The following is a 57129-nucleotide window of genomic DNA, read 5'->3' as shown; positions in this document are numbered from 1 at the left end:
GCTGGCGCCGGGTGGTGCCGGCACCGCCCTCCGCCTCGGCGGTCACGGTGTCGCTCTTGAGCACGGTGCCGTCGGCCTGGGGCGCGAAGCCGGCCTTGGCCAGACCCGCGAAGAAGCGGCGCTCGTTCTCGTTGCGGTCGCTGCCCTTGGCGACGATGACCTTGACGATGTTCTTCCGGCGGCGGCCGCGGACCTCACCGTGGTGGGTGACGCTCTTGAGCAGACGCTGCAGGTAGGCGTCCTGGGCCTTGCTGCCCGGAGTCGGGTTCTGGTTGATCACGTACATCTGCTGGCCCATGGTCCACACGTTGGTGGTCAGCCAGTAGACGAGGACACCGACGGGGAAGTTGATGCCCATGACGGCGAAGATCACCGGGAAGATGTACATGAGCATCTTCTGCTGCTGCATGTACGGGGTCTTCACGGAGAGGTCGACGTTCTTCATCATCAGCTGGCGCTGGGTGAAGAACTGCGAGGCCGACATCAGGATGATCATGACCGCGGTGACGATCCGCACGTCGGTGATCGAGGCGTTGAGCGAAGCGACCTTCTCCGCGCTGTCCGTGAACTTGGCGGCCAGCGGGGCGCCGAAGATGTGCGCCTGACGGGCGCTGTCGAGCAGCGACTGGTTGATGACACCGATCGTCTTGCCCTCGGCGATGTGCGAGAGCACCGAGTACAGGGCGAAGAAGAACGGCGACTGCGCCAGGATGGGAAGGCACGAGGAGAGCGGGTTGGTGCCCGTCTCCTTGTACAGCTTCATCATCTCTTCGGACTGACGCTGCTTGTCGCTCTTGTAGCGCTCCTGGATCGCCTTCATCTTCGGCTGGAGCGCCTGCATGTTCCGCGTCGACTTGATCTGCTTCACGAAGAGCGGGATCAGGCAGATGCGGATCAGCACCACGAGGGACACGATCGACAGGCCCCAGGCCCAGCCCGTGTCAGGGCCGAAGATCGCCCCGTACAGCTTGTGGAACTGGACGATCACCCATGAGACAGGTGTGGTGATGAAGCTGAAAAAATTGGCAATCGTGTCCACTAATCAGGCTCCTTGAGCATTGGGCGAGGTCTCTGCAGCCGGGCTCGTCTCGGCGGTGGACCCGCCCTTGTCTCCGCGCAGCGCGTCCCGCAGCATCTCGTGCCAACGCGGCCGCTTACGCGGGGGAACATGGTCCACGCCGCCGGGCGACCACGGGTTGCACCGCAGGATGCGCCAGGCGGTCAGGGCAGTGCCCTTGATCGCGCCATGCCGGTCGATGGCCGTGAATCCGTAGTGGGAACACGACGGGTAGTACCGGCAGACGGGACCCAGAAGCGGGCTGATCGTCCACTGGTACAGCTTGATGAGAGCCAGCAGCGGGTACTTCATCGCGTGCCCCCTCCCAGCAACCGCTGGAGAGCGGCGTCCAGGTCTCGGGCCAGCTGAACGTGGTCGGCGTCACCGGCTCCGGGCAACGCCCGTACGACCACCAGGCTACCGGGGGGAAGCTCGGTGAGCCGCTCACGGACGAGATGGCGGAGGCGACGCTTCACCTGGTTGCGGACGACCGCGCCGCCTACGGCCTTGCTCACGACGAAACCCGCACGCGTCGGGGGAGCGCTCTCCCCAGGCGCGTGCGGGTCCGTTGCACCGCTGCGTAGATGGACGACGAGGAGCGGGCGGCCGGCCCGGCGTCCTCTGCGTACCGCGGTCGCGAAGTCCTCGCGCCGCCTCAGCCGATTCTCGGTAGGCAGCACGTCATGACCTGTGCGCGGATCAGGCGGACAGGCGGGCGCGACCCTTGCCACGGCGAGCGGCCAGGATGGCGCGGCCGGCACGGGTACGCATGCGCAGGCGGAAACCGTGGGTCTTCGCGCGACGACGGTTGTTCGGCTGGAAGGTGCGCTTGCTCACTCGGGGGCTCCAGTAATGATTCGTTGGTGGCGGGACATCGCCTGGCTGTCACCGTGCGCCCACGAGTAGCTCGCATACGCCCGAGTGCACCGCTTCGCGATCACATATGGTGATCTTCGCCCATCGGTAGGCAGGCGGCAGCAGCCATCGACAACTCGACCTGGTTACGGTACGCGCGGCTACGCCATCCGGTCAAACCGACCGGTCACCGGGGTGCTCTGTGCACAGGCTGTGGACAACAACTTGAACCACGTCAGCCGCCACGACTACCGTGGCTGGACTCCGCAGTCTTTTCCGTTCTGTCCTTACCTGTCCTTCCGGACTTCGACCCACCGTCCCGCAGAACCACACCTTCGTGGGACCAATGAGGAAGCGTGCCCCGTGGCTGACGTACCTGCCGATCTTGCCGCAGTGTGGCCGCGCGTGCTGGAACAGCTCCTCGGCGAAGGCCAGGGCATCGAGCCCAAGGACAAGCAGTGGATCGAGCGCTGCCAGCCGCTCGCACTGGTGGCCGACACCGCACTCCTCGCCGTGCCCAACGAGTACGGCAAGCAGGTCCTCGAAGGCCGGCTCGCCCCGCTGATCAGCGAGGCCCTCAGCCGCGCGTGCGGCCGGCCGATCCGGATCGCGATCACCGTCGACGACTCCGCGGCCGAGCCGACGCCGCCCGCGCCGCCCGCCCGGCCGGCCCCGCCGCAGCCCTACGGCGCGTACGACGGCTACGAGAACTACGACGACTACGGGCGTCCGATGCCGGACGACGGTCTGCCGACCGCCCGGCCCGCCTACCCCGAGTACCAGCAGCAGCGCCCCGACCCGGGCGTCTGGCCGCGCGCCCAGGAGGACGTCACCTGGCAGCAGCAGCGGCTCGCCGGCTTCCAGGAGCGCGATCCGTACGCGACGCCCCGGCCGCAGCAGCCCCAGCAGCCGCGGTACGACGAGCGCCCCCCGTACGAGCAGGCGCCGCAGCGCCCCGAGCGGGGCGAGCTGCCCGACACGGACGGCCCCGGCCCCGGCGGCCGCGGCCCCCGTCCGGGAGCCGGCACGACCGGCATGGGCGGCTCCTCGTCCGGGCAGGGCGCCGGCTCGGGCGCGCCGGGCGAGCAGCACGCGCGCCTGAACCCCAAGTACCTCTTCGACACCTTCGTCATCGGTTCCTCGAACCGCTTCGCCCACGCGGCCGCGGTCGCCGTGGCCGAGGCGCCGGCGAAGGCGTACAACCCGCTCTTCATCTACGGGGAGTCGGGCCTCGGCAAGACCCACCTGCTCCACGCGATCGGTCACTACGCGCGCAGCCTCTACCCGGGCACCCGGGTGCGGTACGTGAGCTCGGAGGAGTTCACCAACGAGTTCATCAACTCGATCCGTGACGGCAAGGGCGACGCGTTCCGCAAGCGCTACCGGGATGTGGACATCCTGCTGGTCGACGACATCCAGTTCCTCGCGAGCAAGGAGTCGACGCAGGAGGAGTTCTTCCACACCTTCAACACGCTCCACAACGCCAACAAGCAGATCGTGCTCTCCTCCGACCGGCCGCCGAAGCAGCTGATGACGCTGGAGGACCGGCTCCGCAACCGCTTCGAGTGGGGCCTCACCACCGACGTGCAGCCGCCGGAGCTGGAGACCCGCATCGCGATCCTGCGCAAGAAGGCCGTCCAGGAGCAGCTGAACGCCCCGCCGGAGGTGCTGGAGTTCATCGCCTCCCGGATCTCGCGGAACATCCGTGAGCTGGAGGGCGCGCTGATCCGCGTCACCGCCTTCGCGAGCCTCAACCGGCAGCCGGTGGACCTCGGGCTCACCGAGATCGTCCTCAAGGACCTGATCCCGGGCGGCGAGGACACGGCGCCGGAGATCACCGCCGGCGCGATCATGGCGGCCACGGCCGACTACTTCGGGCTGACGGTGGAGGACCTGTGCGGCTCCTCGCGCAGCCGCGTGCTCGTCACCGCCCGCCAGATCGCCATGTACCTGTGCCGGGAGCTCACGGATCTGTCGCTGCCGAAGATCGGCGCGCAGTTCGGCGGGCGGGACCACACGACCGTCATGCACGCGGACCGCAAGATCCGTGCGCTGATGGCGGAGCGGCGCTCCATCTACAACCAGGTCACCGAGCTGACCAACCGCATCAAGAACGGCTGACGACCGCCTCCTCGGCCTCCTGGCGAAGGGCGCTCCGGGCACTCCCGGGGCGCCCTTCGGCGTCCCCGGGGCGCCCTTCGGGGCACACGGGAGCCACCGAGGCGGGTGCCGAGACCGTCGCCGGGCCGTCGCCGGGCCGTCGCCGCTGTTCGATTACTGCGTTCCGGTGGCGGCTTCTCCACAGATTGGGGGATGATCTCCCGTCCACAGGGTGGGGACTGCCGAGTTATCCGGATTGCGTCCACAGGCGCTCCTGTTGACAGAGCATCATCCCAGGTCAGAACCCTGTGGAATTGTTGGCAAACGATCTCCACAGCCTGTGGACGAAAGATCCGTCCACAGGGACGTCACCCGGTTGTCCACCGGCCGCCCACAGGCAGCGGCGGGTTGCCCACAGCTTCTCCACACCGCTGTCCACTGTTCGGCAAGGAAACGCCCGGGCTCACCGGGGCGAGTGAAAGCCGTCACACCAAGGGAGACGTTTGGGCTGTGGGGAACCTGGGGAAAGCTGGGGACAGCACTGGGGAGAACTCCCCATGGCCTGTGAATCGGGTGTGCAGAACTTTCCTGTGTCCACAGAGCACCCCGGTTGTCCACGGGTTCCACCCACAGGGGCAGTGGACAAAAAAGTGGGTCTGACCTGCGTGGACGACGTTATCCACGGTTTCCACAGGCCCTACTACTACTCCCACTCATAGTTAGCTCGGAATCTGCTTTGAAGCGGGGCCTGTGCACAACTCGGGCCCGGAGCCTCGGCGACCTCTTGTCGCGACTTGACCCCGAGCCGCACCGAGTGTCGGTGGCGTACGTCAGACTGGTTCCCGCAGTCGACGAAGAGCCAGCAACAAGCAGGAGGCGGTTCCGGTGAAGATCCGGGTGGAGCGCGATGTACTCGCGGAGGCGGTGGCGTGGGTGGCCCGCAGCCTTCCGGCCCGTCCGCCGGCGCCCGTTCTCGCGGGCCTTCTGCTGAAGGCCGAGGACGGCGCGCTGAGCTTCTCCAGCTTCGACTACGAGGTCTCGGCGCGGGTCTCCGTCGAGGCGGAGGTCGAGGAGGACGGCACCGTCCTCGTCTCCGGCCGCCTGCTCGCCGACATCTGCCGCGCCCTCCCCAACCGCCCGGTGGAGATCTCCACAGACGGTGTACGGGCGACCGTGGTCTGCGGCTCCTCCCGCTTCACCCTCCACACCCTGCCTGTGGAGGAGTACCCGGCGCTGCCCGAGATGCCGACCGCGACCGGCACCGTCCCCGGCGAGGTCTTCGCCTCCGCCGCCGCGCAGGTGGCCATCGCCGCCGGCCGTGACGACACGCTGCCCGTCCTCACCGGTGTGCGCATCGAGATCGAGGGCGACACCGTCACCCTGGCCTCCACCGACCGCTACCGCTTCGCGGTCCGCGAGTTCCTGTGGAAGCCGGAGTCCCCGGACACCTCCGCCGTCGCGCTGGTGCCGGCCAAGACCCTCCTGGACACGGCCAAGTCCCTGACCAGCGGCGACTCGGTCACCCTGGCGCTCTCCGGCTCGGGCAAGGGCGAGGGCCTGATCGGCTTCGAGGGCGCGGGCCGCCGCACCACCACCCGGCTGCTCGAGGGCGACCTGCCGAAGTACCGGACGCTGTTCCCCACCGAGTTCAACTCGGTCGCGGTGATCGAGACCGCCCCCTTCGTCGAGGCCGTCAAGCGTGTGGCCCTGGTGGCCGAGCGCAACACCCCGGTGCGCCTCAGCTTCGAGCAGGGCGTGCTCATCCTGGAGGCCGGCTCCAGCGACGACGCACAGGCTGTGGAGCGTGTGGACGCGCAGCTGGAGGGCGACGACATCTCGATCGCCTTCAACCCGACCTTCCTGCTGGACGGCCTGAGCGCGATCGACTCCCCGGTCGCCCAGCTTTCCTTCACGACCTCCACCAAGCCCGCGCTCCTGAGCGGCAAGCCGGCGCTCGACGCGGAGGCGGACGAGGCCTACAAGTACCTGATCATGCCGGTGCGGCTGAGCGGCTGACGCCCTCTGCCGGGAGCCCCCGGGGGCGTCCCCGGGGAGCCGCGGTACGGGGGTCGACCGGGTGGTCGACTGAGCGGCTGACCCCACAGGTGTGCACGCGGGTCCGGGCGTAGGCTCGGACCCGGGTACGAACCGCACACGACGCTTAAGGAATCTCTGATGGAGCTCGGTCTCGTCGGTCTCGGCAAGATGGGCGGCAACATGCGCGAGCGCATTCGCCGCGCCGGCCACACCGTCATCGGATACGACCGCAACCCGGACCTCGCCGATGTCCACAGCCTCGAGGAGCTTGTGGGCAAGCTCAAGGGTCCGCGCGTCGTGTGGGTCATGGTCCCCGCCGGTGCCGCCACCCAGTCGACCATCGACGAGCTGGCACAGCTGCTCTCCCCCGGCGACGTCGTCGTGGACGGCGGGAACTCCCGCTGGACCGACGACGAGAAGCACGCCGAGGAGCTCGCCGCCAAGGGCATCGGTTTCGTCGACTGCGGCGTCTCCGGCGGCGTGTGGGGCCTGGAGAACGGCTACGCGCTGATGTACGGCGGCGACGCCGAGCACGTGGCCCGCGTCCAGCCGGTCTTCGACGCGCTCAAGCCCGAGGGCGAGTTCGGCTCCGTCCACGCGGGCAAGGTCGGCGCCGGCCACTTCGCGAAGATGGTCCACAACGGCATCGAGTACGCGATGATGCAGGCCTACGCCGAGGGCTGGGAGCTCCTGGAGAAGGTCGACTCCGTCACCGACGTCCGCGAGGTCTTCCGCTCCTGGCAGGAAGGCACCGTCATCCGCTCGTGGCTGCTCGACCTCGCGGTCAACGCCCTCGACGAGGACGAGCACCTGGACAAGCTGCGCGGCTACGCGGAGGACTCCGGCGAAGGCCGGTGGACCGTCGAGGCCGCCATCGACAACGCCGTACCGCTCCCGGCGATCACCGCGTCGCTGTTCGCGCGGTTCGCGTCGCGTCAGGACGACTCGCCGCAGATGAAGATGATCGCCGCGCTGCGCAACCAGTTCGGTGGCCACGCGGTCGAGACGAAGAAGTAATCCACAGGCTGTGCACCCCGCGGTGCACAGCAGCCGGGGGAAGGTCGGCGCCCACCATGCACGTCACGCATCTGTCGCTGGCCGACTTCCGCTCGTACGCCCGGGTCGAGGTCCCTCTCGATCCGGGCGTCACCGCTTTCGTGGGGGCGAACGGCCAGGGCAAGACCAACCTCGTCGAGGCCGTCGGCTATCTCGCCACCCTCGGCAGCCACCGGGTCGCCTCCGACGCCCCGCTGGTACGCATGGGCGCGGAGCGGGCGATCATCCGCGCCGCCGTCACCCAGGGCGAGCGCTCCCAGCTGGTCGAGCTCGAACTCAACCCGGGCCGCGCCAACCGCGCCCGTATCAACAGATCCTCGCAGGTCAGGCCCCGTGACGTGCTCGGCATCATCCGCACGGTGCTGTTCGCGCCGGAGGACCTGGCGCTGATCAAGGGCGACCCCGGGGAGCGGCGGCGCTTCCTCGACGAGCTGATCACGGCGCGCGCGCCGCGCATGGCGGGCGTGCGCTCCGACTACGAGCGGGTGCTCAAGCAGCGCAACACGCTCCTGAAGTCCGCCGCCATGGCCCGGCGGCACGGCGGCCGCTCCATGGACATGTCCACCCTGGACGTCTGGGACCAGCACCTGGCGCGGGCCGGCGCCGAGCTGCTCGCCCAGCGGCTCGACCTCATCGGGACGCTCCGGCCGCTCGCCGACAAGGCGTACGAGCAGCTGGCCCCCGGCGGCGGGCCGGTCCAGCTGGAGTACAAGCCGTCCGCGCCCGGCGCCGGGCACACCCGCGAGGAGCTGTACGGGCAGCTGCTCGCCGCGCTCGCCGACGTACGCAAGCAGGAGATCGAGCGCGGCGTCACGCTGGTCGGACCGCACCGCGACGACCTGCTGCTCAAGCTCGGCGACCTGCCGGCCAAGGGATACGCGAGCCACGGCGAGTCCTGGTCATACGCGCTGGCGCTGCGCCTCGCCTCGTACGACCTGCTGCGGGCCGAGGGCAACGAGCCGGTGCTCGTCCTCGACGACGTCTTCGCCGAGCTCGACGCGCGCCGGCGCGAGCGGCTCGCGGAGCTGGTCGCGCCGGGCGAGCAGGTACTCGTCACGGCGGCGGTCGACGACGACGTCCCGGGCGTGCTGATGGGGGCGCGATACGCGGTGTCCGGCGGGACGGTGGAGCGCGTATGACCGAGAACACTTCCCCACAGCCTGTGGACAAGTCTTCGGCCCAGACCTCGACGGCCGGACCGGTCGGACCTGCCGCCGAGTCGTCCGGTGTGGACCTCGCGCGGGTCGCGCTGCGCGCCGCCAAGGAGCAGGCACGGGCGCGGGGCGCGGCGGCCGCCCAGAAGAAGCAGGCCCGGCGCGGCGGCGGACTGCGCTCCGGCGCGCACGCCGACGGACGCGACCCGATGGCGCTCGGTGCCGCGATCAACCGGCTGATCACCGAGCGGGGCTGGGAGACGCCCGCGGCGGTCGGCGGCGTCATGGGCCGCTGGCCCCAGATCGTCGGCGAGGACCTGGCCAAGCACTGCGTACCGCTGCGGTACGACGAGGACCCGGAGGAGCGGGTGCTCACCGTGCAGTGCGACTCCACGGCGTGGGCGACGCAGCTGCGGCTGCTGGCACCGCGGCTGGTGGCGCGGCTGAACGAGGACCTGGGGCACGGCACCGTGCGGATGATCAAGGTGCTGGGCCCGGGCGGACCGCGCCGCGGCTACGGGCCCCTGCGGGCGCCGGGCTCCACGGGACCGGGCGACACCTACGGGTAGCACGTACGGGTAGCGCGTACGCGTATAAGGGGCGCGGGCGTCCGCCCCGACGCAGGGCCCGGCGACGCACACCGGTGGACGCCGCCCGGGTGGGGGCCGTGCCCCGACGTCGTCGTCGACGGCGGCGTGGATCGCCGTGCCCACCCATTCCTCGTGCCCGCCCGTTCCCTCCGTTTTCGGCCCGCCACCTCCAGCGGAACGACGGCCTCCGCCCCGGTGCCACTCGCCGTCACCGCCCGAAGCGCTAGGTGGCCGTCAGGGGCCTCTGGAGCCCCTCTCCAGATATGGGGAGTCGTCTCGCGCCCGCCGAGGGCGGCACATGAGCATTCAGGTACCGGCAAACCCCCATGAGTGTCAGTGGTACCGGTAGACTGGAAGACAATCCCGCCACCCTGCGGAACAAGTCGAACGACGCAGCCGCTCCCGTATGCCCGGAGAACGGCCTGTGCTGTGCCAGAAAGGGCGCTTCGTGGCCGATTCCGGCAACCCCAACGAGAACAACCAGTACACCGCCAGCAACATCCAGGTCCTCGAGGGCCTGGATGCCGTGCGCAAGCGCCCTGGCATGTACATCGGCTCGACCGGTGAGCGCGGCCTGCACCACATGGTGCAGGAGGTCGTCGACAACTCGGTCGACGAGGCCCTGGCCGGCCATGCGGACACCATCGAGGTGACGATCCTGGCCGACGGCGGCGTGCGCGTCGTCGACAACGGCCGTGGCATCCCCGTCGGCATCGTCGAGTCCGAGGGCAAGCCGGCCGTCGAGGTCGTGCTGACGGTCCTCCACGCGGGCGGCAAGTTCGGCGGCGGCGGCTACGCCGTCTCCGGCGGTCTGCACGGTGTCGGCGTGTCCGTGGTCAACGCCCTCTCCACCAAGGTCTCGGTGGAGATCAAGACCGACGGCCACCGCTGGACGCAGGACTACAAGATGGGCGCCCCCACCGCGCCCCTCGCGAAGCACGAGGAGACCGACGAGACCGGCACCTCGGTCACGTTCTGGGCCGACCCGGACATCTTCGAGACGACCGAGTACTCCTTCGAGACGCTCTCGCGCCGCTTCCAGGAGATGGCCTTCCTCAACAAGGGCCTGACCATCTCGCTCACGGACGAGCGCGAGTCCGCCAAGGCGACCGTCGGCGCCGACGACCCGGACGCCGAGGCCGCCGCGGAGCCCACCGCGCGCACCGTGAAGTACCACTACGAGGGCGGCATCGTCGACTTCGTGAAGTACCTCAACTCGCGCAAGGGCGAGCTGATCCACCCCACCGTCATCGACGTGGAGGCCGAGGACAAGGAGCGCCTGCTCTCGGTCGAGATCGCGATGCAGTGGAACTCCTCGTACAGCGAGGGCGTGTACTCGTTCGCGAACACGATCCACACCCACGAGGGCGGTACGCACGAGGAGGGCTTCCGCGCCGCGCTGACGACGCTCGTCAACAAGTACGCGCGCGAGAAGAAGCTGCTCCGCGAGAAGGACGACAACCTCACGGGCGACGACATCCGCGAGGGTCTCACCGCGATCATCTCGGTCAAGATCGGCGAGCCGCAGTTCGAGGGCCAGACCAAGACCAAGCTCGGCAACACCGAGGCGAAGACCTTCGTGCAGAAGGTCGTCTTCGAGAACCTCACGGACTGGTTCGACCGCAACCCCAACGAGGCCGCGGACATCGTCCGCAAGGGCATCACCGCCGCCACCGCGCGCGTGGCCGCCCGCAAGGCCCGCGACCTGACCCGCCGCAAGGGTCTCCTGGAGTCGGCCTCCCTGCCGGGCAAGCTCTCCGACTGCCAGTCGAACGACCCCACCAAGTGCGAGATCTTCATCGTCGAGGGTGACTCCGCCGGTGGCTCGGCCAAGTCCGGCCGTAACCCGATGTACCAGGCCATCCTGCCGATCCGCGGCAAGATCCTGAACGTCGAGAAGGCCCGTATCGACAAGATCCTGCAGAACACCGAGGTCCAGGCGCTGATCTCCGCCTTCGGCACCGGCGTCCACGAGGACTTCGACATCGAGAAGCTCCGCTATCACAAGATCATCCTGATGGCGGACGCCGACGTCGACGGCCAGCACATCAACACCCTGCTGCTGACCTTCCTCTTCCGCTTCATGCGCCCGCTGGTGGAGGCCGGTCACGTCTACCTCTCCCGTCCGCCGCTCTACAAGATCAAGTGGGGCCGGGACGACTTCGAGTACGCGTACTCGGACCGCGAGCGTGACGCGCTCGTCGAGCTGGGCAAGCAGAACGGCAAGCGGATCAAGGAAGACTCGATCCAGCGCTTCAAGGGTCTCGGCGAGATGAACGCCGAGGAGCTGCGCGTCACCACCATGGACGTCGAGCACCGCGTGCTCGGCCAGGTCACCCTGGACGACGCCGCCCAGGCCGACGACCTGTTCTCGGTGCTGATGGGCGAGGACGTCGAGGCGCGGCGCTCGTTCATCCAGCGCAACGCCAAGGACGTTCGCTTCCTCGACATCTGAGTCGGTCTCAGCTGACCGTACGAAAGGACTGACGACCAGCAATGGCCGACGAAACCACTCCTGTGAACACCGGGACCCCCGAGACTCCCGAAGAGGAAGACCTGCAGCTGCGGATCGAGCCCGTCGGGCTCGAGACCGAGATGCAGCGTTCGTACCTCGACTACGCGATGTCCGTCATCGTGTCGCGCGCGCTGCCCGACGTCCGCGACGGCCTCAAGCCGGTGCACCGCCGCGTGCTCTACGCGATGTACGACGGCGGCTACCGGCCCGAGAAGGGCTTCTACAAGTGCGCCCGCGTCGTCGGCGACGTGATGGGTAACTACCACCCGCATGGCGACACCTCGATCTACGACGCCCTCGTCCGCCTCGCCCAGCCCTGGGCCATGCGGATGCCGCTCGTCGACTCCAACGGCAACTTCGGCTCCCCGGGCAACGACCCGGCGGCCGCCATGCGCTACACCGAGTGCAAGATGGCGCCGCTGTCGATGGAGATGGTCCGCGACATCGACGAGGAGACCGTCGACTTCACGGACAACTACGACGGCCGCTCCCAGGAGCCGACCGTCCTGCCGGCCCGCTTCCCGAACCTGCTGATCAACGGCTCCGCCGGTATCGCGGTCGGCATGGCGACCAACATCCCGCCGCACAACCTGCGCGAGGTCGCCGCCGGCGCCCAGTGGTACCTGGACCACCCCGAGGCCGGCCACGAGGAGCTCCTCGACGCGCTCATCGAGCGCATCAAGGGACCCGACTTCCCGACCGGCGCGCTCGTCGTCGGCCGCAAGGGCATCGAGGAGGCGTACCGCACCGGCCGCGGCTCCATCACCATGCGCGCGGTCGTCGAGGTCGAGGAGATCCAGAACCGCCAGTGCCTGGTGGTCACCGAGCTGCCGTACCAGGTCAACCCGGACAACCTCGCGCAGAAGATCGCCGACCTCGTCAAGGACGGCAAGATCGGCGGCATCGCCGACGTCCGCGACGAGACCTCCTCGCGTACCGGCCAGCGCCTGGTCATCGTGCTCAAGCGGGACGCCGTCGCCAAGGTCGTCCTCAACAACCTGTACAAGCACACCGACCTGCAGACGAACTTCGGCGCCAACATGCTGGCGCTCGTCGACGGCGTGCCGCGCACCCTCTCGATCGACGCGTTCATCCGCCACTGGGTGACGCACCAGATCGAGGTCATCGTCCGGCGCACCCGGTTCCGGCTGCGCAAGGCCGAGGAGCGCGCCCACATCCTGCGCGGTCTGCTCAAGGCGCTCGACGCGATCGACGAGGTCATCGCCCTCATCCGGCGCAGCGAGACGGTCGAGATCGCCCGCGGCGGTCTGATGGACCTCCTCCAGATCGACGAGATCCAGGCCAACGCCATCCTCGAGATGCAGCTGCGCCGGCTCGCCGCCCTGGAGCGCCAGAAGATCGTCGCCGAGCACGACGAGCTCCAGGCGAAGATCAACGAGTACAACGCGATCCTTGCCTCGCCCGAGAAGCAGCGGGCGATCGTCAGTGAGGAGCTCGCGGCGCTGGTCGAGAAGTACGGCGACGACCGCCGCAGCCAGCTGGTGCCCTTCGACGGCGACATGTCCATCGAGGACCTGATCGCCGAGGAGGACATCGTCGTCACCATCACGCGTGGCGGCTACGTGAAGCGGACGAAGACCGAGGACTACCGCTCGCAGAAGCGCGGCGGCAAGGGCGTGCGCGGCACGAAGCTGAAGCAGGACGACATCGTCGACCACTTCTTCGTGACGACCACCCACAACTGGCTGCTGTTCTTCACCAACAAGGGCCGGGTCTACCGGGCCAAGGCGTACGAGCTGCCGGACGCCGGCCGGGACGCCCGCGGTCAGCACGTGGCCAACCTGCTGGCCTTCCAGCCGGACGAGCAGATCGCCGAGATCCTGGCGATCCGCGACTACGAGGCCGCGCCGTACCTGGTGCTCGCCACCAAGGCCGGCCTGGTGAAGAAGACCGCGCTGAAGGACTACGACTCCCCGCGCTCCGGCGGTGTCATCGCGATCAACCTGCGCGAGCGGGAGGACGGCAGCGACGACGAGCTGATCGGCGCCGAGCTGGTGTCGGCCGAGGACGACCTGCTGCTGATCTCCAGGAAGGCGCAGTCGATCCGCTTCACCGCCACGGACGAGGCGCTGCGCCCGATGGGCCGTGCCACCTCCGGTGTCAAGGGGATGAGTTTCCGCGAGGACGACGAGCTCCTCTCGATGAATGTCGTCCGGCCGGGTACGTTCGTCTTCACCGCGACCGACGGTGGCTACGCCAAGCGCACCGCCGTCGACGAGTACCGCGTCCAGGGCCGCGGCGGCCTCGGTATCAAGGCCGCCAAGATCGTGGAGGACCGTGGCTCGCTCGTGGGCGCGCTGGTGGTCGAGGAGACCGACGAGATCCTCGCCATCACGCTGTCCGGCGGTGTGATTCGTACGCGAGTCAACGAAGTCAGGGAGACCGGCCGTGACACCATGGGCGTCCAGCTGATCAACCTGGGCAAGCGTGATGCCGTCGTCGGCATCGCCCGCAACGCCGAGGCGGGCGGCGAGGACGACGAGGACGTCGATGGAGTGGCCGAGGCTGCCGAGGCCGTCGAGGTGGCCGAGGGCACGGAGCCCGAGGCCGGGGAGCACGAGGAGTAGAGCGTGAGTGGAGCCACGGGCGCCGGTCCGGCCGACGGCCGGTCCGCAGGATCGAGCGGTGCCCGTGGCTCCGCCACGGACTCCCAGGGGGTTACGGTGACGGACACTCGGGGGCAGGGCCCCTCGTACGACACGTACAACGGGCCGCTGCCCGGCGAGCGGGCGGGGACGCAGCCGCAGGGCGGCCCGTACCACCCGCCGCAGGCCTACGCGGCCGGCGGCGGGACGCAGGGCGGTCAGGGCGGCACCCTGGGCGGCCAGAACGCCGCCGCCATGCGCAAGGCCCGTACGGGGGCGCGCACCACGCCGCGCACCCGCAAGGCGCGGCTGCGGGTGGCCAAGGCCGACCCGTGGTCGGTGATGAAGGTGAGCTTCCTGCTCTCCATCGCGCTCGGCATCTGCACGGTGGTGGCCGCGGCGGTGCTGTGGATGGTCATGGACGCCATGGGCGTCTTCTCGACCGTGGGCGGCACGATCAGCGAGGCGACCGGCTCCAACGAGTCGAACGGCTTCGACCTGCAGTCCTTCCTGTCGCTGCCGCGCGTCCTGATGTTCACCTCGGTGATCGCGGTGATCGACGTGGTCCTGATGACCGCCCTGGCGACGCTGGGCGCGTTCATCTACAACCTGTCGGCCGGTTTCGTGGGCGGTGTCGAGCTCACTCTCGCCGAGGACGAGTGACCTGCGCCGAAGGCTGTGCGGGGCCCGACCACGTGCCCTTCAGGAGCCTCCGGCTCCGGGCGATTTTGGGACTGGCCCCCACGTGCGCTAATCTTCAGGAGTCAGCGCGCGGGACACACACCGCAAAGCGCGGCGGGGCTATAGCTCAGTTGGTTAGAGCGCATCCCTGATAAGGATGAGGCCACAGGTTCAAATCCTGTTAGCCCCACCAGCACGAAGACCCCCAGTCGATCGCGACTGGGGGTCTTTGACATCCATGGCTGACATCAGCCGTTCAGCCGATCAACTCGGCAGGGGGCATCGACAGCTACCGTGGGTCTGTGACTGACAGGAACGCGCGGCGCGCCACAGGGGCGTGGTGTGTTGTCTGGTGGGGCCTGGTGGCCTTTGGGTTCTGGCTCTTCGGCAAAGCCACCGATGACCCCAAGGGCTGGCTATCGTGCGCAGTCCTGGCCGCGGCCGCCGTCGCTTTGGGGGACCTGTCGAACCGCTGGCGAGGACGGCGACTGAAGGCGCGTTGATCAAGCTCGAACGCTGTGAACGCTGCCCGGAGGGTTCACCCGTCCGGGCCGATTGGTTTTGGGCACGCCTTGGCGGCCTAGGTCACTGATCGGTATCGGCCGGTGTGTAGAGTGGGCGTCAGAAGTCTCCTACGTCAACGAAAGACGAGGTCGCGCGGTGAAGAAGCTTCTCCTGGTCGCACTGGCCGCCATCGGCGGGCTCCTCGTGTACCGCCAGATCCAGGCGGATCGCGCCGAGCAGGATCTGTGGACGGAGGCGACCGACTCCGTGCCCGCAGGTTCGGGTGTGTGAGACGAAAGATCGTCTGTGTGGGGCCCCGGCCGCTTCGAGCGGCCGGGGCCTCATTCTGTTTGCCTCAGTGAACGAATTGCTTGCTCTCGCGAATTTGTAGGGTGTCGGCCGTACGGGCGGGCAGGATGGGCCGGCACGGACACGACGAGGGGATGAGCGTGAAGAGGCAACGGGGTACCGGCCGTACGGCGGGAGGGCGTACGGCAGGCGTGCGGGCGGCGGGAGCGCTGGCCGCGGCGGTGTGCACGGCCGCCCTGCTGCCGGGCACGGCGTGGGCGGCCGGGGACGGCGGCGGGTATGCCTTCGAGGACGGCGCGCAGCGGGTGAAGGGCGCCATCTCCAACCTGGACGCCGAGCAGCTGAAGGCCGGGCAGACCTACCGCGACACCATCAAGAAGGACGGCAAGCTCTACTACCGCGTCGACCTCGACTCGCAGCAGAACGCGTACGTCTCCGTCGTCGCCGTCCCGAAGGCGGGCGGCAAGGCCGCGTACGGCGACGGCATCAAGGTGAGCATGCAGGACGGCTCCAGCGCCGAGTGCGGCTCCCAGGAATCGAGCTTCGGCTCGGCCGAGTTCCCCCGCCCGATCACCGCGTACGCCGACCGCACCATCGACCCGGACTCCACCACGTGCCAGCAGGCCGGCGCCTACTACGTGCTCGTGGAGCGGGAATCGGGCCAGGAGTCCGACCCGGCGGACTGGGAACTGGAGATCCGTTTCCGCACCGAGCCGGGGCTCAAGAAGACGGGCCCGACGGCACTGCCGTCGAACTGGCCCTCGGGCACGCCCGCGCCGCCCACGGGCGGGCCGCAGCGGCGTGACGGCGGCGCCGGCTTCGGCGACGCGACCTCCCTGAAGCAGGGCGAGTGGCGCACCGACATCAAGCCGGGGCAGACGCTGATCTACCGCGTGCCGGTCGACTGGGGCCAGCAGCTGTTCGTCAGCGCCGAGCTCGGCAGCAGCCCCGCCTCGGACGAGTACATCAGCGGCGCGCTCGCGCTGTCGCTGGAGAACCAGGTCCTCGGCCACGTCAGCCGCGACACCATGACCTACGACGGCGACCCGGCGACGATGGCGCTCGACCCCGAGCGGCCGGTGGCCTACGAGAACCGCTTCTCCGGGACGTACACGACGAGCGCCATGCGCTTCGCCGGCTGGTACTACGTGTCGGCCACGCTCAACCCGGCGGTCGCCAAGGCGTACGGGGACAAGCCGCTGCCGCTCACGCTGCGGGTGAACCTCACCGGGCAGCCCAAGCCCGGGCCCGCGTACGACGGACCCGCCGGGTCCTTCGCGGTGACCGACGACGACCGGGACGCGGCGGCCAGCGGGCACAGCGGCCCCGAGGCGGCCAGGAGCGGCAACCTGAAGGTCGTCGGCGTGGCAGGGATCGGTGCCGGGAGCGTCCTGCTGCTCGGCCTCGGCGCCTGGTGGCTGCTCGCCCGGCGGTCGGCGGCCGGGGAGGGCCCTACGCCTGGATGAGCGCCCAGATGCCCACGGCGAAACAGAGCAGCGCCGTGATCAGGACGGGGACCGCCACCTTCGCCGGCGGCCCCGGCCTGCGGGCGGGAACCGATGCGCCCTGACCGGTGTATTCAGGAGTAGGAGGGACCCGCTCGTACGGCACCGCGGCCGTGGGGGCCTGGGCGAAGGAGGCGGGGGAATGCGCGGGAGCCTGCACGGGGGCCGGAGCCGGCGCGTAGGCCGGGGACGGCGGGGCCGCGACGGCCTGCGTGGGTGTCGGGACCGGCGCCTGCCGCGGCGGTGGCGGCAGATGGAAGCTGCCCGTCTCCGACGGGCCCGGGACCTGCTGCGCGGACTGCGGCTGCTGCTGGTCCTGCTGCGGTACGGGCACGGCGGCCGGGGCGGCGGCCTGCGCGGCGGCGGGCGCGGACGACTGGGCCCGGTCGCCGTGGTCCGCGGTCTCGGGGCCGTTCGGGCCGAAGCCGGGCGGCAGCGGGCCGATCTGGTCGAAGACCTCGACGGGCTCCTCACCGGGCGCGGGCTCGGGCAGCAGCTCGGCCGCCGCCGTCAGCGCCTTCCGGGCTCCCGTGGCCGTCTTGAAGCGGGCCTGCGGGTCGGGCTGGAGCAGCCCGGCCAGGACCTGCCACAGGGGCTCCGGGATGCCCTGCGGGGCGCCCGGCGTGCCGTGCGCCCGGAAGTGGTCCACCAGGGCCTGGGAGTCCGGCTTGCGGCCCTGGAGCAGATAGAGCGCGACCAGGCCGACCGCGAACAGGTCGGCGGTGAAGTCAGGCTCCGCGCCCATCAGTTGCTCGGGCGCGAAATAACCCGGCGTCCCCACCACGTAGTTGGTCTCCGTGAGGCGGGGCTCGCCCTTGCGCATCGAGATGCCGAAGTCGGACAGCCGCAGGTGCGGCCGTCCGGTTCCGGTGACCTCGAGCAGGATGTTGGCCGGCTTGATGTCGCGGTGCACGACCCCCTCCGCGTGCACCGCGGCCAGTCCGGACAGCAGCTGGTCGAGCAGGACGCACACGAAGCGGGGCGGCAGCGCGCCGTAGTCCCCGATGACGTGCGCCAGGGAACCGCCCGCCACGAGGTCCATCGTGAAGAGGACCTTGTCGTCGTCCGCGGCCCAGCTGGCCGGGGCGAGGACGTGCGGGTGGTCGATCCTGAGCGCCTGCTCGCGCACGAAGCGCAGCAGGGCGTGGGCGTCGCTCTGCTGGAGCACCTTGGCCGCCACATAGCGGCGGCGCCGGTGGTCCCAGGCACGCCAGACCGCGCCGATTCCGCCGCGGCCGATCGGATCGATCAGCTCGTACCGACCAGCGAAGACCTCACCCATCGCGCTGCGCCCGCTCCCCGTGCCGTCTCGGATGTCGCCGTGTCCGCACCGGGTCGCCCCGGGCGGGCCGGCGTCAGTTCTGGTGCGCCTCGTAGTGGGCGACCGCGTCCGCGGTGCGCCCGGCGCCGTACACCCGGAGGAACTCTGCCAGTTCGGGGTGGACGGACGCGAGGGAGTCGGCGGCCTCGATGATGTCGCCTGCCGCGGCCACGGAGCGCAGCAGGGACTGGATCTCGCGGACCACGCGGCGCACGGTGGGCGCGCCGCTGCTCGTGGTGGTCTGGCTGCCCGAGGTCAGGACGGAACCGCCCTGGGACTTCTTGATCTCGTCCATCCGGTCGGTGGCCTCGGCGGCGCTCACGCTGCCGTCGGCGACCAGGCGGGCGAGCTCCTGAAGAGCCTGGACACGCTGGACGACGGCGGGATTGCCGATCTTGGCCCGCTGGCCGCTCATCAACTGCGACAGCATGGGCGCCGAGAGCCCGAGCACGGCCGCAAGCCTGGCCTGGTTCAGCCCGAGATCGTCGATCAGTCGACGGAAGAGCGCCCCCAACGGCTCCCCGTACCAACTGCGCTGAAGCTCGCGGGCTCTCGCCGTGGCTTCCTGCTGCGCTGTATCCATTACTACTTCTCCCCATCCCTTGGGTTCGCCACTGCGAACCCCGATCAGCATCTTACGGAGCGTGGTCGCCCACGGGGAGTCCCAATCCTTTTGCGGGATACGGGGGGTGACCCGGTACTCTGTTGTCGTTCCGGGGCCTTAGCTCAGTTGGTAGAGCGCTGTCTTTGCATGGCAGATGTCAGGGGTTCGACTCCCCTAGGCTCCACTCCGGTAAGAAAAGCTCCCTGACCTGCGGAAACGCAGGCAGGGAGCTTTTTCGTGCCCGAGGTGAAGTGGCCCAGTGTCCCGGGGTGGAAATGGACCAGGGAGCGTGGGCCACCGGCCCCTAGATTCGTGGTCATGACGCAGACGAGGAGCACGACGCACACGCGTATGAGGACCCGCCGGGCACTGCTGGCCGCCCAGCTCGCCAACTCCGTCGGCGACGGAGCCTTCTATGTGACCTCGGCCCTCTACTTCTCCCGGATCGTCGGTCTCTCGGCCCCGCAGATCGGCGTCGGCCTCGCCGTCGCCTGGGGCATCGGCTCGCTCGCCGGGGTGCCGCTCGGGCACCTCGCCGACCGGCGCGGGCCGCGCGGCAGCGCCGTCCTCCTCGCCCTGGTGACCTCGGCGGCCGTCGCCTCCTTCCTCCTCGTCCGCTCCTTCGTGCCCTTCCTGCTCGCCGCCGCCGTGTACGCGACCGCCCAGAGCGGCCTCGCCGCCGCCCGCCAGGCGCTCCTCGCGGGGCTCGTCGAGCCGGCCGAACGGGTCGGGACACTGGCCCGGCTGCAGGCCACGCTCAACGCCGGCCTGGCCGTCGGCGCCGCGCTCGGCGGTCTCGCCCTCGGCGCCGGGACCCGTACGGCCTATCTCACGGTCTTCGCCCTCGACGCGCTCGGTTTCCTGCTCTGCGCCCTGCTGCTGCGCGGCCTCCCGCCGGTGCCGGGCAGCCCGGCCGGCGTCGCCGGCGAGCCCCGGCTCGTGGTGCTGCGGGACCGCCCGTACGCCGTGCTCACCCTCCTCAACGCGGCCCTGCTGCTCCGCCTGCCGCTGCTCAGCCTCGCGCTGCCGCTGTGGATCGTGGAGCGCACCTCGGCCCCCGGCTGGACGGTCTCGGGGCTCTTCGTCCTCAACACCGGCGCCGTGATGCTCTTCCAGGTGCGGGCCGCCCGCTCGGTGACCGGGCTGCCCGAGGCCACCCGGGCGGTGGGCCGGTCCGGCGTGGTGATGCTCGCCTCCTGCGCGGTGTTCGCCGTGACGGCCGCCGGATTCGGCGCCTGGCAGAGCGTCGCGGTCCTGCTCCTGGGAGCGGTCCTCCAGGTGATCGCCGAGATGCGCCACTCCGCGGGCTCGTGGCAGATCGGCTTCGCGCTCGCCCCGGCCGAGCGGATCGGCCAGTACCAGGGCTTCTACGGCACCGGCGTGCCGGTCGCCAGGACGCTCGGGCCGCTGCTCGTCACCACGCTGCTGATCGGCTGGGGCGCGGCGGGCTGGCTGGTCCTGGGCGGAATCTTCCTGGTGGCGGGCTTCGCGACGGCGCCCGCGGTGCGCTGGGCGGAGCGCTCCCGGGCCCTGGCGGACACGGCCCCGGGCGCCCGCGCCGCGGAGCCCGCGGGTACGCACTGAGCCGGACGGGTGGTGTTCATCGGAAGAACTGCGCGGCGACGGCGTAGCTCCATGGATCGCGGACGCGCTTCCTCATCATGAGGAAGGTACGAAAAGCGCGCAATCCGAAATGAACCATCCGAGAACATCACAGCCCACCTGAAACCGTCTCAGGAAAGTGAGGAGCCATGGCCACCGCCAAGGTCAAGCAGTTCTGGACCGCCTTCATCTCCCTCTTCTTCGCCCTGTTCGCCTCCCTCGGCCTGGCGAGCCCGGCCACCGCCGCCCAGCAGCCCTCCCTCCAGCAGGGCGAGGAGCCGGCGGCCGCCCCCGCGAAGGCGGCGACGACCGCCGCGCGCTCCCTCGTCTCCGTACCGGCACAGCGGAGCAGCCATCAGTGGCACACCGCGCAGGGCCGCGCCCTGCCGCCGACCATCAAGCAGCGCATCGGTGCCGAGGCCCACGGTTCCTCGCCGTCCGTCCGCCACCTGCGCGCGGACGCCCCGGCCGGCTCGGACCCGGCCGGAGCGCACCACCTGACGGGCGCGGCGCTGACCACGACCGCCGCCGCTGCCGCCGCTGCCGCGTAGGGCGCGGCGGGATTCCGCCGCGCCCTACCACCCGGAACGGCCGGTGGTCAGCGACGTTCCTCGTCGCGATCCGCGGCCTCCTCCTCGGCCTCCTTGGCCGCAACGCCGGGATCGAGGGACGAAGCGTCGTCGACGGACGACAGCCCGGTCTCCTCGTCCACCTCGGTGGGAGCGGGCGGCTCGACCAGCCAGTCGGGGTTGGCCTGCTTGTCCCACCACTTCCAGGCGGCGAACGCGCCGCCGACCACGACGCCGAGGACCACGAATCCCTTGGCGAGGCGTCCGGCCCTGGCCCGACGCGCATGCTTCTTCATGATCTTGTCGATGTCCTTCGGCGTCACCTGACCGCGCAGCGCGGCCCAGGCGGCGGTCGAACGCGAACCGGCCTCCTCGAGGACCGGACCGGTCGCGGCAACCGCGTGCCCGACACGCGGAACGGTGTAGTCGGTCGCCTGACGGGCGGCCTTGCGGGTCACGGCCGCGGCGCGATGCGCGGCCTCGTCGACCCGCGGCGGCACGTGCGGTGCGACACGGCTGTCGTACTGCTGACGGGCCTGAACACGGGCCGCTGACGCGGCCTTCGAGACTTTCGGCGCGAGCCTGACGCGCGCCTCGTGCGCGTAGAGAACGGCCTGGTCCCTGGCCGTGCCGGCGTACGGCGCCACCACTTCCGCGGCGTGCAGGACGCTCTCCTTCGCCGAACCTGTCGCGGCGCGCACGCTGTCCATGCGGGTCACGGGATTCCTCCTCCTCGGTGGCGATGTCGGTTTTTCACCTTTCCATCCTTTTCGGAATCATGCCTGCCGTGCCGCGCTCCGGCATGCGTAGCGGGCATCCGGGGCATGCGAGGATGCGGACGTGCAGGAAGCGTGGGCGACGACGTGCCCGTGCGGAGGTGTGGAGGAAGGCGGAACGTGGCCCAGCAGTACGCGATTCTGAAGACCAGCCAGGGTGACATCGAGATTCGGCTGCTGCCGTTCCACGCCCCGAAGACCGTGCGGAACTTCGTCGAGCTGGCCCGCGGCGAGCGCGAGTGGACCCACCCGGCGACCGGAGAGGTCTCCACGTCCCCGCTCTACGACGGCACGGTCTTCCACCGGGTGATCAAGGGCTTCATGATCCAGGGCGGCGACCCCCTGGGCAACGGCACGGGCGGCCCCGGCTACGAGTTCGCCGACGAGTTCCACCCGGAGCTCTTCTTCGACAAGCCCTACCTGCTCGCGATGGCCAACGCCGGCCCGGGCACCAACGGCTCGCAGTTCTTCATCACGGTCGGCGCGACGACCTGGCTGAACCGCAAGCACACGATCTTCGGCGAGGTCGTCGGCGAGGCGAGCAAGAAGGTCGTGGACGCGATCGCCGCCGTCGAGACCAACCCGCGCACCGAGCGCCCGGTCGAGGACGTCGTCATCGAGACCGTCGTGATCGAGAGCCGCTGACCCTTCCGGAGGGCCCGGTCCGGGCCCGGGAACCTTCGCGCCCCGCCCGTCCGTCAGGAGGGCGGGGCGATCTGCTGGCCCGTTCCCGCCCACCGTCCTCGGCCGACCGTCCTCGGAGGACCCTGATGCACTGCTACCGACACCCGGACGTCGAGACCGGCATCCGCTGCACCCGCTGCGAGAAGCCGATCTGCCCGGAGTGCATGGTGTCCGCGGCCGTCGGCTTCCAGTGCCCCGACTGCGTCCGCACCGGCTCCGGCACCGGTCACGCGCCCGACGCCAACCGGCCGAGGACGCTCGCCGGCGGCCGGGTGCGAACGGACGGCCGGCTCGTCACCAAGATCGTCATCGCGATCAACCTGGGCCTGTTCATCGCGGCCCAGGTGGCGGGCGACCGGTTCGTGGACGAGCTGGTCATGATCGGCTACGCCTACAACCCCCTGCTCGGCGAGGTCGTCGGCGTCGCGGACGGCGAGTGGTACCGGCTGATCACCTCGGCCTTCCTCCACCAGGAGGCGGTGCACTTCGTCTTCAACATGCTGGGCCTGTGGGTCATCGGCGGGATCGTCGAACCGGAGCTCGGCCGGATCCGCTACGCCGTGCTGTGCCTGCTCTCCGGTCTTTCCGGCTCGGTGCTCGTCTATCTCGTCGCCCCGGCGAACCAGGCCTCGCTCGGCGCGTCCGGCATCGTCTTCGGCCTCATCGGCGCGTGGGTCGTGCTCGCCAGGCGGCGGCGCCACGACATGGGTCCGGTGCTGCTGTTCGTGGCGATCTCGCTGGTCTTCACGTTCGCGCGGCCGGGCGTCTCCTGGGAGGCGCACATCGGCGGCCTCGTGGCGGGTGCGCTCGTCACGTACGGGCTCGTGCACGCGCCCAGGGCGCGACGGGAGCTGGTGCAGTACGCGGTCTGCGGGCTGATGCTGCTGATCGACCTGGGGATCGTGCTGGGCCGGACCGCCGCGCTCACCTGAGCGAGGATGGCTGTGGAAGAGCTCTCCGGGGAAGCTTTCCCCAGAGTTATCCACAGTGTGTGTCCAGTCTGCCGCCGAGCTGGGTGCATGACCGCGCCCCCTGGCTCTGACCTGGTGTTCTTCGTCAGAGGCAGGGGGCGGTGCGTTCCCGAACGAGCGTTCCCGCAGTCGTATCGGCGTCAACTCCGTGGGAGTTATCCACAGATCGTCGTAAGTTATCCAGTGCTGTGCACAACACTGTGGATAACTCAGGGCAGAGCTTGACGCGTCACTTCCACTGCGTGGAGACGCCGAAGCCGGCGGCGATGAAGCCGAAGCCGACCACGATGTTCCAGTTGCTGATGGACTTGACCGGCAGCGTGCCGTCGGTGACGTAGAAGACGACGATCCACACCAGGCCGATGGCGAACAGCGCCAGCATCACCGGAGCCACCCAGCTGCGGTTGGTCAGCTTGATGGCGGCGGCCTGCTTCGTGGCGGGCGGCGGCGTGTAGTCGGCCTTCTTGCGGATCCGTGACTTCGGCACGAGGAACTCTCCTGTCGATGCGCTGCGTGACCGCGCAGGGAACTGTGACTGGTGCCGGGCCGGACGGACGGGCTGTGACAACGGGATGTGACACAGAGGACCGCGGCGTCCCCCGGGCGTCCGTTAGCGTAGTGGTTCCGCGGCACCGAAGGGGATCAGGGTACGTTGAGCAATTCCGCCGACACTCCCGCTGGGCCGGCCCGCAGCCACAGGTGGCGCCCGGTCCGGGTGCTCACCGCTGCCGTCTTCGCCCTCGCCGGACTGATCTTCGTCACCAGCTTCAACACCGCCAAGGGCACCAACCTCCGCACCGACGCCTCCCTCCTCAGGCTCTCCGACCTGATCGAGGAACGCAGCCACAAGAACGCGGGTCTCGACGAGTCCGCCGCCGCCCTGCGCCGCCAGGTCGACGCCCTCGCCGCCCGCGACGACGGCTCCACCAAGGCCCAGGACGAGCGGCTTCGCGCCCTGGAAGCCGCCGCGGGCACCACCGAGACGTCCGGCCCCGGCCTCTCCGTCACCCTCAACGACGCCCCGCCCAACGCCCAGGCCGCGCCCGGCTACCCCGAGCCGCAGGCCAACGACCTGGTCATCCACCAGCAGGACCTCCAGGCCGTCGTCAACGCACTCTGGCAGGGCGGCGCCAAGGGCATCAAGGTCATGGACCAGCGGCTCATCTCCACCAGCGCCGTGCGCTGCGTCGGCAACACCCTGATCCTCCAAGGCCGCGTCTACTCGCCGCCCTACAAGATCACCGCTGTCGGTGACCGCGACAAGCTCGGCAAGGCCCTCGCCGACTCCCCGGCCATCCAGAACTACCAGCTGTACGTGAAGGCCTACGGCCTCGGCTGGAAGGTCGACGAGCACAGGGCCGTGACTCTGCCCGGCTACTCGGGCACAGTGGACCTCCACTACGCGAAGCCTGTGAGCTGACGCATGCGCTGACCGGGGGGAGCCGGGTGCGGTGACGGTGCGACTGGTCGTACGGACCCTCAGCGAGCTGTGCATCACCGTCGGCGCCCTCATCGTCCTCTTCGTCGCGTACCTCCTGTACTGGACCGGCGTCCAGGCCGGCAGCGCCACCGCCGGCCAGCTCGACAGCCTCCAGCGGGAGTGGGTGGAGCGCCCGGTCGAACCGGCCGACACCGCCGAGACCGCCGCCCCGGCCGGCGCGCCCCGCGAGAGGCCCGCCCCGGCCCCGTACGCCGACGGCAAGGGCTTCGCCGTCATGTACGTCCCCCGCCTCGGCAGGGACTGGGAATGGCCCGTCCTGGAAGGCACCCGCACGGGGACCCTCAAGAAGGGCCTCGGCCACTACGCCGGCACCGCGCGCCTCGGCGAGACGGGGAACTTCGCCGTCGCCGGGCACCGCCGCACCTACGGCGACCCCTTCAAGGACTTCCCCCGGCTCCGACCCGGCGACGCCGTCGTCCTCACCGACGGGACGACCTGGTTCACGTACCGCGTCGACCGCGCCCCGTACCGGACCGTGCCCACCGACACCGCCGTGATCGACCCGGTCCCGCGCAGGTCGGGATACGACGGGCCCGGCCGCTACCTCACCCTCACCACCTGCGACCCGGAGTGGGGCAGCAGCCACCGGCTGATCGTCTGGGCGCACCTGGACGCCACCCAGCCGGTGACGGCCGGTCGTCCACAGGCCTTGGGTCATCCACAGGCTTCGGACGGTTGACCCCCGACCGCCCCGGCGCCCCGTACTCTGGTCCCCGTAACGAACGGAAGGGGCGGCGGACGTCATGTACGGATGGATCTGGCGGCACCTGCCGGGCAACGCCTGGGTGAAGGCGCTGATCTCGGTCGTGCTGGTCCTCGCGGTCGTCTACGTCCTCTTCCAGTACGTGTTCCCCTGGGCGGAGCCCCTGCTTCCGTTCAACGATGTGACGGTGGACGGCCAGTGAGCGCGCGAATTCTCGTCGTCGACAACTACGACAGCTTCGTCTTCAACCTCGTGCAGTACCTCTACCAGCTCGGTGCCGAGTGCGAGGTGCTCCGCAACGACGAGGTGGAGCTGAGCCACGCCCAGGACGGCTTCGACGGCGTCCTCCTGTCGCCCGGGCCCGGCGCCCCCGAGCAGGCCGGCGTCTGCATCGACATGGTGCGGCACTGCGCCGCCACCGGCGTGCCCGTCTTCGGCGTCTGCCTCGGCATGCAGTCCATGGCCGTCGCCTACGGCGGGATCGTCGACCGCGCGCCCGAGCTGCTGCACGGCAAGACCTCCCTCGTCACCCACGGGGGCAAGGGCGTCTTCGCCGGGCTGCCCTCGCCGTTCACCGCGACCCGCTACCACTCGCTGGCCGCCGAGCCCGCCGCCCTGCCGGACGAGCTCGAGGTCACCGCGCGGACCGAGGACGGCATCATCATGGGACTGCGCCACCGTGAACTGCCCGTGGAAGGCGTGCAGTTCCACCCCGAGTCGGTGCTCACCGAGCACGGTCACCTGATGCTCGCCAACTGGCTGGAGCAGTGCGGGGACACGGGCGCCGTCGCGCGGTCGGCAGGACTCGCGCCGGTGGTGGGCAAGGCCGTCGCGTGACGGCCGGGTCGCCGTGGTTCCGGGCGGCGAACCTGCCGCCCGAGGAGCCCGAGCCCCGGCAGATACCCGTCCCCGGGCCCGCAGAGCCCGTACCGGCCCCGTACGAGCCCGAGACGGCCGTCTACGAGGCGATGACGGCCCCGGACGCCTACCAGCCCCACCAGGCGCCCCCGGCGCCCCAGGAGGCGCAGGGAACGCCGTACGGGACGCCCTACCAGGCGCCCTACGAGACCTCGTACGACGCCTCGTACGAGATACCGGGCGACACCGCGTACGAGGCACAGCCCGAGACGCCGTACGAGGCCGTGCCCGATTCCGAGACGATGGCGCTGCGCACCGTCGAGGAGACCGCGCCGGTGCCCGGCCCCGGGCGGGCCGAACGCCGGCGCGCCGCCCGGCGCAAGGGACGCGGTGCCGCCGCCGAGCCGGCCCCCGCCGCCGTACCCGCGGCGCCCGCCGCCCCGCTCTCCCGCGTCGAGGCCCGCCGCGCCGCCCGCGCCGCCAAGGACAGCGTCGGCGTCGTCCTCAGCCGGGTCGTCGGCGAACTCTTCATCACCTTCGGCGTGGTGATGCTCCTGTTCGTCACCTACCAGCTGTGGTGGACCAACGTCCGCGCCGGCCAGGAGACCGACAAGGCCAAGGAGGAGATCGAGAACTCCTGGTCCCAGGAGGACCGCGAGCCGGGCGCCTTCGAGCCCGGCAAGGGCTTCGCCATCATGTACATCCCGAAGCTGGACGTCGTCGTCCCCGTCGCCGAGGGCATCGACAAGACCAAGGTCCTCGACAAGGGCATGGTCGGCCACTACGCCGAGGGGCAGTTGAAGACCGCCATGCCCTCCGACAAGCAGGGCAACTTCGCCGTCGCCGGCCACCGCAACACCCACGGCGAACCGTTCCGGTACATCAACCGGCTCCAGCCCGGCGACCCGATCGTCGTCGAGACCCGCGACGCCTACTACACGTACGAGATGACGAGCATCCTGCCGCAGACCTCGCCGTCGAACGTCGCCGTCATCGACCCCGTCCCCAAGGGCTCCGGCTTCACGGGACCCGGCCGCTACATCACGCTGACGACCTGCACGCCCGAGTTCACGAGCACGTACCGCATGATCGTGTGGGGCAAGCTCGTCGACGAACGTCCGCGCGACAAGGGAAAGCCGGACGCGCTCGTAGGCTGAGCCCCACACCTGCGACCACCCACACCTCGACGGGACGACCTAGTGGCACGAGCGCGCAACCGGATCGCCGGGATCATCAGCGTCTTCGGCGAACTCCTCATCACCGCGGGCCTCATCCTCGGCCTCTTCGTCGTCTACTCGCTGTGGTGGACCAACGTCCTCGCGGACCGCGCCGCCGACAAGGAGGGCGACCAGGTCCGCGACCACTGGGCCGACACCGGCCCCGGAGCGCTCGACACCAAGGACGGCATCGGCTTCCTGCACGTGCCGGCCTTCGGTGACGGCGAAGTGCTCGTGAAGAAGGGCACCGACACCAAGACCCTCAACAACGGCGTCGCCGGCTACTACACCGAGCCGGTCAAGTCCGCCCTGCCCCAGGACAAGCAGGGCAACTTCACGCTCGCGGCGCACCGCGACGGCCACGGCGCCAAGTTCCACAACATCCACAAGCTGAAGACGGGCGACCCGATCGTCTTCGAGTCCAAGGACACCTGGTACGTCTACAAGGTCTACAAGAGCCTCCCGGAGACCACGAAGTTCAACGTGGACGTCCTCCAGCCCGTCCCCAAGGAGTCCGGCAGGACCAAGCCGGGCCGCTTCATCACCCTGACGACCTGCACCCCGATGTACACCTCGGACTACCGCTACATCGTGTGGGGCGAACTGGAGCGCACGGAGAAGGTCGACTCGGCCCGCACCCCGCCGGCCGAGCTTCGCTGAGACGCGAGCCCTGCGACCCGAGACGACGTAAGCCCCGGCATCCTGGATGCCGGGGCTTACGTCATGGGTCCGTCGACCGCTCGGTCCGGCTAGCCGAAGAAGCCGCCGTTGCCGTCGTCGTTGTTGCCGCCGATGGTGAAGACGGTGATCGTGTCACCCGCGTTCACCATGCTGCCGGCGGGCGGGTTCGTGCCCATCACGGTCGCGCTGCCCTTGTCGGAACCCTGCTGCACCACGTTGAGCCCCAGACCCTCCAGCTGCGCCTTCACGTCGCTGAACTTCTTGCCCTGGACATCGGCCGGGATCTGGACCTGCGCGGGCTGCTGCGGGCCCTTGGAGACCTTCAGCGTGATCTGGACGTCCTTCGGCTGGTTGGTGCTGCCGTTCGGGGTCTGACCGATGACGGTGCCCAGCGGCTGCTCGGAGTCCACGTCCTGGCGGGCCACGTTCGTGAAGCCGAGCTGGGCGAGCTGCTGCACGGCCTGGTCGTAGTTGCGGCCGGTGACGTCCGGCAGCTGCGACTGCTCCTTCTTGGCGACGGTGATCGTCACCTCGGAGTTCGTCTCCGCCTTCGCGCCGCCCTCGGGGCTCTGCCGCAGCACACGGCCGGCCTCCTGGTCGGACTCCTCGTACTTGATGGAGACCTTGAAGCCCTTCTCCTTGAGCTGCTCCTCGGCCTTGTCCTGGAACTTGTCGGTGACGTCCGGGACCTCCACCTGCGGCGCGCCCTCCGACACGACCACGGAGATCGTCTCGCCGACGTCCATCTTCGCCGTCGGGGCGTACGCGGGCGTCTGGCTGCAGATCGCGCCCTTCGGCTGGTCGCAGCGCTCGGTGCCCGACTGCTGCACCTTGACCTGCGAGTTCTCCGCGAGCTTCTCCGCTTCCTTCAGCGTCTTGCCGACGAACTGCGGCACCGGCACCTGGTCGGCGCCTTCCTTGGTGTCGAAGATCGAGCGGCCGATGAGGATCGCGCCGACCAGGACCAGGACGCCGGCGAGGACCAGCAGGATGGTCGAGGTGTTCGACTTCTTCTGGCGGCGGCGGTCCGGGCGGTCGTCGTAGCCGTAGCCGCCGTCGTCCGGGTTCATCGGCGGAAGCATGGTCGTCTGGCCGGCCGGGTCGGCCTGGCGCAGCGCCGTCGTCGGCTGGTCCTCCGGCGGGTAGCCACCGCCGTAGCCGCCGCCGTAGGCGACGGCGCCCATCGCGGCGGTCGCCGCGACCGGCTGGCCGTCGAGGCACGCCTCGATGTCCGCGCGCATCTCGTCGGCGGACTGGTAGCGGTAGTCGGGGTCCTTGACCAGCGCCTTCAGGACGATGGCGTCCATCTCGGGCGTGATCTCGGGGTCGAAGACGCTCGGCGGCTGCGGCTCCTCCCGCACGTGCTGGTAGGCGACGGCGACCGGCGAGTCACCGATGAACGGCGGCCGGACGGTCAGCAGCTCGTACAGCAGGCAGCCGGTGGAGTACAGGTCGGAGCGGGCGTCGACCTGCTCGCCCTTGGCCTGCTCCGGGGAGAGGTACTGGGCCGTGCCGATCACCGCGGCGGTCTGCGTCATGGTCATGCCCGCGTCGCCCATGGCGCGCGCGATGCCGAAGTCCATGACCTTGACCTGGCCGGTGCGGGTCAGCATGACGTTCGCCGGCTTGATGTCGCGGTGCACGATCCCGGCGCGGTGCGAGTACTCCAGCGCCTGCAGGATGCCGACGGTCATCTCCAGCGTGCGCTCGGGCAGCAGCTTGCGCCCGGAGTGCAGCAGCTCACGCAGGGTCGACCCGTCGACGTACTCCATCACGATGTACGGGATGGAGACCCCGTCGACGTAGTCCTCGCCGGTGTCGTAGACCGCGACGATCGCCGGGTGGTTGAGCGAGGCGGCGGACTGGGCCTCCCGGCGGAACCGGGCCTGGAAGGACGAGTCACGGGCGAGATCGGCCCGCAGCGTCTTCACGGCGACGGTGCGGCCGAGCCGGGTGTCGTGCGCGAGGTACACCTCGGCCATGCCACCACGGCCGAGCACCGAGCCCAGCTCGTACCGGCCGCCGAGGCGACGCGGCTCTTCCATAGCTTCTCCAGCCCTCTCCGTCTGTCCCGACCGCACCCATGTGTGGTCCGGCGGTGTGTGCTGTTCGCGCATACGCTACCGGCCGCGAGGAAGCGCTTCGTCCGCCGACCGCCACCTGATACCACACCGGTACACGGCCGGGGCTCCGGCGTGGCGCCGGTCACCGAGACCGGCGCCGTACGCCCGGAAGACCGGCTTCTGCCCTCAGCTCCGGCTCGTGAGCACCGCCTTCATCACGGACTTGGCGATCGGGGCCGCCAGGCCGCCACCGCTGATGTCCTCGCGGTCCGTGCCCTCCGAGTCCTCGACGATCACGGCGACCGCGACCGGCGAGCCCTGGTCGGTCTTCGCGTAGCTGATGAACCAGGCGTAGGGGCGCTTGGCGTTCTTCTCGCCGTGCTGCGCCGTACCCGTCTTGCCGCCGACCTTCACGCCGTCCATGTTCAGGTCGGCGTTGCGGCCGGTCCCGTTCTGGACGACGTTCTCCATCATCTCCTGGAGCTGCTGGGCGGTCTTCTGCGAGACGGGGCGGCTCAGCTCCTCCGGCTCCGTCTTCTTGATCAGGTCGACGTTCGGCGCCCGCAGCTCGTCGATCATGTACGGCTTCATCAGCTTGCCGTCGTTGGCGATCGCCGCCGTGACCATCGCCATCTGCAGCGGCGTCGTCGCCGTGTTGAACTGGCCGATCGACGACAGCGCGTTGCCACCGCGGTCGGCGTTCTTGTCGTACACCGAGGCGACGGCGCGGACCGGCGTGAACTGCTCGGCGTTGAAACCGAACTTCTCCGCCATCTCGACCATCTTGTCGCGGCCGACGTCGTCACCGAGCTTCGCGAAGACCGAGTTGCAGGAGATCTCCAGGGCACGGTTGAGGCTGGCGTTGGCGCAGCCGCTGGCGTGGTTCACCATCTCCTTCGTGGAGAGCGGGATCTTCCAGCCTTCGGGGGTGTCCGTCGCCGCGTTGATGTCCTTGACCGCGCCGTTCTCCAGCGCCGCCGCGGCCGTGACGACCTTGAAGACCGAGCCGGGCGGGTAGATCTCGCGCAGCGCGCGGTTCAGCTTCGGCTTGTTCTTGTCCTTCTCCAGCGCCTGCCAGGCCTTGGCGTCCGCGTCGTGGTAGCCGGCGAAGGACGCCGGGTCGTACGACGGGGTGGAGGCCAGCGCGAGGATCTTGCCGGTCGACGGCTCGATCGCGACGACCGCGCCCGTCTTGTCGCCGAGACCCTTGAACGCGGCCTTCTGCGCGGCCCCGCTCAGGGTGGTGACGACGTCGCCGCCCTTCTTCTTCTCGCCGGTGAACATCGCCAGCGTGCGGTCGAAGAACAGCCGGTCGTCGTTGCCGGTGAGGATGCCGTCCTCGATCTTCTCGATCTGGCTGGCGTCGAAGGCCTGCGAGGCGTAACCGGTGACCGGCGCCCACATGCGGCCGTCCACATAGGTCCGCTTGTACTTGTAGAACTCGTCGCCGGAGTCCACGGACCCGGTGATCGGCTTGCCGTCGACGATGATGTTGCCGCGCTCGTTGGAGTAGCGCTCGATCGTCACCCGCTTGTTCTTCGGGTGGGCGTTCAGTTCGTCGGCGCGCACGTACTGGAGCCAGTTGTCGCGCACCAGCAGGGCGAGGATCAGCAGGCCGCAGAAGATCGCGACACGGCGCAGCGGCTTGTTCACGGACGGACCACCTGCGTCATCTCGGCGTCGGGGTTCGGGGCGGGGGACGGCGCGGGGCGGCGCGCGGTGTCGCTGATGCGGATCAGCACGCCGACCAGCGCCCAGTTGGCGATCACGGACGAACCACCGTAGGCGAGGAACGGCATCGTCATACCGGTCAGCGGGATGAGCCCCATCACACCGCCGGCGACGACGAAGACCTGGAGGGCGAAGGCGCCCGAGAGGCCCATGGCGAGCAGCTTGCCGAACGGGTCGCGGGCCGCGAGGGCCGTCCGCACACCACGCTCGATGATCAGCCCGTAGAAGAGCAGGAAGACCATGACGCCGGCCAGGCCGAGCTCCTCGCCGACCGTGGCGAAGATGAAGTCGGAGTTCGCGGCGAACTGGATGAGGTCCGAGTTGCCCTGGCCGAGACCCGTGCCCAGGATGCCGCCGGAGCCGAACGACATCAGCACCTGCGTCATCTGGTCACAGGCGTACGCCATGTTCGTGCCCTCGGGGGCCGTCTTCAGGCACTCGAACGGGTCGAGCCAGGCCTGGACGCGCGACTGCACGTGGCTCGCGGTCGAACCGACGACCACGGCGCCCGCCGAGGACATCAGCAGACCCATGACGACCCAGCTCGTCCGCTCCGTCGCCACGTACAGCATGATCACGAACATGCCGAAGAACAGCAGCGACGTACCGAGGTCGTTCTCGAACACCAGGATGAGGAGGCTGACCGCCCAGATCGTCAGGATCGGGCCGAGGTCACGGCCGCGCGGCAGGTAGAGCCCCATGAACCGGCGGCTGGCCAGCGCCAGGGCGTCCCGCTTCACCATCAGGTAGCCGGAGAAGAACACGGCCAGGACCAGCTTCGCGAACTCACCGGGCTGGATGGAGAAGCCGCCGACCCGGATCCAGATCTTCGCGCCGAACACGTCCGCGCCGAGACCCGGCACGAGCGGCAGCAGCAGCAGGACCAGCGCGACCACCATGGAGATGTACGTGTAGCGCTGCAGCACCCGGTGGTCCTTCAGGAGCAGCAGCACCGCCACGAACATGGCGATGCCGATCGCCGAGTACATCATCTGGTTCGGCGCGGACGGGCTGAACGCCCCGTACGAGCGCTTGGCCAGGGCGATCAGCCGCGGCGACTGGTCGAGGCGCCAGATCAGCACCAGGCCCATGCCGTTCAGGAGCGTCGCGAGCGGCAGCAGCAGCGGGTCCGCGTACGGCGCCCACTTGCGCACCACGAGATGCGCGACACCCGCGAGCAGGGTGAGGCCGGCACCGTACCCGAGCATGCCGGGCGGCACCTCGCCGTCGATCGCCAGACCGACGTTGAGGTAGGCGAACACCGGGATGGCGACGGCGAACGCCAGCAGCGCCAGCTCGGTGTTACGGCGGCTCGGCGCCTCGATGGCGCCGATGGTGGTCGTGTTGGTGACAACGCTCATGGTGGTGAAAGGCCCCCTACGGGTCTGCTTACTGCTTGCCGCAGTTCGAGGCCAGCTTCTGCTCCTCCGCCGACAGGGTCGGTCCAGGGGACGGCGCGGCTGTGGTGGGCTTGGGGTTCGGCGCGGCGGCACCGTCCGTGGACGGCGGCGGCGTGCTCGCCTTGTCCGCGGCGTCCGCGGCGGCCTTCTGACGCTCTTCCTTCTTCTTGCAGGCCGAGGCCTGCAGCGCCAGCTCGGAGATCTTCGTCTCGGCCTTGCCGAGGCTGCCGCCCGCGATCGTGTCCTCCACCTGCTTGCGCTGGTACGCCGGCAGGTACTTGAGTTCGATCTCGGGGTGGTCCTTCTCGACCTCCGACAGCTTCAGCCAGGCCAGGTCCTGGCTGATGCCCCGGTACAGCGCCACGTGCTCGTCCTTCGAGCCCACGAAGTACTGCGTCTGCGTCCAGCGCCAGCCGCCGTACAGACCGCCGCCGACGACGGCGAGCGCCAGCACGATGAAGAAGGAGCGCTTCAGCCACTTGCGGCCGGCGCGCGGCTTCACGAAGTCGTCCTCGGCGTACGAGCCGAAGGAGCCCTGCGGCGGCATCCCGCCGTAGCCGTGGTCGTCGCCGCTTCCGGGCGGGCCGAAACCACCGGACGGAGGCTGCTGGTGCGGAGCCGGCCGGCCGAGACCCGAGGCGCGGCCCGCGGGCGTGTGCATGGCACCGCCGTCGTGCAGCTGCGCCTGGTTCTCGGCGACCGCGCCCACGATCATCGGGGTGTCGGAGAGGTGACCCGCGAGGGTGTCGCCGCCGTCGACGTCGAGGACGTCGGCGACGATCACCGTGATGTTGTCGGGGCCGCCGCCGCGCAGCGCGAGCTGGATCAGCTCCTGCACGGTCTCCTGCGGGCCCTGGTAGCTGGCGAGGGTCTCTTCCAGGGTCTGGTGCGACACGACGCCGGACAGTCCGTCGGAGCAGACCAGGTAGCGGTCGCCGGCCCGCACCTCACGGATCGACAGGTCGGGCTCGACGGGATCGCCGCTGAGGACCCGCATCAGCAGCGAGCGCTGCGGATGGGTCGTCGCTTCCTCCTGGGTGATCCGGCCCTCGTCGACGAGCCGCTGCACCCACGTGTGGTCCTGCGTGATCTGCGTGAGGACACCGTCCCGCAGCAGGTACGCGCGGGAGTCGCCGACGTGCACGAGGCCGAGGCGCTGACCCGTCCACAGCAGGGCGGTGAGCGTCGTGCCCATGCCCTCGAGACGCTGGTCCTCGTCGACCATCAGCCGCAGCTGGTCGTTGGCGCGCTGCACCGCGGTGCTGAGCGAGGTCAGGATGTCCGAGCCGGGGACGTCGTCGTCGAGCGTCACCAGGGTGGAGATCACCTCGGACGAGGCGACCTCGCCGGCGGCCTGGCCGCCCATGCCGTCGGCGATCGCGAGGAGCCGCGGACCGGCGTAGCCGGAGTCCTCGTTGCCCTCGCGGATCATGCCCTTGTGCGAGCCCGCGGCGAAACGCAGTGACAGACTCATGCCCACCTGCCCTGTCGGCGCCGTGTCGGGATGCCGCCGGTCTCGAGCCACACTGCCCACCCTCCGGTCGGGAGCCCGTACCCACCCTGGCCCACTGCCCGGGCTGCCGCGCGGCCCTCAGGGCGGTCCGTCGTGGGGACCGTCCCGGCGCGCTCGCTCCGCTCGCTCATTTTCGTACTACTTCCGCAGCTCGATGACGGTCTTGCCGATGCGGATCGGCGCACCGAGCGGAATCGGCGTGGCGGTGGTGAGGCGGGTCCGGTCGAGATACGTGCCGTTGGTGGACCCGAGGTCCTCGACGATCCACTGACCGTCCCGGTCCGGGTAGATCCTGGCGTGCCGGCTGGAGGCGTAGTCGTCGTCCAGCACGATCGTCGAGTCGTGGGCCCGGCCCAGCGTGATGGTCTGCCCCTGCAGGGCGACCGTCGTGCCGGTGAGGGTGCCCTCGGAGACGACGAGCTTCGTCGGGGCGCCCCGACGCTGCCGGCCGCCGGGCGCGGCCTGCTGGCCGCCCCGCTGCTGCGGCGGGGCGGCGGCCTGCCGCCCGCCCTGCTGCGGGCGCGCGTCCTGGCGGCGCGAGCCGCGCTGGGTGACCCGCGTGCCGAACAGGTCGCTACGGATGACCTGGACGGCCACGATGACGAACAGCCACAGAACGGCCAGGAAACCCAGCCGCATGACCGTCAGGGTCAGCTCTGACATTGCCCCCGCTTCACCCTTCGGCTTGCCGGTAAACGATGGTGGTGCTGCCCACGACGATCCGCGAGCCGTCGCGGAGCGTAGCGCGGGTGGTGTGCTGCCCGTCCACCACGATGCCGTTGGTGGACCCGAGATCCGCGATCGTCGAGGGCGTTCCGGTCCGGATCTCGCAGTGCCGGCGCGAGACGCCGGGATCGTCGATCCTCACGTCCGCGTCGGTGCTGCGACCGAGGACCAGGGTCGGGCGGGAAATCTGGTGACGCGTGCCGTTGATCTCGATCCAGCGGCGGATCTGACCGCCTGCGGCGGACGTCGGCGCGGGACCGCCGGGACGGCCCGCGGCGGGCGCCGTCGGACGGTGCCCGGGCATCGCCGGCGCACCCGGCGGCGGCGCGGCGGGCATCGGCGGGGCACCGGCGGGGGCCCCGCCGCCGTACGCCGGAGGCGGGTACCCGTAGCCGCCGCGGGGCGGCTGCTGGCCCTGACCGGGGTGCGGCGGCTGACCGGCGGGCGGCTGCGGCTGTGACGTACTCGACGCGAGCGTGCGGCTGCGCACCCGGTACAGACCGGTGTCGAGGTCGTCGGCCTTCTCCAGATGGACCTTGATCGGGCCCATGAAGGTGTACCGCTGCTGCTTGGCGTAGTCCCTGACCAGGCCGGCGAGCTCGTCGCCGAGCTGGCCCGAGTAGGGGCTGAGGCGCTCGTAGTCCGGCGCGCTCAGCTCCACGATGAAGTCGTTGGGGACGACCGTCCGCTCGCGGTTCCAGATCGTCGCGTTGTTGTCGCACTCGCGCTGGAGCGCGCCGGCGATCTCGACGGGCTGGACCTCGGACTTGAAGACCTTGGCGAAGGTGCCGTTGACCAGACCTTCGAGTCGCTGCTCGAACCGCTTCAGGACTCCCATGGGGCACCTCCTCCGTCGTTGTCGTCGTACTGCTTACTGATCGTATCCACGCGTCGGGAAATCGGCTGGTTCCCCTTCTCTGCCCTGTGGACGAGTGTCACCTCTCACAGACCTTCCCCCACGGATCGTAGAGGCGGCCTGTGGACAGTGTCCCGCACCCGGGAGCAGAGCAGGAGGGTGCCGTCCTTCACTCCCCTCTTCACTTCTCCCTTCACTCCTCTCCCGGCACTCCTCGCTCTCCTCTCTCCTCGTCCGCGGAGGAGGGGCCGAAACAACGGATGTGAATCCAAGGCCTGCGGCGTGCTAATCTTCAGATGTCGCCAGGCGAACGAACCGAAAGGTGAGGGAGCCGGGAGACCACCCAATGCGCGGGTGGCGGAATAGGCAGACGCGCTGGATTCAGGTTCCAGTGCCCGCAAGGGCGTGGGGGTTCAACTCCCCCCTCGCGCACCAGACGGAAGCCCCGTAGGTCGATGACCTACGGGGCTTCCGCGTGTCCTGCCCGTGTTGTTGCCTTTGTCACGGTGGGGGCGGCGGGGGCGGCGGCGCGTTGGGCGGGGTGGGTGCCGCGGCTCGGGGCTGGGGATCGGTCGCGACGTTCGTCGGTGCGAGGCGCGACGAAAGAGGACGGCGGGCCGGTGAACGCCCGCCCTATCGTGCGGGCGTGGAAGCTCCTACGAAGACCCGGACTCCCGCCCGTACGCGGCTGAAGACCCCGACTCCCTCCCGTACGCGGCTGGTGACGCTGCTCGGCGACGGGTGGCGCTGGTTCGCGGTGCCCGGGCAGTGGTCGCGGCGCAGGACCGCGGGCGAGCTGGTGCTCGCCGTCGTCATGGCGCTGCTGGCCGCCGGCACCGAGGACGTCCTGGGCGGCGGGGGATGGACGCTCGCCGCCGTCGCGCTGGCCTCGGCCGCGCTGTCGCTGCTGCGCCGCCGCCTGCCGGCGACGGTGCTCGTCGTCACGTCCGCCCTCTCCCCTTTCATACCGGGCTTCCTCGCGCTGCTGATACTCCTCGGCTGGTCCGCCGGCCGCTACGTCGCGGGAGTCGAACGGGCGCTCGCCGCGTTCACCACGGCGTACGTGCTGAACATCGCGGGCACGGCCGTCGAGGCCTGGCAGCAGCAGCGGCTGCTCACGCTCGCGTTCATCTCGACGCTGTACTTCCTCGCGACGACGCTCGCGCCCGGCCTCGCCCACCGCTACTGGACCCAGCGCAGGACCCTGCTGCACGCGCTCCAGGAGCGCAACGTGCAGCTGCTGCGGGAACGGGCCATGCTCGTCGGCCAGGCCAGGATGCGGGAACGGCAGCGGATCGCCCAGGACATGCACGACAGCCTCGGCCACCAGCTGGCACTGATCTCCGTGCACACCGGGGCGCTGGAGGTGGATCCGAACCTGACCGACCGCCAGCGCGAGGTGGTCGCCGTGCTGCGGGGCGCGTCCATGGACGCCATGCACGAGCTGCGGGAGGTCGTCGGCATCCTCCGCGACGGGGTGGAGGCGCCCGACGACGCGGACCGGGGCGGCCAGGGCGTCCCGCTGGTGCGGCCGGGCGACGAGACGGGGCGGGCGGCACGGGGGACCGCCGGCATCGAAGGGCTCGTCACGGCAGCCCGCGCCGCCGGCACGGCCATCGGCCTGAACCGGCACGGCGAGACCCGGCCGCTCGCGCCTGCCGTCGACCACGCCGCGTACCGCATCGTCCAGGAAGGCCTCACGAACGCCTACAAGCACGCCCCGGGCGCCCCCATCACCGTCGAGGTGAGGTACGAGCCGGACGCGTTCGTCGTCGAGGTGCTCAACGAGGAGCCGGCCGAGGCCCCGTCCGACGTCGTCAGCGGCGGCCAGGGGCTGCCCGGCCTGCACGAGCGGGCCCGCCTGGTCGGCGGCATCGTCCACGCCGGCCCCGCGGACGGCGGCGGCTTCCGGGTCGCCGGGGTCCTGCCGTACGGGGCGGTGGAGGCCGCGCCGTACGTGGACCCGTACGCCGCGCCGTACACGGACCCGTACGCCGCACCGCAGGCCGATCCCTACGCCGCGCCTTTCGTCGATGCGGCCGACGACTTCCGGCAGCAGTCGAAGGGGCCCCGGCGCGGCCACCGTGGTCGGGTCGCAGTCGGACCGTCCGACTGGACGGTGGCCGAACGGGAGCTGGCGATGGCGATGCAGGCGGGCAGGGGCAGGAGCACGGGCAGCGGGATAGCGATCGGCTGCGGGATCGCGGTCGCCGCCCTGGTGCTGCTGCTCGTGGCGGCGGGCTTCGGCCTCTGGTTCCTGATGGGTTCGGTGTCGAAGGGGATGATCGATCCCGCGCAGTACGACGCGGTCAAGGTCGGCGACAGCGAGCGCAAGGTGCGTGACGGTCTTCCTTCGGGTGACACCATCGCCACCACCGGTCTGCACGGGAAGGGCCCCGCGGAGCCCGAGGGATCGACGTGCCTGGTCCTGATGAGCTCGGAGACGAGCGAGGACTTCGACAAGGAGCCGGTTTTCCGGTTCTGCTTCAAGGACGGCAAGCTGATCGAGAAGAAGTCGTACGAGGTCGTGCGCTAGGGCGTTCGCGCGAGGGCCGTTGGGGAGTGGCTGTGGACGGGGCAGGGACGGGACCCGCGACGGGGACGGCATCAACGGCTTCGGCGGCGAGACCGGGGCCGGTACTGGGGCCGGGATCAGGAGCGGGGCGACGGATCAGGGTCGTCATCGCCGATGACGAACCGCTGATCAGGGCGGGGATCCGGATGATCCTCACCTCGGACCCGGAGATCGAGGTCGTCGCCGAGGCGACCAACGGCCGCGAGGCCGTCGACCTGGCGCGCGCCCACGCGGCGGACGTCCTCCTGCTCGACATCCAGATGCCCGTCCTCGACGGACTCTCCGCCCTCCCGGAACTGCGGCGCGCCGCCCCGGCGACGCGGGTGATCGTGCTCACGACGTTCGGCGAGCGGGAGAACGTGCTGCGGGCCCTGGAGCACGGCGGAGCGGGCTTCCTGCTCAAGGACACCGCACCGGCCGAGCTGATCCGCGCCGTGCGGGCAGCGGCGGCCGGCGACGCCTACCTCTCACCGGCGGCCACCCGGCACGTCGTCGAGCGGCTCGCCTCCGGCCGGGAGGCGGCACGCGCGGAGGAGGCGCGGGCCCGGCTCACCGCACTGAGCGAGCGGGAGCGCGAGGTGCTCGCCCTGCTCGGGGAAGGACTGTCCAACGCCGACGCGGGCCGGCGGCTGCACATGAGCGAGGCCACCGTGAAGACGTACGTGAGCCGCATCCTGTCCAAGCTGGGCTGCGAGAACAGGGTGCAGGCGGCGCTGCTGGCCCGGGACGCCGGGTTGTAGGACACCGGCGGGTTCCGGCGCGGGTGCAGTCGGCGCCGGGGCTACGCCTCGGGCCGGGGCCAGGAGTCGCCGATCGGGGCGGGCAGGCCCGTGTCACCGGCGGCGTTGTAGCGGAGGAGGTAGGCCGCGAACGCGGCCAGGTCCTCGGCCGACCAGTCCTTGAGGCGTTCCTCGTACGCGGCGAGCCGGCTGGCCTGCGTCGAGGAGAGCAGCCGCGTGCCCGCGTCGGTGGGGTGCAGCACCTGCACGCGGTGGTCGTCCGGATCGGGACGCCGTTCGACCAGCCCCATCTTCTCCAGGGCCGCGACCTGCCGGCTGACCGTCGACTTGTCCAGCAGATAGTGGGCCGCGAGATCCGTGGCCCGGCAGCCCTTCCGGTCCTCGATGTGGGCCAGCAGCGTGTACGAGACCAGCGGCAGCTCCGGATGGAGCCGCGCCGCCGCGGCCCGCGCCCGGCGGGCGAAGGCCGTCAGCTCGCGCTGGATGGTGTCGAGGGACGTCTCCCGCGCGCCGTCGCTCATGGTGCGCTCCCTGGATGCCGCGGGTGGCCCGCTGGTCGGACTCAACTCTTCGGTTGTATAGTACAACGGTTCTTTAGTTGTAAAAGCCAACCATGGAGGTTCCGGTGTCCGCAGGACCGACCACCAGGGGAGCACTTCGCCACGTCCTCGGGCATCTGCTCACACCCCTGCTGATGTGCATCGGCATGGGCCTCGCCTACCTCGGCGCCTTCCACGCCCCCGAACCCCACGACCTGCGCGTCGACATCGTCGGCTCCGGACCCAGCACCCAGGTCCTCGCGCAGACCCTCCAGGACAAGGGAGCCGGCGCCCTCGACGTCCGCACCGTCCCCGACCGCGCGACCGCCACCACCGCCCTGCGCGAGCGGTCCAGCTTCGGCGCCTACCTCCCCGGCACCACCGGCCACGGCCCCGAACTGCTCGTCGCCTCCGCCTCCTCCGACACCAGCGCCATGGCCGTCGAGAAGGTCTTCACCAAGGTCGCCGCCGCCCAGGACGAACCCCTCAAGGTCACCGACGTCGCCCCCGTCTCCTCCGGCGACCCCACCGGCCAGGGCATCTTCTTCCTCCTCGTCGCCCTCAGCATCGGCTCCTACGCCTCCGTGGCCGTCATCGGCGGCGCCGGAGCCGTCCTGCCCCTGCGCGTCAGGGCCCTGCTCGCCGCGGGCATGTCCCTCGTCGTCAGCCTCGTCGGCGCCGTCCTCGCCGGACCCCTCTTCCACCTCGTCGACCACGGTCTCGGCGGCGTCTGGGCCCTCTCCTGGCTGTACAGCGCCGGCGCCCTGCTGATCGGCGTCGGACTGCACACCTTCCTCAAGCGCTGGACCACCCTCGGCGTGATGGTGCTGTTCGTGATGCTGAACTTCACCAGCTCCGGCGGCATCTACCGGCCCGAACTCCAGCCCGGCTTCTTCGGCTCGCTCCACGCCTTCTGGAACGGCGCCGGATTCGTCGAGGGTGTCCGCGACCACGTCTACTTCGACGGCCACGCCGTCGGCGGCAACGTCCTCGTCCTGACCCTCTGGTTCCTCGCGGGCGTCGCGCTGACGGCCATCGCCGGCCTCACCGAATCCCGCCGCCGTCAGGCGATCGCGTCACCGGCACCGGCCGCCGCGGAGACCCACGCCGAGGCCGCGGCGGAGGAGGAGATGGAGGAGGCGGTCGGCGTCTGACCGCGCCGGAAGGCCGCGAGGCAGGCGGTGCGGAGTTGTCCACAGACCGTTGTCCACAGGGGGCGACGGCCTCGTGGCCCCGGCGGTACCGTCATGCCCAGCCGACGAAGTTGATGTTGGCGCCACGGCACAGCACGGCACAGGCGCGCCGCGACGAGAGCGAAAGCGGCGCGCGCGGAACAGCGAACGACGGGGGAGGACGTCCGATGGACGACACCAGGACAGCGGTACCAGGACCACGCGACCACACGGCGGACGCGACCTCCGCCCGCGTCCCCTACGTGCCCGGATTCACCCGTCGCGTCACCGACGGAACGGCGGCCACCGCCAGGCAGCGGGGCAAGGAGCTGCGCGACCGGCTCCCCCGCTCGGCACAGGCCACGCTCACCCCCGCCCCCGACAGGCCCGACGCCGTCCGCGCCGTCGAGGAATCCAACCGGGGCCGCGTACCCGAACTCACCCCCATCCGCGTCGGCAGGATGTCCGCGAGCCCCTTCGCCTTTCTGCGCGGCTCCGCCGGACTCATGGCCCACGACCTCGCCGGCTCCCCCGTCACCGGCATCGCCGCCCAGCTCTGCGGCGACGCCCACGCCGCCAACTTCGGCCTCTACGGTGACGCCCGAGGCCGGCTCGTCATCGACCTCAACGACTTCGACGAGACCGTCGTCGGCCCCTGGGAATGGGACCTCAAGCGGCTCGCCACCTCCCTCGTCCTCGCCGGACGCGAAGCCGGCGCCGACGAGGACACCTGCCGGGCCGCCGCCTTCGACACCGTCGGCGCCTACCGGCGCACGATGCGCCTGCTCGCCCGGCTCCCCGCCCTCGACGCCTGGAACGCCATCGCCGACGAGGAACTCGTCTCCCACACCGACGCCCGCGACCTCATAGGCACCCTCGAACGCGTCTCCGCCAAGGCCCGCAACAACACCAGCGCCCGCTTCGCCGCCCGCTCCACCGAGAGCGTGCCGGAGACGGAGGGCGGCGGCCGACGCTTCGTCGACGCCCCTCCGGTCCTGCGCCGCGTCGGAGACGCGGAGGCCGCGGCCGTCGCCGCCGCCCTCGGCCCCTACCTGGCGACCGTGGCCGAGGACCGACTGCCGCTGCTCGCCCGTTACGCGATACACGACGTGGCCTTCCGCGTCGTCGGCACCGGAAGCGTCGGCACTCGTTCGTACGTGGTGCTGCTGCTCGACCACCGGGGCGAGCCGCTGGTCCTCCAGGTCAAGGAGGCCCGCCCCTCTGCGCTGCTGCCGTACCTGCCGGCCGTCGGCTTCCCCATACCCGACACCGGGCACGAAGGGCGTCGCGTGGTCCTCGGGCAGAAGCGGATGCAGGTCGTCAGCGACATCCTGCTCGGCTGGACCACGGTCGAGGGACGACCCTTCCAGGTCCGGCAGTTCCGCAACCGCAAGGGCAGCGTCGACCCCGCCGCCCTCACCGCCGACCAGTTCGACGACTACGGGCGCATGACCGGAGCCCTGCTCGCCCGCGCCCACGCGCACAGCGCCGACCCGCGGCTGATCGCCGGCTACTGCGGCAAGAACGAGGAGCTCGACGAGGCCGTCGCCTCCTTCGCTGTCGCCTACGCCGACCGCACCACCGAGGACCACGCCGACCTCGTCACGGCCATCCGCACCGGCCGCATAGCCGCCGAACCCGGCGTCTGAGCGGAGCACGGCCCGCGGTGGGTGGGAAGGGGGCGGGACCGTAGGCTGGGTAGGACGAGCCGGAACGAGGACGTGGACGGGCGTGGACGTGAGCGAGGACCAGGGCGTGGCCGGCGGGTCCGGGGAGCCGGCCGGTGGGCCGGAGGGCGAGCGGCCCGAGGCGCGGCTCGACCAGGCGGTGCGGGTGGCCGAGCAGGCGCTGATCGAGTTCGAGATCGCGGTGGAGACCTTCCGGGTCGAGGTGGAGAACTTCTCCCGGCTGCATCACCAGAAGCTGGGCCCGATGTACGCGCGGCTCGACGAGCTGGACGCGCAGATCGCGGAGGCGCGGGCGGCGCGTACCGGGGATCCGGAGGATGTGCGGCGGGCGCAGGAGGCGCGGGCCGCGGTCATGCCGATGCCCGGGGTGGAGGAGCTGTTCCACGAGTGGGTCGACTCCGACGGGCTTTCCGCGGAGGCGGCGGCGATGCTGACGGACCGGCCGGTGCAGCCGCCGAAGCGGGTCCGGCCGTCGGACGAGGTGCGCAAGCTCTACCGGGATCTGGCGCGGCAGGCGCATCCGGATCTGGCGCGGGAGGAGGACGAGCGGAAGCGGCGTGAGGAGTTCATCACGCGCGTGAACGCGGCCTACGCGCGCGGTGACGAGGCGCTGCTGCGGGAGCTGTCGGCGGAGTGGGCGGCCGGTCCGGTGCCGGAGGTGCGGTTGAGCGAGGGCGAGGAGCTGTACGCGCGGCTGGAGTGGCTGGCTCAGCGCAAGGAGATGCTGTCGCTGGTGGCGCGGGATCTGGAGGAGAGCGCGATCGGCGCGATGCTGCGGATGGCGCCGGATGATCCGGATCGTCTGCTCGAGGAGATCGCGGAGCAGCTGCTGGCGCAGGTCGCGGAGCGTGAGGCGGAGCTCGCGGCTCTGGTGCGGTAGGTGTGGTGCAGTAGGTTCGAGTGAGGTGCGCCCGTGGGGGCGCGGAGTTTCGGAAGAGAAGGCCACGTTCATGAATTTCGCCCCGCTGCCGACGGTCGACGTGGCTTCCGTGCCGGCGGATGCCCTGGTGCTGGACGTCCGTGAGGACGACGAGTGGGCGGCCGGTCATGTGGAGGGTGCGTTGCACGTTCCGATGAGTGATTTCGTGGCGCGGTTCGGTGAGGTGACGGAGGCCGTGGCCGATGGGCGGCGGGCTTTCGTGATGTGCCGGGTGGGTGGCCGGTCGGCGCAGGTCACGCAGTATCTGGTGCGGCAGGGGATCGACGCGGTGAACGTCGATGGCGGCATGCTCGCGTGGGACGGCGCGGGGCGCCCGATGGTGACGGACGACGGGAGCCCCGCGTACGTGCTGTAGTGCGCGGGCGGGCTGTGGTTCCGCCGGGCGTGGTTCAGCCGAGGGAGTGGGTGGCGAGCAGGTCGCCGAGTTCTTCTTCGTGTCGTGCCGCGGGGCCGAGGGCGAGTTCGAGGTGTTTGGCCCAGGCGTGGTAGCGGTGCAGCGGGTAGTCGGTGTCGGCGCCGAAGCCGCCGTGGAGGTGCTGGGCGGTCTGGACGACGCGGCGTACGCCTTCTGAGGCCCAGATCTTGGCCACGGCGATGTCCGCGGCTGCGGGGAGGGTGCCGGCGGCGTCGGTGGTGATGCGCCAGGCGGCCTGCCAGAGGGTGACTTCCATGGCGCGCAGGTCGATGTAGCGGTCGGCTGCCTGGACGGCGACGGCCTGGAAGGTGGCCACGGGGTGGCCGAACTGTTCGCGTCTGCCGGTGTACTGGCTGGTCATGGTGAGGACTTGTTCGCCGAGGCCGAGGGCGAGGGCGCAGGTTCCGGTGGTGAGGAGTCCGTGGAGCCGTTCCCAGGCGCCTTCGGTGTCGATGACGTCGGTGGTGTCGAGGTGGACGTCGTCGAGGTGGAGTTCGGCGAGGCGTTCGCCGTGGGTGCCGTACTGGTCGGTGAGGGTGAGGCCGGTGCGGGTGCGGGGCAGCAGGGCGAGGACGGTGTGTCCGTCGGGGGTGTGGGCGGGTACGGCGATGTGGTCGGCCTGGTGGGCCCAGGGGACGGCGCTGGTGTGGCCGTCGAGGCTCCAGCCGTCGTGGGTGCGTCGGGCGGTGACGGCGAGGGGCGCCGGGTCGTGGCCGGTGCGGCCATGGGCGGCGGCGGTGAGGACGAGTTCGCCGCGGGCGACGCGGGGGAGCAGCTGGGCCGCGGTGGCGGCGGGGCCGTAGCGCTGGAGGGTGAGGGCGACGGCGCTGGTTTCCAGGAGGGGGACGCGGGCGAGGGCGCGGGCGGATTCGCGGAGGACGAGGCAGAGGGCGACGGGGTCGAGTCCTGCGCCGCCGTGGCTGGGGTCGAGGACGAGGCCGAGCAGGTCGGTGTCGGCGAGGCGGGTCCAGAGGGCGCGGTCGAGGTCGTCGGCGACGGCGCCGGGGGTGAGGGCGGGGCTGGGTACGGCGTCGGGTGGGACGTCGGCGAAGACGGCCTTGGCCGTTTCGACGGCCGCTTGCTGTTCTTCGGTGAAGGTGAAGTCCACGGTCCTGTCCCTTTCGGCCTGCCCCGCTGGGATCTGACGGACCGTCAAGATAGAACAGGTTCTACCGGAAGGGAATGGGCGGGCCCGCTCCGGGTCGTGCCCGGGCGCGCCCGCCCCTGTCCGGTCGTGCCAGCTCAGCGGTCGAAGTCGAGCTCGACCTCCGGGGTGGCGGGGTGGGACTGGCAGGCCAGGACGTAGCCGGCGTCGGTCTCCTCGGGCTCCAGGGCGAAGTTGCGGTCCATCCGCACCTCGCCGGAGACGAGGAACGCGCGGCAGGTGCCGCACACGCCGCCCTTGCAGGCGTACGGGGCGTCCGCCCGGGCGCGCAGCACGGTGTCGAGGAGCGTCTCGCCCTGCTGGACGGGCCAGTTGCCGGACCGGCCGTGCAGGGTGGCGGTCAGCGTGGCGTGGGCGGGTGCGTCCGCCGCGGCCGCCGGGGCGGGCGCGGAGCCGTCGTCGACGTGGAAGATCTCCTGGTGGATGCGGGTGCGCGGGACGCCGAGGGCGCGCAGGGTGCGCTCGGCGTTCTGCACCAGGCCGAAGGGGCCGCACAGGAACCAGCCGTCGATCTCGCCGACGGGCAGGAGCGCGGGCAGCAGGGCCGTGAGCCGTTCCTCGTCGAGCCGTCCGGAGGGGAGTCCGGCCTGCTGTTCCTCGCGGGAGAGCACGGTGACCAGCTGGAAACGGTCGGGGAAGCGGTCCTTGAGGTCGGCGACCTCGTCGAGGAACATCGTGGACGAAGCGGTGCGGTCGCTGCGGACCAGGCAGAACCGGGCCTCGGGCTCGCGGGCGAGCAGTGTCGCCGCCATCGAAAGCACCGGCGTGATGCCGCTTCCGCCGACGACGGCCGCGAAGTGCCCTGGGCGCGGGTCGAGGACGAAGCGTCCCATGGGTTCCATGACCTCGACGGTGTCGCCGACGGCGAGCTCCTTGAGCGCGTACGTGGAGAACTCTCCGCCTTCGACCAGGCGGATGCCGACGCGCAGGACGGGCGTCTCGCCTTCGGCGGCGGCCGGTGCGCAGATCGAGTAGGTGCGGCGGATCTCCTCGCCGTCGGGGCCGAGGCGGCGCAGGGCGAGGTGCTGGCCGGGGGTGTGGCGGTAGGTCTCGCGGAGCTCGGGCGGGACCGCGAAGGTGACGGCCACGGAGTCGTCGGTGAGCTGCTCGACCTCGCTCACGCGGAGCGGGTGGAACCCGGCCCGTCCGGCGGTCGAGGACGGCGTCGACGGCATCTACAACTCCTTGAAGTGGTCGAACGGTTCACGGCAGGCCGCGCAGCGGCGCAGTGCCTTGCACGCGGTGGAGGAGAAGCGGCTGAGGAGTTCGGTGTCGGTGGATCCGCAGTGGGGGCAGCGGATCGCCAGGGTGAGCGGTACCGGTCCGCCGGCCGGGCCCTGGGGGCGGGGCGGGGCGATGCCGAACTCGGCGAGCTTGCGGCGGCCTTCCTCGCTGATGTCGTCGGTCGACCAGGCGGGGCTGAGGACGGTGACGACGGAGACCTCGGGTACGCCGTGTGCGTGGAGGGCGTTCTCGATGTCGGACGACATGGCCTCGACGGCCGGGCAGCCGGTGTAGGTGGGGGTGAGCTCGACCTCGACGCGGCCGGGGCCGTGGACGTGGACGCCGCGCAGCACGCCGAGTTCGGCGAGGGTGAGGACGGGCAGCTCGGGGTCGAGGACGGCGCCGGCGATCCGGGCCAGCTCCTCCTCGAGCGGCGTGGGGGCCGTGGCAGGGGTGCCGGTCACCATGACGCCCCCGGGTGGCTGCGGTGCAGGTGCTGCATCTCGGCGAGCATGCGGCCGAAGGACTCGGTGTGGAGTCCCTGGCGGCCGGCGCCGGCGGACCAGGCGCCGGTGCGCGGTCCGGCCGGGACGGTGAGCGTGGCCCGGCCGAGGACGGCGGTGACCGAGTCGAGCCAGGCGCGCTCCATGGCCTCGGTGTCCAGGTCGAGGCCGTCGAGGGGCTGGAACAGTTCGCCGGTGTAGCGCCACAGGGCGTCGCAGGCGGTCTGCATGCGCCGGTGGCTCTCTTCGGTGCCGTCGCCGAGGCGCAGGGTCCAGTGTTCGGCGTGGTCCTGGTGGTAGGCGACTTCCTTGACGGCCTTGGCGGCGAGTCCGGCGAGCGGGCCGCCCCCGGCGGCCAGCTGCCCGTACAGCAGGTGCTGGTAGGTGGAGAAGTACAGCTGCCGGGCGATGGTGTGGGCGAAGTCGCCGTTGGGCTGCTCGACGAGCTGGCAGTTGCGGAAGGCGCGCTCCTCGCGGAGGTACGCCAGCTCGTCCTCGTCGCCGACCAGGGAGAGCAGGACGCGGGCCTGGCCGAGGAGGTCGAGCGCGATGTTGGCGAGGGCGACCTCTTCTTCGAGGACGGGTGCGCCGCCCGCCCACTCCCCCAGGCGCTGGGCGAGGACGAGGGCGTCGTCGCCGAGGGCGAGCGTGGCGGCGGGGACGGTGGCGGTGCCGCTGGTGCTGCTGGTCGGGCCGGTCACAGGTGCTTCACCCCGTCCGGGATCTCGTAGAAGGTGGGGTGCCGGTAGGGCTTGTCGGCGGAGGGCTCGAAGAAGGGGTCCTTCTCGTCGGGCGAGGAGGCGGTGATCGCGGCGGAGGGGACGACCCAGATCGAGACGCCCTCCATGCGGCGGGTGTAGAGGTCGCGGGCGTTGCGCAGGGCCATCTCGGCGTCCGGCGCGTGCAGGCTGCCGGCGTGGGTGTGGGACAGTCCGCGGCGCGAGCGCACGAACACCTCCCACAGCGGCCATCCGTCGGTGGTCATGCCCGTGCCTCCCCGTGCGTGTCGTGCGTGTGGTTCTGCTGCTCGTCGTGCCGGTCGTGGCCGGCGTTCTCGCCGTGCCGGCCGTGCTGGGCGGCGTGCTTCTCCGCGTAGGCCGCGGCGGCGTCCCTGACCCAGGCTCCGTCCTCGTGCGCCTGGCGGCGCTTGCTCAGCCGCTGCTCGTTGCAGGGGCCGTTGCCCTTGAGGACGTTCCAGAACTCGTCCCAGTCGATGGGGCCGAAGTCGTAGTGCCCGCGCTCCTCGTTCCACCTCAGGTCGGGGTCGGGGAGGGTGAGGCCGAGGCTCTCGGCCTGCGGGGCCGCGATGTCGACGAAGCGCTGCCGCAGTTCGTCGTTGGAGTGGCGCTTGATCTTCCACGCCATCGCCTGCGCGGAGTGCGTCGATTCGTCGTCCGGCGGGCCGAACATCATCAGCGAGGGCCACCACCAGCGGTCGACCGCGTCCTGGGCCATCGCGTGCTGCGCCTCGGTGCCCCGGGAGAGGGCGAGGAGCGCCTCGTAACCCTGGCGCTGGTGGAAGGACTCCTCCTTGCAGACCCGGACCATCGCGCGCGCGTACGGCCCGTAGGAGCAGCGGCAGAGCGGGACCTGGTTGGTGATCGCGGCGCCGTCCACGAGCCAGCCGATGGCGCCGACGTCGGCCCAGGTCAGCGTCGGGTAGTTGAAGATCGACGAGTACTTCTGGCGGCCGGAGTGGAGCTTGTCGAGGAGCTCGTCGCGGCTGGTGCCGAGGGTCTCGGCCGCGCTGTACAGGTACAGGCCGTGGCCGGCCTCGTCCTGGACCTTGGCCATGAGGATCGCCTTGCGCCGCAGGGAGGGCGCCCGGGTGATCCAGTTGGCCTCGGGCTGCATGCCGATGATCTCGGAGTGCGCGTGCTGCGCGATCTGGCGGACGAGGCCGGCGCGATAGGCGTCGGGCATCCAGTCGCGCGGCTCGATGCGCTCGTCGGCGGCCACGGCGGCGTCGAACACCGCTTCGAGGGCGGCCTGGCTCGCCGCCGTCCCCTCTGCCGCTGTCGCCTCTGCCGTACCTGTGGTCATCGGACCCCCTACCGACCGATCGTTCGGTTGAATGACTTCAATGGTCGTTCGGCGGCCCGTATGGTGTCAACCCTGTGGATAACTGCTGAGGCCGAGCGGGAGCGGGGCGCGATGGACTCGTACGACGACGGGGGCGGGGTCGCACCCGGTCCGGGCGGTTCGCCCGAACGGGTGACCGGGGCCGCTGAAGGACCTGAGTCCGTGGCTACCGAGGGGGCCGACTCCGGGACCGGAGCCGGGGCGCGAGCCGAGTCCGCTGCCGGAGCCGAAGCCGGAGGCCGAGCCGAGTCCAAGTCCGTGTCCGGGGCCGGCGTCGCCGGCGTCCGCGGCGGTGGCGCTCGCGGCGGTGACACCGGCATCGGCGACGCCGGCATCGGTGACGTCGGTGGTGCGGCGCGGGGCGGGATCGGGGCGCTCTCCATGCCGTACCAGGTCGTCGCGGCCGTCGCGCTCGCCGTCATCGGCGTCCTCGCCTGCGTCCACCTCGCGATGGTCTTCCTGCACGTCGCGCCCTCGAACACGCTGACCAAGCGGCACGGCGAGGCCGTCGACGACTGGGTCTACCCCGAGTTCGAGCAGAACTGGAAGCTCTTCGCCCCCAACCCGCTCCAGCAGAACATCGCCGTCCAGGTCCGCGCCGAGCTCGCCCGCCCGGACGGCACCCGCGCGACCACCGCCTGGATCGACCTGTCCGGGCAGGACGCCGACCAGATCCGCGGCAACCTCCTGCCCAGCCACACCGAGCAGAACGAGCTGCGCCGGGCCTGGGACTTCTACCTCAACTCCCACACCGACGACCAGCGCCCCAACGGACTGCGCGGCCGGCTCTCGGAGCAGTACCTGCGCCGGATCGTCATGCTGCGCCTCGACGAGCGGGCGCTCGGCGGCACCGTCGAGAAGATCCAGCTGCGCTCCGCCACCCGGCCCGTGCCGGCTCCCGCCTGGAGCACCGAGAAGATCGACACCCGGCCCTCGTTCCGTACGTATCCCTGGTGGCGCATCACCGCGCCCGACCGGCCCGGTGCGGCCGTGGGCACCAGCACCGAGGCGAAGGCCGGTACGGAGGCAGCCCGATGAGCCAGACCACCCCCGCCGCCTCCCGCGTCCCCTTCGACCGGCGGCTGGCCTCCGCCGTCCAGAAGGTCACGGCGAACGCCCTCGGCCCCTACCAGGCCGCGATCGTCCGCATCGGCTTCTCCTTCACCTGGCTGCTCTTCCTGCTGCGCGAGTGGCCCCACCGGCTGGAGCTGTACGGGCCCGACAGCCCGTGGTCCTGGGAGATGGGCCGGCAGCTGATCGCCGACAACCGCTCCTTCACCGTGCTGATGTGGTCGGACGGGCGGCTGTGGTTCGAGGTCGTCTACGGCCTCGCCGTGCTCTCCGCCGTCCTGCTGCTGCTCGGCTGGCACACCCGGGCCGTCTCGGTGGTCTTCATGGCCGGCGTGCTGTCCCTGCAGAACCGGTCCATCTTCATGGGCGACGGCGGCGACAACGTCGTCCACCTCATGGCGGTCTACCTCGTCCTCACCCGCTGCGGGCAGGTCTGGTCGCTCGACGCCCGGCGTGCCGCCCGCGCCCGCGCCGGCGTCAGGACCGACGGACACGGCCCGCGCAGCGACGACGGCGGATTCGCCGGGCCGCTGCTGTGGATCGTGCTCGGCGGTTTCCTGCTCGCCGCCACGTACTTCTCCGGCGTCACCGGTGAGTGGTGGCTGCTCGTGATGTTCTGGGTGCTGTGGCTGGGGCACGGGCTGTGGTGGCTGGTGTGCCGGTACGCTCCCGGCGAGCCGCGCACCCTGCTGGACGTCCTCGCCAACCTCGCGCACAACGCCACGCTCGTCGTGATCATGGCGGAGGTGTGCCTGATCTACGCCACGGCCGGCTGGTACAAGGTGCAGGGCTCGCGCTGGCAGGACGGCACGGCGCTCTACTTCCCGCTCAAGCTCGACTACTTCTCCCCCTGGCCGGCCCTCTCCGACCTGCTGGGATCGAGCGGCGTGATGGTGCTGCTGCTGACGTACGGCACGGTGATCGTGCAGGTCGCCTTCCCCTTCACGCTGTTCAACCGCAAGGTCAAGAACGTGCTGCTCGCGGCGATGATGCTGGAGCACGCCGGGATCGCGCTGCTGCTCGGGCTGCCGTTCTTCTCGATGGCGATGATCGCCGCGGACGCCGTCTTCCTGCCGACGGCGTTCCTGGTGTGGCTGGGAGCGCGGGCCGCGCGGGGCCGGGACCGGCTGCTCGGCACCGGCCGCGGGCGGGCGCGGGGCGAGGAAGCCCGGGCGCCCGGTGAGAGCCGTTCGGGTGACGGGGCGAGCCCCCGTACCCTCGTCGGGTGAGCACCACCGAAGAACAGCCGGCCGAGTCGGCCGAGGCGACGAAGACGAGCACGTCGATCGAGTCGCCCGAGCCGGCCGGGTCGACCGAGCCGGTCCAGTACGACGAGGGCTACGGCCCCGAGGTCGGCGTCGGGCCGCACCCGGAGCCGTGGCCGGACGACGAGCGCTACGACCGTGGGCTGCTGGCAGGCGGCGACCGGCGCAATGTCGTCGACCGCTACCGGTACTGGACGCGTGAGGCGATCGTCGCGGACCTGGACACCCGGCGCCACGACTTCCACGTGGCGGTGGAGAACTGGGGCCACGACTTCAACATCGGCTCGGTGGTGCGGACGGCCAACGCCTTCCTCGCGAAGGAGGTCCACATCGTCGGGCGGCGGCGCTGGAACCGGCGCGGGGCGATGGTCACGGACCGCTACCAGCACGTGCGGCACCACCCGGACACGGCGGCGCTCACCGCGTGGGCGGCGGCGGAGGACCTGCCGATCATCGGCATCGACAATCTGCCGGGCGCCGTGCCGCTGGAGCGGACGGTGCTGCCGCGCCGGTGCGTGCTGCTGTTCGGCCAGGAGGGGCCCGGCCTCACGGAGGAGGCGCGCGAGCACGCGACGATGGTCTGCTCGATCGCGCAGTTCGGCTCGACGCGGTCGATCAACGCGGGCGCGGCGGCGGCGGTCGCGATGCACGCGTGGGTGCAGAGGTACGCGGACATCGCGTGACGCCTCCCGCCTGAACCTCGGGCCCGCCCCTCCGTCAGCTGAGGGGCGGGCCCGGGTCGGTTCCGACGTCCTGGGGCCGGCCTATGACCTGGTCAGGCCTATGACCTGGTCAGGCCGGTGGCCCGGTCAGGTCGGTGGCCTGGTAGGTCGGTGCCCGGTCAGGCCGGTGGCCGGTTCAGGACTGGCGGCGGACTTCCACCACCCGGAAGCGGTTGGAGACGAAGGCGCCGTCGCACAGGGCCGCGTTCGCGGCGGGGTTGCCGCCGGAGCCGTGGAAGTCGGAGAAGGCGGCGGTCTGGTTGACGTAGACACCGCCGGTGAGGTTCAGGGAGAGCTGGGCGGACTCCTCCAGGCAGACCTCCTCGACGGCGCGCTCGGTCTCCGGCGAGGTCGTGTACGCGCCGACCGTCATCGCGCCCTTCTCGCGGATCGTGCGGCGCAGGAGCTCCAGGGCCTCGGTCGTGGAGTCGACGGAGACGGCGAAGGAGACGGGGCCGAAGCACTCCGAGAAGTAGGCGGCCTCGGCGTCCGGCTTGGAGCCGTCGAGCTTGACGATGACCGGCGTGCGGACGACGGCGTCCGGGAAGTCCGGGTTCGTCACCTCGCGGGAGGCCAGCGCCACCTCGCCGAGGCCCGCGGCGGCCTCCAGGCGCGCCTTGACGTCCGGGTTGACGAGGGCGCCGAGCAGCGCGTTCGCCCGGGCGTCGTCGCCGAGCAGACCGCCGACGGCGGCGGCGAGGTCGGCCACGACCTCGTCGTACGTCTTCGGGCCCTGGTCGGTGGTGATGCCGTCGCGGGGGATCAGCAGGTTCTGCGGGGTGGTGCACATCTGGCCGCTGTAGAGGGACAGGGAGAAGGCCAGGTTGCCGAGCATGCCCTTGTAGTCGTCGGTGGAGTCGACGACCACGGTGTTGACGCCGGCCTTCTCCGTGTAGACCTGGGCCTGGCGGGCGTTGGCCTCCAGCCAGTCGCCGAAGGAGGTCGAGCCCGTGTAGTCGATGATCTTGATCTCGGGGCGGACGGCCAGGGTCTTGGCGATGCCCTCGCCCGGCTGCTCGGCGGCCAGCGCGACCAGGTTGGGGTCGAAGCCGGACTCGGCGAGGACCTCGCGGGCGACCCGGACGGTCAGGGCCAGCGGGAGGACCGCGCGCGGGTGCGGCTTGACCAGGACCGGGTTGCCGGTGGCCAGGGAGGCGAACAGGCCCGGGTAGCCGTTCCAGGTCGGGAAGGTGTTGCAGCCGATCATGAGCGCGATGCCGCGGGCGACCGGGGTGAACTCCTTGCTCAGCTCCAGCGGGTCGCGCTTGCCCTGGGGCTTCGACCAGGCGGCGCGGCCGGCCGGGGTGCGGGTCTGCTCCTCGTAGGCGTACGCCACGGCCTCCAGGCCGCGGTCCTGGGCGTGCGGGCCGCCGGCCTGGAACGCCATCATGAAGGCCTGGCCGCTGGTGTGCATGACGGCGTGGGCGAACTCGTGGGTGCGGGCGGAGATCCGGGCGAGCATCTCCAGGCAGACCAGGGCGCGGGTCTCGGGGCCGGCGTCGCGCCAGGCGGCCATGCCGGCGCGCATCGCGGGGAGCAGCACGTCGATGTCGGCGTGCGGGTACTCGATGCCGAGGACCGGGCCGTACGGCGAGGTCTCGCCGGCGGTCCAGCCGTCCGTGCCGGGCTGGTCGAGCTCGAAGCGCTTGCCGAGCAGGTCCTGGTAGGCGGCGAGACCCGCGGCGGCGTCCAGCGAGCCGTTCTCCCCGTAGGCCTTCGGGTGCTCCGGGTACGGGGACCAGTAGGCGCGGGTGCGGATGGTGGAGAGCGCCTGATCGAGTGTGGACCGGTGCTTCTCGGCCAGACGGTCGGTGGTCAGCAGAGCGGTGGCCATGGATGGACCAACTCCTCGTCGAGCTGGGCAGGGAGACGCGTACGGAGTTAGAGTAACCGAACGATCGGTCGGGACAAGGGGGTCCGGCGATCCTGTGGAAAACCCATCGGGGAGGATCACTCCTATGACCGCCAACGCGAACGTCCGCCCGGGGAGCGACGAGCTGTCGGCCGACGGGGCCGGGCCCGTCCCACCAGGCATCGAGCCGGGCAGCACGGTCGCCGTCGTCGGCACCGGCACCATGGGCCAGGGCATCGCCCAGGTCGCCCTGGTGGCGGGGCATCCCGTACGCCTCTACGACAGCGCCCCCGGCCGGGCCGAGGAGGCCGTCGCGGCCGTCACGGGCCGACTGGACCGGCTGGTCGAGAAGGGCCGACTGGGCAAGGAGGACCGGGACGCCGCCGTCGCCCGGCTGCACGCGGCGGACGGCCTCGCCGAGCTGGCCGACGCGGCCCTCGTCGTCGAGGCGATCGTCGAGCGGCTCGAGGTCAAGCAGCGGCTCTTCGCCGAGCTGGAGGACGTCGTCGGCGACGACGCCGTGCTCGCCACCAACACCTCCTCGCTCTCCGTCACCGCGATCGCGGGCGGGCTGCGGCTGCCCGGCCGCTTCGTCGGCCTGCACTTCTTCAACCCGGCCCCGCTGCTGCCGCTCGTCGAGGTCGTCAGCGGCTTCGCCACCGACCCGGCCGTCGCCACGCGCGCGTACGAGACGGCGAAGCGCTGGGGCAAGACGCCGGTGCGCTGCACCGACACCCCCGGCTTCATCGTGAACCGCGTCGCCCGCCCCTTCTACGCGGAGGCGCTGCGGATCTTCGAGGAGGGCGCCGTCGACCCGGCCACGATCGACGCGGCGCTGCGCGAGTGCGGCGGCTTCCGGATGGGGCCCTTCGAGCTGACCGACCTCATCGGCCAGGACGTCAACGAGGCCGTCACCCGGTCCGTGTGGGAGTCCTTCTACCAGGACCCCAAGTTCACGCCCTCGCTCGCGCAGCGCAGGCTCGTGGAGTCGGGGCGCCTCGGCCGCAAGTCGGGCCACGGCTGGTTCTCGTACGCGGACGGCGCCGAGCGCCCCGAGCCGCACACCGCGGCGCCGGCGAAGGCGCCCTCGCGGATCGTCGTCTTCGGCGACCTCGGGCCCGCCGAACCGCTGGTCGCGCTCTTCCAGACCGCGGGGATCACGGTGCGGCGCAAGAAGGGCGAGGGCTTCGTCGCCCTGCCGTCCGGCGGGCTGCTCGGCCTCACGGACGGGGAGACCTCCTTCCAGTACCACAAGGAGGAGATCGTCTACTTCGACCTCGCCCTCGACTACGCCAAGGCGAGCAGGATCGTTCTGTCCACCGCCGAGCGGACCTCCAGGGAGACCCTGGAGGAGGCCGTGGGCCTCTTCCAGGCGCTCGGCAAGAACGTCTCGGTGATCGGGGACGTACCGGGCATGATCGTCGCCCGGACGGTCGCGATGCTCGCCGACGTCGCCGTCGACGCCGTCGACCGGGGCGTCGCCTCCGCCGAGGACGTCGACACCGCGATGCGGCTGGGTGTCAACTACCCGGCAGGCCCGCTGGAGTGGGCCGCGAAGGTCGGATGGGAGCGCCTGCAGGACCTGCTGGACGAGCTGCACAAGCGCTACCCCACCGGCCGGTACGCGCCCTCGCTCGGCCTGGTGCGCCGCTCGTACCACGAGGTGGCGGAGGAGAACCGATGACCACCGCCCGACGCGACACCTACACCCCTGACTCGCTGCTCTCGGTGGCCGTGCAGGTCTTCAACGAGCGCGGCTACGACGGCACGTCCATGGAGCACCTGTCCAAGGCGGCCGGGATCTCCAAGTCCTCGATCTACCATCACGTCGCCGGCAAGGAGGAGCTGCTGCGGCGCGCGGTCAGCCGCGCGCTCGACGGGCTGTTCGCCGTCCTCGACGAGCCGGGCGCGGGGCGCGGCCGGGCCGTCGAGCGGGTCGAGTACGTGACCCGGCGCACCGTCGAGGTGCTGATCGCCGAGCTGCCGTACGTGACGCTGCTGCTGCGGGTGCGGGGCAACACCTCGACCGAGCGGTGGGCGCTGGAGCGGCGCCGCGAGTTCGACCACCGGGTGGCCGAGCTCCTGAAGGCGGCGGCCGCCGAGGGCGACCTGCGGGCCGACCTGGACATCCGGCTCGCGACCCGGCTGCTCTTCGGCATGATCAACTCGCTGGTCGAGTGGTACCGGCCGCACCACGCCTCCGTGGCGGAGCGGGAGCAGCTGGTGGACACCGTCGTCCACCTCGCCTTCGACGGGCTGCGCACGGCCCGCTGATCGGCGTCGCCGACGCCTTGTCGCGCCCCCCCCGGGGGCACCCCCGGCGGGCGCGCCCCCGTTACGCGCAGTCCCCCCGGGCCGGGTAAGGGTCCACGTCGGGGTCAGTGTCGTATAAACAAAAGAAGCAGCCCACCAATTATGGGGTGTATAAATC

The 57129-nt window shown here is 70.8% G+C and carries 53 protein-coding genes and 3 tRNA genes (1 of these 56 running past the window's edge); 34 read left to right on the top strand and 22 right to left on the bottom strand.

From position 1 onward, the window contains the following. The 4 genes in view from yidC to rpmH are tightly spaced (at most 19 nt apart) and all read right to left on the bottom strand, a layout consistent with a single transcriptional unit that may run on beyond the window. Positions 1-1039, bottom strand: the 5' portion of a protein-coding gene (gene yidC / locus ACFVGS_RS24245; RefSeq protein WP_385693622.1) for a membrane protein insertase YidC. The gene continues 290 nt to the left of window position 1, outside the view; only the first 1039 of its 1329 coding nucleotides appear in the window; its start codon is at positions 1037-1039; its stop codon lies beyond the left edge, outside the window. 3 nt (positions 1040-1042) lie between these two features. After that, positions 1043-1369 carry a membrane protein insertion efficiency factor YidD gene (gene yidD / locus ACFVGS_RS24240; protein ID WP_128983195.1) on the bottom strand — a complete coding sequence of 109 codons (327 nt, stop codon included), beginning with the start codon at positions 1367-1369 and terminating at the stop codon, positions 1043-1045. After that, positions 1366-1737, bottom strand: coding sequence for a ribonuclease P protein component (gene rnpA / locus ACFVGS_RS24235; RefSeq protein WP_384417893.1), 372 nt, complete (start codon positions 1735-1737; stop codon positions 1366-1368). Before rnpA ends, yidD begins: the two co-directional genes overlap by 4 nt. A 19-nt stretch (positions 1738-1756) precedes the next feature. Further along, a complete protein-coding gene (gene rpmH, locus ACFVGS_RS24230) occupies positions 1757-1894 on the bottom strand; it encodes a 50S ribosomal protein L34 (RefSeq protein WP_125638610.1) in 138 nt (45 codons plus the stop codon). A 381-nt stretch (positions 1895-2275) separates the two neighbouring features. Here rpmH and dnaA point away from each other — a divergent pair, with 381 nt between their 5' ends. From dnaA to ACFVGS_RS24175, 11 genes are all read left to right on the top strand, one after another. Then, entirely contained in the window at positions 2276-4033 is a 1758-nt protein-coding gene (gene dnaA, locus ACFVGS_RS24225) for a chromosomal replication initiator protein DnaA (RefSeq protein WP_384417896.1), read from the top strand. Between the two features lie 864 nt (positions 4034-4897). Further along, complete coding sequence (gene dnaN, locus ACFVGS_RS24220) at positions 4898-6028, top strand: DNA polymerase III subunit beta (RefSeq protein WP_384417899.1); 1131 nt, start codon at positions 4898-4900, stop codon at positions 6026-6028. Between the two features lie 159 nt (positions 6029-6187). After that, a complete protein-coding gene (gene gnd / locus ACFVGS_RS24215) occupies positions 6188-7066 on the top strand; it encodes a phosphogluconate dehydrogenase (NAD(+)-dependent, decarboxylating) (RefSeq protein WP_384417902.1) in 879 nt (292 codons plus the stop codon). Between the two features lie 56 nt (positions 7067-7122). Next, on the top strand, positions 7123-8244 hold the full coding sequence (gene recF, locus ACFVGS_RS24210) for a DNA replication/repair protein RecF (protein WP_384417905.1): 1122 nt from the start codon (positions 7123-7125) through the stop codon (positions 8242-8244). Then, complete coding sequence (locus ACFVGS_RS24205) at positions 8241-8828, top strand: DUF721 domain-containing protein (protein WP_385693621.1); 588 nt, start codon at positions 8241-8243, stop codon at positions 8826-8828. The genes recF and ACFVGS_RS24205 overlap by 4 nt, the downstream gene beginning before the upstream one ends. A gap of 445 nt (positions 8829-9273) precedes the next feature. Next, the gene (gene gyrB, locus ACFVGS_RS24200) at positions 9274-11304 is read left to right on the top strand and encodes a DNA topoisomerase (ATP-hydrolyzing) subunit B (protein ID WP_384417910.1); all 2031 of its coding nucleotides are present in this window, start codon (positions 9274-9276) and stop codon (positions 11302-11304) included. 41 nt (positions 11305-11345) lie between these two features. After that, positions 11346-13952: a DNA gyrase subunit A gene (gene gyrA, locus ACFVGS_RS24195; RefSeq protein WP_384417913.1), complete on the top strand. Its 2607-nt coding sequence runs from the start codon at positions 11346-11348 to the stop codon at positions 13950-13952. Positions 13953-14048: 96 nt separating this feature from the next. Then, the gene (locus tag ACFVGS_RS24190; RefSeq protein ID WP_384417917.1) at positions 14049-14633 is read left to right on the top strand and encodes a DUF3566 domain-containing protein; all 585 of its coding nucleotides are present in this window, start codon (positions 14049-14051) and stop codon (positions 14631-14633) included. A gap of 134 nt (positions 14634-14767) precedes the next feature. Continuing rightward, positions 14768-14844 (top strand) — tRNA-Ile (locus ACFVGS_RS24185). A gap of 467 nt (positions 14845-15311) precedes the next feature. After that, positions 15312-15446: a DLW-39 family protein gene (locus tag ACFVGS_RS24180; RefSeq protein ID WP_003958712.1), complete on the top strand. Its 135-nt coding sequence runs from the start codon at positions 15312-15314 to the stop codon at positions 15444-15446. Positions 15447-15598: 152 nt separating this feature from the next. Beyond that, positions 15599-16930 carry a hypothetical protein gene (locus ACFVGS_RS24175; protein WP_385693620.1) on the top strand — a complete coding sequence of 444 codons (1332 nt, stop codon included), beginning with the start codon at positions 15599-15601 and terminating at the stop codon, positions 16928-16930. On the opposite strand, the gene ACFVGS_RS24170 is transcribed toward ACFVGS_RS24175, so the two are convergent. Continuing rightward, positions 16917-18251: a serine/threonine-protein kinase gene (locus ACFVGS_RS24170; protein ID WP_385693619.1), complete on the bottom strand. Its 1335-nt coding sequence runs from the start codon at positions 18249-18251 to the stop codon at positions 16917-16919. The two genes, ACFVGS_RS24175 and ACFVGS_RS24170, sit on opposite strands and share 14 nt — an antisense overlap. Positions 18252-18324: 73 nt before the next feature. Further along, positions 18325-18873: a helix-turn-helix domain-containing protein gene (locus ACFVGS_RS24165; protein WP_384417926.1), complete on the bottom strand. Its 549-nt coding sequence runs from the start codon at positions 18871-18873 to the stop codon at positions 18325-18327. A gap of 132 nt (positions 18874-19005) precedes the next feature. Here ACFVGS_RS24165 and ACFVGS_RS24160 point away from each other — a divergent pair. The 3 genes from ACFVGS_RS24160 to ACFVGS_RS24150 all read left to right on the top strand — a co-directional run bounded on the left by ACFVGS_RS24160 (position 19006) and on the right by ACFVGS_RS24150 (position 21047). Continuing rightward, positions 19006-19078 (top strand) — tRNA-Ala (locus ACFVGS_RS24160). A 134-nt stretch (positions 19079-19212) separates the two neighbouring features. Then, positions 19213-20478 (top strand): MFS transporter, encoded by a 1266-nt coding sequence (locus ACFVGS_RS24155; RefSeq protein WP_385693618.1) that lies wholly within the window; start codon positions 19213-19215, stop codon positions 20476-20478. A gap of 167 nt (positions 20479-20645) precedes the next feature. Then, a complete protein-coding gene (locus ACFVGS_RS24150) occupies positions 20646-21047 on the top strand; it encodes a DUF6344 domain-containing protein (protein WP_384417932.1) in 402 nt (133 codons plus the stop codon). 47 nt (positions 21048-21094) lie between these two features. On the opposite strand, the gene ACFVGS_RS24145 is transcribed toward ACFVGS_RS24150, so the two are convergent. Continuing rightward, positions 21095-21784 (bottom strand): DUF5324 family protein, encoded by a 690-nt coding sequence (locus tag ACFVGS_RS24145; protein WP_384417935.1) that lies wholly within the window; start codon positions 21782-21784, stop codon positions 21095-21097. Positions 21785-21961: 177 nt separating this feature from the next. Between ACFVGS_RS24145 and ACFVGS_RS24140 the strand changes: the two genes are divergently transcribed. Together ACFVGS_RS24140 and ACFVGS_RS24135 are read left to right on the top strand one after the other, a co-directional pair. Next, on the top strand, positions 21962-22486 hold the full coding sequence (locus ACFVGS_RS24140; protein ID WP_384417938.1) for a peptidylprolyl isomerase: 525 nt from the start codon (positions 21962-21964) through the stop codon (positions 22484-22486). Between the two features lie 125 nt (positions 22487-22611). Then, entirely contained in the window at positions 22612-23457 is an 846-nt protein-coding gene (locus ACFVGS_RS24135; protein ID WP_384417941.1) for a rhomboid family intramembrane serine protease, read from the top strand. 268 nt (positions 23458-23725) lie between these two features. Here ACFVGS_RS24135 and crgA read toward each other — a convergent pair whose 3' ends face one another. Then, a complete protein-coding gene (crgA, locus tag ACFVGS_RS24130) occupies positions 23726-23983 on the bottom strand; it encodes a cell division protein CrgA (protein ID WP_128977105.1) in 258 nt (85 codons plus the stop codon). A gap of 165 nt (positions 23984-24148) precedes the next feature. On the opposite strand from crgA, the gene ACFVGS_RS24125 reads away from it, so the two are divergent. The 6 genes from ACFVGS_RS24125 to ACFVGS_RS24100 all read left to right on the top strand — a co-directional run bounded on the left by ACFVGS_RS24125 (position 24149) and on the right by ACFVGS_RS24100 (position 28435). Further along, positions 24149-24916 (top strand): DUF881 domain-containing protein, encoded by a 768-nt coding sequence (locus ACFVGS_RS24125; protein ID WP_384417944.1) that lies wholly within the window; start codon positions 24149-24151, stop codon positions 24914-24916. Between the two features lie 31 nt (positions 24917-24947). Then, positions 24948-25676, top strand: a complete 729-nt coding sequence (locus ACFVGS_RS24120; protein ID WP_385693617.1) for a class E sortase — start codon at positions 24948-24950, stop codon at positions 25674-25676. Between the two features lie 64 nt (positions 25677-25740). Then, positions 25741-25902, top strand: coding sequence for a hypothetical protein (locus ACFVGS_RS24115; RefSeq protein ID WP_030493741.1), 162 nt, complete (start codon positions 25741-25743; stop codon positions 25900-25902). Beyond that, complete coding sequence (locus ACFVGS_RS24110; protein ID WP_384417950.1) at positions 25899-26537, top strand: aminodeoxychorismate/anthranilate synthase component II; 639 nt, start codon at positions 25899-25901, stop codon at positions 26535-26537. The genes ACFVGS_RS24115 and ACFVGS_RS24110 overlap by 4 nt, the downstream gene beginning before the upstream one ends. Further along, entirely contained in the window at positions 26534-27715 is a 1182-nt protein-coding gene (locus ACFVGS_RS24105) for a class E sortase (protein ID WP_385693616.1), read from the top strand. The genes ACFVGS_RS24110 and ACFVGS_RS24105 overlap by 4 nt, the downstream gene beginning before the upstream one ends. A gap of 42 nt (positions 27716-27757) precedes the next feature. Next, positions 27758-28435: a class E sortase gene (locus tag ACFVGS_RS24100; RefSeq protein WP_384417956.1), complete on the top strand. Its 678-nt coding sequence runs from the start codon at positions 27758-27760 to the stop codon at positions 28433-28435. An 89-nt stretch (positions 28436-28524) separates the two neighbouring features. Here ACFVGS_RS24100 and pknB read toward each other — a convergent pair whose 3' ends face one another. The 6 genes from pknB to ACFVGS_RS24070 all read right to left on the bottom strand — a co-directional run bounded on the left by pknB (position 28525) and on the right by ACFVGS_RS24070 (position 36727). Then, positions 28525-30501 carry a Stk1 family PASTA domain-containing Ser/Thr kinase gene (gene pknB / locus ACFVGS_RS24095; protein ID WP_385693615.1) on the bottom strand — a complete coding sequence of 659 codons (1977 nt, stop codon included), beginning with the start codon at positions 30499-30501 and terminating at the stop codon, positions 28525-28527. Between the two features lie 204 nt (positions 30502-30705). Next, positions 30706-32172, bottom strand: a complete 1467-nt coding sequence (locus ACFVGS_RS24090) for a peptidoglycan D,D-transpeptidase FtsI family protein (RefSeq protein ID WP_384417962.1) — start codon at positions 32170-32172, stop codon at positions 30706-30708. Beyond that, positions 32169-33611 carry an FtsW/RodA/SpoVE family cell cycle protein gene (locus tag ACFVGS_RS24085; protein WP_384417965.1) on the bottom strand — a complete coding sequence of 481 codons (1443 nt, stop codon included), beginning with the start codon at positions 33609-33611 and terminating at the stop codon, positions 32169-32171. The genes ACFVGS_RS24090 and ACFVGS_RS24085 overlap by 4 nt, the downstream gene beginning before the upstream one ends. A gap of 28 nt (positions 33612-33639) precedes the next feature. Beyond that, positions 33640-35124: a PP2C family protein-serine/threonine phosphatase gene (locus tag ACFVGS_RS24080; RefSeq protein WP_384417968.1), complete on the bottom strand. Its 1485-nt coding sequence runs from the start codon at positions 35122-35124 to the stop codon at positions 33640-33642. A gap of 177 nt (positions 35125-35301) precedes the next feature. Then, positions 35302-35826, bottom strand: coding sequence for an FHA domain-containing protein (locus ACFVGS_RS24075; protein ID WP_384417971.1), 525 nt, complete (start codon positions 35824-35826; stop codon positions 35302-35304). A gap of 10 nt (positions 35827-35836) precedes the next feature. Continuing rightward, on the bottom strand, positions 35837-36727 hold the full coding sequence (locus ACFVGS_RS24070; RefSeq protein ID WP_384417974.1) for an FhaA domain-containing protein: 891 nt from the start codon (positions 36725-36727) through the stop codon (positions 35837-35839). A gap of 366 nt (positions 36728-37093) precedes the next feature. Between ACFVGS_RS24070 and ACFVGS_RS24065 the strand changes: the two genes are divergently transcribed. From ACFVGS_RS24065 to ACFVGS_RS24055, 3 genes are all read left to right on the top strand, one after another. Next, positions 37094-37180, top strand: a tRNA-Leu gene (locus tag ACFVGS_RS24065). Positions 37181-37559: 379 nt separating this feature from the next. Then, positions 37560-39281, top strand: a complete 1722-nt coding sequence (locus ACFVGS_RS24060) for a sensor histidine kinase (protein WP_384418024.1) — start codon at positions 37560-37562, stop codon at positions 39279-39281. Between the two features lie 104 nt (positions 39282-39385). After that, positions 39386-40060, top strand: coding sequence for a response regulator (locus tag ACFVGS_RS24055; RefSeq protein WP_384418026.1), 675 nt, complete (start codon positions 39386-39388; stop codon positions 40058-40060). 41 nt (positions 40061-40101) lie between these two features. On the opposite strand, the gene ACFVGS_RS24050 is transcribed toward ACFVGS_RS24055, so the two are convergent. Further along, positions 40102-40581, bottom strand: coding sequence for a MarR family winged helix-turn-helix transcriptional regulator (locus ACFVGS_RS24050; RefSeq protein ID WP_384417976.1), 480 nt, complete (start codon positions 40579-40581; stop codon positions 40102-40104). 104 nt (positions 40582-40685) lie between these two features. On the opposite strand from ACFVGS_RS24050, the gene ACFVGS_RS24045 reads away from it, so the two are divergent. The 4 genes from ACFVGS_RS24045 to ACFVGS_RS24030 all read left to right on the top strand — a co-directional run bounded on the left by ACFVGS_RS24045 (position 40686) and on the right by ACFVGS_RS24030 (position 44754). After that, a complete protein-coding gene (locus tag ACFVGS_RS24045) occupies positions 40686-41753 on the top strand; it encodes a hypothetical protein (protein ID WP_385693614.1) in 1068 nt (355 codons plus the stop codon). A gap of 206 nt (positions 41754-41959) precedes the next feature. Next, positions 41960-43420: a DUF2252 domain-containing protein gene (locus ACFVGS_RS24040; RefSeq protein WP_384417982.1), complete on the top strand. Its 1461-nt coding sequence runs from the start codon at positions 41960-41962 to the stop codon at positions 43418-43420. An 82-nt stretch (positions 43421-43502) separates the two neighbouring features. Further along, positions 43503-44339 carry a hypothetical protein gene (locus ACFVGS_RS24035; protein WP_385693613.1) on the top strand — a complete coding sequence of 279 codons (837 nt, stop codon included), beginning with the start codon at positions 43503-43505 and terminating at the stop codon, positions 44337-44339. A 70-nt stretch (positions 44340-44409) separates the two neighbouring features. Further along, a complete protein-coding gene (locus ACFVGS_RS24030; RefSeq protein ID WP_385693612.1) occupies positions 44410-44754 on the top strand; it encodes a rhodanese-like domain-containing protein in 345 nt (114 codons plus the stop codon). 34 nt (positions 44755-44788) lie between these two features. Here ACFVGS_RS24030 and ACFVGS_RS24025 read toward each other — a convergent pair whose 3' ends face one another. From ACFVGS_RS24025 to paaA, 6 genes are all read right to left on the bottom strand, one after another. Then, positions 44789-45922 carry an acyl-CoA dehydrogenase family protein gene (locus ACFVGS_RS24025; RefSeq protein WP_384417991.1) on the bottom strand — a complete coding sequence of 378 codons (1134 nt, stop codon included), beginning with the start codon at positions 45920-45922 and terminating at the stop codon, positions 44789-44791. 134 nt (positions 45923-46056) lie between these two features. Further along, entirely contained in the window at positions 46057-47154 is a 1098-nt protein-coding gene (locus ACFVGS_RS24020) for a 2Fe-2S iron-sulfur cluster-binding protein (RefSeq protein WP_385693611.1), read from the bottom strand. Then, positions 47155-47670 (bottom strand): 1,2-phenylacetyl-CoA epoxidase subunit PaaD, encoded by a 516-nt coding sequence (gene paaD, locus ACFVGS_RS24015; RefSeq protein ID WP_384417997.1) that lies wholly within the window; start codon positions 47668-47670, stop codon positions 47155-47157. Next, a complete protein-coding gene (paaC, locus tag ACFVGS_RS24010; protein WP_384417999.1) occupies positions 47664-48407 on the bottom strand; it encodes a 1,2-phenylacetyl-CoA epoxidase subunit PaaC in 744 nt (247 codons plus the stop codon). The genes paaD and paaC overlap by 7 nt, the downstream gene beginning before the upstream one ends. Beyond that, the gene (gene paaB / locus ACFVGS_RS24005) at positions 48404-48691 is read right to left on the bottom strand and encodes a 1,2-phenylacetyl-CoA epoxidase subunit PaaB (RefSeq protein ID WP_384418002.1); all 288 of its coding nucleotides are present in this window, start codon (positions 48689-48691) and stop codon (positions 48404-48406) included. The genes paaC and paaB overlap by 4 nt, the downstream gene beginning before the upstream one ends. After that, entirely contained in the window at positions 48688-49749 is a 1062-nt protein-coding gene (gene paaA, locus ACFVGS_RS24000) for a 1,2-phenylacetyl-CoA epoxidase subunit PaaA (protein WP_384418004.1), read from the bottom strand. The genes paaB and paaA overlap by 4 nt, the downstream gene beginning before the upstream one ends. Positions 49750-49950: 201 nt before the next feature. Here paaA and ACFVGS_RS23995 point away from each other — a divergent pair, with 201 nt between their 5' ends. The 3 genes from ACFVGS_RS23995 to ACFVGS_RS23985 are packed head-to-tail and all read left to right on the top strand — an operon-like array spanning position 49951 to position 52807. Further along, positions 49951-50826: a DUF5819 family protein gene (locus ACFVGS_RS23995; protein ID WP_384418007.1), complete on the top strand. Its 876-nt coding sequence runs from the start codon at positions 49951-49953 to the stop codon at positions 50824-50826. Continuing rightward, entirely contained in the window at positions 50823-52088 is a 1266-nt protein-coding gene (locus tag ACFVGS_RS23990; protein WP_384418009.1) for an HTTM domain-containing protein, read from the top strand. The genes ACFVGS_RS23995 and ACFVGS_RS23990 overlap by 4 nt, the downstream gene beginning before the upstream one ends. A gap of 56 nt (positions 52089-52144) precedes the next feature. Beyond that, the gene (locus ACFVGS_RS23985; protein WP_384418029.1) at positions 52145-52807 is read left to right on the top strand and encodes a TrmH family RNA methyltransferase; all 663 of its coding nucleotides are present in this window, start codon (positions 52145-52147) and stop codon (positions 52805-52807) included. Between the two features lie 175 nt (positions 52808-52982). On the opposite strand, the gene paaN is transcribed toward ACFVGS_RS23985, so the two are convergent. Next, complete coding sequence (paaN, locus tag ACFVGS_RS23980) at positions 52983-54680, bottom strand: phenylacetic acid degradation protein PaaN (protein WP_385693610.1); 1698 nt, start codon at positions 54678-54680, stop codon at positions 52983-52985. 124 nt (positions 54681-54804) lie between these two features. On the opposite strand from paaN, the gene ACFVGS_RS23975 reads away from it, so the two are divergent. Both ACFVGS_RS23975 and ACFVGS_RS23970 read left to right on the top strand, forming a co-directional pair. Beyond that, the gene (locus tag ACFVGS_RS23975; protein WP_385693609.1) at positions 54805-56382 is read left to right on the top strand and encodes a 3-hydroxyacyl-CoA dehydrogenase; all 1578 of its coding nucleotides are present in this window, start codon (positions 54805-54807) and stop codon (positions 56380-56382) included. Then, positions 56379-56972, top strand: a complete 594-nt coding sequence (locus ACFVGS_RS23970; protein ID WP_384418018.1) for a TetR/AcrR family transcriptional regulator — start codon at positions 56379-56381, stop codon at positions 56970-56972. The genes ACFVGS_RS23975 and ACFVGS_RS23970 overlap by 4 nt, the downstream gene beginning before the upstream one ends. The last annotated feature ends 157 nt before the right edge of the window (positions 56973-57129 follow it).

This window comes from Streptomyces sp. NPDC127114, assembly GCF_042677525.1.
Lineage (GTDB): Bacteria > Actinomycetota > Actinomycetes > Streptomycetales > Streptomycetaceae > Streptomyces.
This window is presented reverse-complemented; position numbering and strand designations above follow the sequence as displayed.

Coding starts and splice junctions, on each gene's coding strand:
- yidD (WP_128983195.1), bottom strand. CDS start 1,369: ATGAAGTACCCGCTGCTGGCTCTCATCAAGCTGTACCAGTGGACGATC.
- gnd (WP_384417902.1), top strand. CDS start 6,188: ATGGAGCTCGGTCTCGTCGGTCTCGGCAAGATGGGCGGCAACATGCGC.
- recF (WP_384417905.1), top strand. CDS start 7,123: ATGCACGTCACGCATCTGTCGCTGGCCGACTTCCGCTCGTACGCCCGG.
- ACFVGS_RS24205 (WP_385693621.1), top strand. CDS start 8,241: ATGACCGAGAACACTTCCCCACAGCCTGTGGACAAGTCTTCGGCCCAG.
- gyrA (WP_384417913.1), top strand. CDS start 11,346: ATGGCCGACGAAACCACTCCTGTGAACACCGGGACCCCCGAGACTCCC.
- ACFVGS_RS24175 (WP_385693620.1), top strand. CDS start 15,599: ATGAGCGTGAAGAGGCAACGGGGTACCGGCCGTACGGCGGGAGGGCGT.
- ACFVGS_RS24170 (WP_385693619.1), bottom strand. CDS start 18,251: ATGGGTGAGGTCTTCGCTGGTCGGTACGAGCTGATCGATCCGATCGGC.
- ACFVGS_RS24165 (WP_384417926.1), bottom strand. CDS start 18,873: ATGGATACAGCGCAGCAGGAAGCCACGGCGAGAGCCCGCGAGCTTCAG.
- ACFVGS_RS24155 (WP_385693618.1), top strand. CDS start 19,213: ATGACGCAGACGAGGAGCACGACGCACACGCGTATGAGGACCCGCCGG.
- ACFVGS_RS24150 (WP_384417932.1), top strand. CDS start 20,646: ATGGCCACCGCCAAGGTCAAGCAGTTCTGGACCGCCTTCATCTCCCTC.
- ACFVGS_RS24135 (WP_384417941.1), top strand. CDS start 22,612: ATGCACTGCTACCGACACCCGGACGTCGAGACCGGCATCCGCTGCACC.
- ACFVGS_RS24115 (WP_030493741.1), top strand. CDS start 25,741: ATGTACGGATGGATCTGGCGGCACCTGCCGGGCAACGCCTGGGTGAAG.
- pknB (WP_385693615.1), bottom strand. CDS start 30,501: ATGGAAGAGCCGCGTCGCCTCGGCGGCCGGTACGAGCTGGGCTCGGTG.
- ACFVGS_RS24085 (WP_384417965.1), bottom strand. CDS start 33,611: ATGAGCGTTGTCACCAACACGACCACCATCGGCGCCATCGAGGCGCCG.
- ACFVGS_RS24080 (WP_384417968.1), bottom strand. CDS start 35,124: ATGAGTCTGTCACTGCGTTTCGCCGCGGGCTCGCACAAGGGCATGATC.
- ACFVGS_RS24075 (WP_384417971.1), bottom strand. CDS start 35,826: ATGTCAGAGCTGACCCTGACGGTCATGCGGCTGGGTTTCCTGGCCGTT.
- ACFVGS_RS24070 (WP_384417974.1), bottom strand. CDS start 36,727: ATGGGAGTCCTGAAGCGGTTCGAGCAGCGACTCGAAGGTCTGGTCAAC.
- ACFVGS_RS24060 (WP_384418024.1), top strand. CDS start 37,560: ATGGCGCTGCTGGCCGCCGGCACCGAGGACGTCCTGGGCGGCGGGGGA.
- ACFVGS_RS24050 (WP_384417976.1), bottom strand. CDS start 40,581: ATGAGCGACGGCGCGCGGGAGACGTCCCTCGACACCATCCAGCGCGAG.
- ACFVGS_RS24040 (WP_384417982.1), top strand. CDS start 41,960: ATGGACGACACCAGGACAGCGGTACCAGGACCACGCGACCACACGGCG.
- ACFVGS_RS24030 (WP_385693612.1), top strand. CDS start 44,410: ATGAATTTCGCCCCGCTGCCGACGGTCGACGTGGCTTCCGTGCCGGCG.
- ACFVGS_RS24020 (WP_385693611.1), bottom strand. CDS start 47,154: ATGCCGTCGACGCCGTCCTCGACCGCCGGACGGGCCGGGTTCCACCCG.
- paaD (WP_384417997.1), bottom strand. CDS start 47,670: ATGGTGACCGGCACCCCTGCCACGGCCCCCACGCCGCTCGAGGAGGAG.
- paaB (WP_384418002.1), bottom strand. CDS start 48,691: ATGACCACCGACGGATGGCCGCTGTGGGAGGTGTTCGTGCGCTCGCGC.
- paaA (WP_384418004.1), bottom strand. CDS start 49,749: ATGACCACAGGTACGGCAGAGGCGACAGCGGCAGAGGGGACGGCGGCG.
- ACFVGS_RS23990 (WP_384418009.1), top strand. CDS start 50,823: ATGAGCCAGACCACCCCCGCCGCCTCCCGCGTCCCCTTCGACCGGCGG.
- paaN (WP_385693610.1), bottom strand. CDS start 54,680: ATGGCCACCGCTCTGCTGACCACCGACCGTCTGGCCGAGAAGCACCGG.
- ACFVGS_RS23975 (WP_385693609.1), top strand. CDS start 54,805: ATGACCGCCAACGCGAACGTCCGCCCGGGGAGCGACGAGCTGTCGGCC.
- ACFVGS_RS23970 (WP_384418018.1), top strand. CDS start 56,379: ATGACCACCGCCCGACGCGACACCTACACCCCTGACTCGCTGCTCTCG.